We start from the raw sequence: 56183 nt of genomic DNA, 5'->3' as shown, positions 1-56183 counted from the left end.
AGGTCAACGGCCGGGATCGGGAGAATTGCGGATGAGCATGGCCGAAACGCGCGCATATGGCCGCTCGGGTCCGATCGCCGGGCCGGGCGTGGGTCGCCATCTGCTGATCGTCGACGACGACGACCGCATCCGCGAACTGCTGAAGGAGTATCTGTCGCGCGAGGGTTACCGCGTCACCGGCGCCGCCCACGCGGCGGCGGCCAAGCGGATGATGGAGCTGATCGAGTTCGACCTGGTCGTGCTGGACGTCATGATGCCGGGCGAAAGCGGCCTGGACCTGACCTCCTGGGTTCGCGCCAAGGCCGAGACATCGAAGACGCCGGTCCTGCTGCTGACCGCGCGCGGCGATCCCGAGGATCGGATCGAGGGGCTGTCGCGGGGCGCCGACGACTATATGTCCAAGCCGTTCGAACCGCGCGAACTCGTGCTGCGGATCGAGGCCATCCTGCGCCGCACGGGCGGCAAGCCCATCGGCCCGCGCGAGATCAAGCTGGGCACGGCCGTGTTCGACATGGAACGGCTGGAGCTGATCCGCGACGGCGCGCCCCAGCGCCTGACCGAGGCCGAGGCCCAGTTGCTGAAGACCCTGGCGCTTCACGCCCACGCCCCGGTCGAACGCATGAGCCTGTCGCCCGACACGGCCGACATCACCGGCCGCGCCGTCGATGTTCAGGTCACCCGCTTGCGGCGCAAGCTGGAAGCCGACCCCAAGAACCCGCGCTATCTCCAGACCGTGCGCGGCGTCGGCTATATGCTCGCGCCCGACTGAGCCGGCGACGAACACCATGCGGCTGCTGCCCGCCTATCTGTGGCCGCGCTTTCTGAAGCGGCGCCTGCCGACCTCGCTCTGGGGGCGGTCGCTGCTGATCATCGTCCTGCCGGTGCTGGTCATGCAGGTGGTGGTGACCTGGATCTTCTTCGACGCCCACTGGCAGACCGTGACGGCGCGCCTGTCCGAGGGCCTTGCCGGCGATATCGCCTGGGCCGTCGAGAGCTATGAGGACGACCCCAGCCAACGCAATCTGGAGCGACTGGCCGATCGGGCCGAGCGGTCCATGTCCCTGTCGATCGCGCTGCAGGAGGGGCGAACCCTGCCGACGGAACAGAGGCGCGGCCCCATCGGGGTGGTGGACCGCGTGCTGGACAAGGCGCTGGCGGCCCGACTGGACCGCCCCTACTGGTTCGACACCACCCGCTACCCCGCCTATGTCGACATCCAGGTGCAGGAGCCGCAGGGCGTGCTGCGCATCATCGCCCCGCGCGAGCGCGCCGTGGCCACCCAGGCCCATATCTTCGTGCTGTGGCTGACCATCGCCACCGTCCTGCTGATGGGGGTGGCGATCCTGTTCATCCGCAATCAGGTCCGCGCCATCGAACGCCTGGCCGACGCCGCCGAGGCCTTCGGTCGGGGCGAGACCGTGCCCCGGTTCAAGCCGCACGGCGCGCGCGAGGTGCGCGCCGCCGCCGTGGCCTTCCTGGCCATGCGCGACCGGATCCAGCGCCACATCGACCAGCGCACCGCCCTGCTCGCCTCGGTCAGCCACGACCTGCGCACCCCCCTGACCCGGCTCCGGCTGGAACTGGCCCTGGCCCCGCCGTTCAAGCGTCAGGCCGCCATGCGCGGCGACCTGGACGAAATGGAGCATATGATCGACGAATATCTGGACTTCGCCCGCGGCGAGGCCGGCGAACCGCCCCAACCGGTGTCGATCCTCGACCTGCTGAAGGCGGCGGGCGAAGACGCCAGGCGCGCCGGGGCCGAGGTCGAACTGTCGGTCGCCCAGGGCCTGACCGCCTCGCTTCGCCCGCTCGCCTTCAAGCGCGCCCTGGTCAATCTGGCCGGAAACGCCGCCTCTCACGGCGAGCATGTGCGTCTTTCGGCGCGGTCGCTGGCCTCGGGCGGGCTGGAGATCGCCGTCGAGGACGACGGCCCCGGCATTCCCGAAGATCTGTATGACGAGGCCTTCCGCCCCTTCTCCCGTCTGGACGAGTCCCGCAACCAGAACCGCAAGGGCGTCGGCCTGGGCCTGGCCATCGCCCGCGACGTGGCGCGCGGCCACGGCGGCGACGTCACCCTGGAGCGCAGCGACCTGGGCGGGCTGAAGGCGATCATCCGCGTGCCCGGCCAGGCGACCGTCGTTCCCGCCGCCTGACGGCGTATTTTTTGAACCAGGGCGCTCAAACGGGCGGACGGAGCGAGATTTGGATGTCCGGCGTCTAGCGGAACCGTGCAGGAAGGATCATCTTCATGCCGACAGGGCATGGAGACAAAACACGATGCGTAAACTCGCCTTCTTCGCCCCTTTGGCCGCGGCGCTCGCCGTCGCCGCCATGGCCCAGGCGCAAACCCCCACGGTCAACGTCACCGTCGGCCCCGAACTGCAACGCCAGATCGAGAAACTCGGCGAACGTGAAGTCAACGAACAGATCGACGAATTGAAGGCTGAAGTCGGTCAGGCGCTGGAGCACCGCTATCCGGGCGCCACCGCCAATCTGGTCCTGGTCGACCTGAAGCCGAACCGCCCCACCTTCGAACAGATCCGCCAGACGCCGGGCCTGGACCCGATCCGCAGCGTGTCCATCGGCGGCGCGGCGATCAAGGGCGAGATCGTCACCGCCGACGGCCAGTCCCGGCCGGTGGACTTCTCCTACTTCTCGCCGAACATTCGCGACGTCTGGGGCTTCGGCGTCTGGCATGACGCGGACCGCGCCTTCGGACGTCTGGGCGACCAGATCGAACAGGGCCGATTCTGATCCCGCAGGCCTCTCTCCCGTTTCGCGACGGGAGAGAGGCGTCGGGTTTCAGCCCATCTCGCGGTTTCGCCGCACGGCCGCCGCGACCGTCTCGTCCAGCATCCGCGTCAGGCGGCCCTCCTTCGCCAGGGCGTCCAGCCCGGCGCGGGTCGAGCCGCCCGGCGAGGCGATACGGCCGATCAGGGCCTCCAGATCATCGTCGCCCATCGAATCCGCCGCCGACCGCAGGGTCGCTCGCGCCAGGACGTCGGCGGTCGCCGCGTCCAGGCCGCTGGCCTGACCCGCTCGGGCCAGGGCTTCGGTAAAGGCGTAGAAATAGGCCGCGCCCGATCCGGCCACCGCCGTGGCCGCATCCATCAGGGCCTCGTCCGCCAGAACGACCGTCTCGGCCATCGGCTCGAACAAGGCCCGTCCCAGGGCCTGGGCGCGATCATCCGCCGACCAGATCGAGGCCACGCCGCGCCCGCGCGACACCCCGGTCGTCGGCATCACGCGCACGATGGGCCAGCCGCCGATCCCCTCGGCCAGGGTGGGCGCCGTCACCCCCGCCATGACCGACAGGATCACGGCCTGATCGCTCAGGAAGGGCGCCAGGGGCGTCACCACCTCGCGCCAGATCGCCGGCTTGACCGCCAGAACGATCACGCTTGCCCCGGTCAAGGCCTCCAGCGGCGGATTGATCCGCGCGCCCTGGGCCCGCGCCGCCTCGGCGGCGGGTTTTTCCGACGGACTGAGAATGATGAGATCGGCCGGCGCGACCGTCTCCGTCAGCAGCCAGCCTTCCAGAATGGCCGAGCCCAGCCGGCCGCAGCCCACCAGGACGACAGGTCCCCCGGACCGGACGGACCCCGCCATCAGGCGTTGCCGACGGTCTCGAACAGGCAGGCGTCGATGGCCTCCTGCGGCTTCTTGTTCCCACGCACCATGAAGTCGAACGCGGGGTAATAGCGATCCGCCGCCTCGATGGCCGCATCGATCATCGAGGCCGCCTGGGCCAGGGTCGGGCGTTCGCCCATCGGCAGGGCCAGCGAATGACGGAAGACGATCTCCCCGTCCTCGGCCCAGACCTCGAAATGGCCCATCCAGGTGCGTTGGTTGATCAGGCCGACCAGTTCATAGGCGGCCGTCTTGCGGCTCTTGGCCACACGCAGATCCAGGGCGCAGCACAGCTGAAGACAATCCCCCTCGGGCCGCCAGGCGAACCAAAGCTCGTAATCCTTCCAGTCCCCCGCCAGGGCGAAGGCCAGGTCGCCGTCGTCGGTGCGGTCGAACGGCAGGTTCTCGGCCGTGAGGACATGCTCGACGACCTCAAGCGGGTCGAAGGGCGTGTCCATTTCCTCGGGCCGGGCGATGTCCATCAAGTCTCTCGATTCGCGCTGCGTCCGCGAGAATCGCGGCCGTTAACAGAGTGGTAAGCCTGTTCGCGGATTCGGCTCAACCGGCTGCGTCCCCGGGTTGAGTTCCATCTGTGGACGTTCCCGTCGCGAGCTTGCCGGAAGCCTTGGCGGCGGGCTTGCTGGCAGGTTTCTGGGCCGCCTTCAGTTCGGCGATCTCGGCCCGCAGGGCGGCGATCTCGGCCTTCAGCACATCGAATTCGTCGCGGCGGACCAGGTCCATCTCGGCGGCGATCCGGTCGGTCTGGGCGCGCCAGGCGGTCTTGGCCTCTTCTCCCGCCGCCTGGGCCAGGCCCATGGCGCCGGTGGTCAGTTTGGCGAACTCGTCCAGGATGGGATTGCGGGTCTGCATGGCGGTCTCCGACTTCAACGTCGTTAACGAAGCTTCACCGACTATGGTGAATGAAACCTTTCTTTCTGCTGCTTCGCGGACGCCATCAAGGCGTCGTGATCTTTCTTCACAGGCGACGCAGCCGGCGACGCTTGCTAAACCGCCCTTCTGAGACAGGCTTGCACAGGAACGCCCCTTGCCCTTTCCCGAATTCGATCCGGTCCTGATCCATCTCGGACCGCTTCCGATCCGCTGGTACGCCCTGGCCTATGTCGCCGGCATCGTCCTGGGCTGGTGGTACGCCGCCCGTCTGGTCAAGACCGAACGCCTGTGGGCGCCGGGCAAGCCGCCGATCAACACCACCCAGCTGGACGACCTGGTCCTGTGGATCGTGCTGGGCATCATCCTGGGCGGCCGCCTGGGCTACGCCCTGTTCTACAAGCCGATCATGTACGCCCAGCTGTTCACCGGCCAGACCCTGGGCGAGCGGTTCGAGCTGTTCCAGCTCTGGACCGGCGGCATGAGCTTCCACGGCGGATTCCTGGGCGTCTGCCTGGCCATCGTCCTCTATTCCCGCAGCCAGAAGATCGACATGCTGCGCCTCGGCGACGTCATCGCCCCGGTCGTGCCCATCGGCCTGATGTTCGGCCGCCTGGCCAACTTCATCAACGGCGAGTTGTGGGGTCGCGAGACGACCGTTCCCTGGGCCGTGCGCTTCTGCAACGCCCGTATCCAGCAGATGTACGGCTTCTGCCCCGCCGGCGACGCGCCTCGCCACCCCAGCCAGCTCTATGAGGCGGGCCTTGAGGGGATCGTGCTTCTGTCCATACTGTCGCTGGGCATCTGGAAGTTCGATCTGCTGAAGAAGCCGGGCTATATCACCGGCCTGTTCCTGGTCGGCTACGGCGTCTGCCGCGCCGCGCTGGAGAATGTGCGCGAGCCCGACTTCGGCATGCCCGACTTCCCGCTGGGCCTGACCATGGGGATGATGCTGTCCATCCCGATGATCCTGGTCGGCGGCTGGCTGATCTGGCGCGCCTGGAACCGGCCGCCCGTCCAGGCATGAGCGACGCCGAAACCCTGAAAACCCGTCTGGCGCGCGAGATCGCCCTGACGGGGCCGATGACGGTCGCCGACTATGTCACCCGCTGCCTGCATGATCCCCGGGGCGGCTATTACGCCTCGCGCCCTGCTCTGGGGGAAGGCGGCGACTTCATCACCGCCCCCCTGGTCAGCCAGATGTTCGGCGAACTGATCGGCCTGTGGGCGGTCGAGACCTGGAACCGGCTGGGCGCGCCCGAACGGTTCCGTCTGGTCGAGGTCGGCCCCGGCGACGGAACCCTGATGAGCGACGCCCTGCGCGCCGCCCGCCTGGTCCCCGGCTTCCTCGAAGCCTGCGACCTGATCCTGATCGAGCCCAGCGCGCCGTTGCGGGACCTTCAGGAGAAGGCCCTGGCCGGCGCCGACCTGTCGCCGCGCTGGGTGCGCGACCTGACGCGGATCGAGACCGACACCCCCGTCATCCTGATCGCCAATGAGGTTCTGGACTGTCTGCCCGCACGCCAGTTCGTCCGCACCGATGGCGGCTGGGCCGAACGCCGCATCGGCGTCACCGACGACAATGACCTGATCTTCGGCCTGACCGCGATTTCCGGCGGGTTCGAAAAACCCGGCTTCGACATCGAGCCCGGCGAGGTGTTCGAGATTTCGGAACAACAGGCGATCTTCGGCCGCGACCTGGCCGGGCTGATGAAGGCCGCCTCGGGCGCCGCCCTGCTCATCGACTACGGCCGCGCCCGGCCCGAGGCCGGCGACACGCTTCAGGCCCTGCGCCGCCACCAGAAGGCCGATCCGCTGGACAGTCCCGGCGAGGCCGACCTGACCCAGTGGGCCGACTTCCCGCGCGTGCTTGAGGCCGCCGTCCGCGCCGGCGCCGATGTCACCGGCTGCCTGACCCAGGGCGAGTTCCTGAGACGGCTGGGGATCGAAGCGCGCGCTGAACGGTTGAAGGCGGGACGGCCCGACGCCGCCCCCGTGATCGACCGCCAACTGCATCGCCTGACCGCCGAGGACCAGATGGGAAGCCTGTTCAAGGCCGCCGCGATCTTCTCCCCCCGCACCCTGATCGTGCCGGGGTGGGACCTGTGAGCGACCTGGCCCCCATCACCCATCCGCTGCTGACCGCCGCCGGGTTCGACCACGGCTTCTTCACCCGCGCCGGCGGCGTCTCCACCGGCGTCTATGAAGGGCTGAACGCCGGCGTCGGTTCGAAGGATGATCCCGCATCCGTGGCCGAGAACCGCCGTCGCGTCGCCGCCCATTTCGGCGCCGACGTCAATCATCTGAACGGCTGCTACCAGATCCATTCCGCCGTCGCCCGCGTCGCCGACGGCCCCTGGCAGGGCGACCGGCCCGAGGGCGACGCCGTCGTCACCGCCGAACCCGACCTGTTGTGCTCGGTCCTGACCGCCGACTGCGCGCCTATTCTGCTGGCCGATCCCGAGACGCGGATCGTCGCCGCCGTCCACGCCGGCTGGAAGGGCGCCCTGGGCGGAGTGGTCCATTCCGCTGTCGCGGCCATGCAGGCCCTGGGCGCCGATCCCCGTCACATCCGCGCCGTCGTCGGCCCCTGCATCGCCCCCGCCAGCTATGAGGTCGGCCTCGACTTCCAGGACCGTTTCGCCCACCACGACCCGGGCAGCGAGCGCTTCTTCCTTCCGGGCGAGACCGACGACAAACGCCGGTTCGACCTGCCCGGCTTCGCCCTGTGGCGCCTGCAACAGGCCGGCGTCGGCCAGGCCGTCTGGACCGGCCACGACACCTGCGCCGACGCGGCGCGCTTCTACTCCAACCGCCGGGCGTTCCAGCAGGGCGAACCGGACTTTGGCCGATTGATCAGCGTGATCGGGGTTTAGGCGCGCGCACGATAATCCTCCCTCCCCGTCCGGGGGAGGGGCGTCGCGCAGCGACGGGGTGGGGGCGGCCCGGCAGGGACGCACTATTTCCGAAAAGATAAATCAGTGGACCGGCGCCCTGCCCGTCCCACCCGGCTTCGGCTGCGCCTTCGCCCCCCCTCCCCCGCTGGGGAGGGAAAGGCTGATGCGCTTGTCAGCCCGCCTGCGCCATCTCCGGCACGCGTGTGACCTCGCGCCACGCATGGGGCGCAGCCAGCAGCGCACGGACCAGCTTGTTGTTGACCGCGTGCCCGGCCTTGTAGCCTTCGTAACGACCCAGCAGGGGCGCGCCCAGGACATACAGGTCGCCGATGGCGTCCAGCGCCTTGTGGCGCACGAACTCGCGTTCCATCCGCAGGCCGCCGGGGTTCAGGATCTCGTCGCCGTCGATGACCACGGCGTTCTCCAGCGAGCCGCCGCGGGCCAGACCCGCCTGACGCAGGGCCTCGACTTCATGGGCGAAGCCGAAGGTGCGGCAGGCCATGATTTCCTTGCGGAAGGTCGGCTCGTCCACGACGAAATCGATGATCTGGTTGCCGATCACCGCCGAAGGGAAGTCGATCTCGAACCGCATTTCATAGCGGTCGCACGGCAACAGGGCCGCGTGCTTGTCGCCTTCGGTGACGTGAACCGTCTCCAGGATCTCGATATAGCGCTGCGGCTGCGCCTGGGGACGGAAGCCCGCCCGGTCCAGCAACTGCACGAACTCCAGCGCCGACCCGTCCAGGATCGGCAGTTCCGGCCCGTCCACCTCGACCACGGCGTTCGAAACGCCCAGAGCGCAGAAAGCCGCCATCAGGTGTTCGATGGTCGACAGCCGCACGCCGGCGGCGTTCTCGATCATGGTGTTCAGGCGGGCGTCGACAACGGCCTCGCCCGAGACGGGGATGCGGTTGTCGCGGTCGGTCACGTCGGTGCGCACGAAGACGATCCCCGCCCCCGCAGGCGCAGGACGAACCGCCAGCCGCACCCGGCGGCCGGTGTGCACCCCGACGCCGGCGATGATGGCCGGCGCGATGATGGTGCGCTCGTGATGGTCGTTTCTGACCGACAAACTCAAACTCGCTTCAATCTGATTGGGTCCCGCCTCTAAGTGCGGATTTCGCCCCTCGAGTGATCTAGCCCTGCCCCCGCAAGTGCGAAATGAAAGTCGGGTTTCGGATTGTTTCGTTATGGGACCGTCGCAATTGAAAACGCCCCGAAGCCAGTGGCTTCGGGGCGCGGCTTTCAGAATTTCAGTCGGTCAGTTTGCGAGACGGCGGAGAAAAGAAGGAATCTCCAGATCGTCGTCCGCATGGCCCGTCTCGGGCTCGGCCTGGGCCTGCGGCTGGGCCGCCGACCGCATCTGCGAGGTCGGACGGGGGCTGTAGGTCGGCTCGGGCTGCGGCTGGGCGCGTTTGCCGCGACCAAACAGACTCCAGCCGCTGCGGCGGTGGTCACGGTCGTCGTAGTCATCGACGGCCGGCTCGGGCGAACGGGCGGCGTACAGGTCGCCCTGGGGCTCGGGCGCGCGGCTGGACTGCGCGGCCGGCGCGCGGGTGGTTTCGTACTCCTCGACCCACGGATCAACGATCGGGTCCAGGGCGCGCGAGGTCGGTTCCGCGACGCGGATCACCGGCTCGGGCCGGGGCTCCGGCGCGGGAGGGGATTGAAAGCTGGGGACGACGGGGGCCGCCTCGATCCGGGGCTCAGGACGCGGTTCCGGCGCGCGTTCGGCGCGGACCGGCTCACGGTAGGGTTCGCGGGCGGGCTCGGGGGCACGCGAGGCCTGGGTTCCGTACAGGCCGCCGGCGGAACGGCGCGCGCCGTGATCCGCCAGGGGCGCGGTCTGGGAGGGCGCAGCCGGAGCCGAGGGTTCGGCGCGCTGCACGCCGCTCTCGTCCATGCCGGTGGCGACCACCGAGACGCGGATCTTGCCGTCCAGCGCCGGATCGAAGGCGGCGCCGAAGATGATGTTGGCGTCGCCGTCCACCTCGGCCGAAATGGCGTTGGCGGCCTCGTCGACTTCCAGCAGGGTCATGTCCAGACCGCCGGTGATGTTCACCAGCACGGCCTTGGCGCCCTTCAGCGAGGTCTCGTCCAGCAGCGGGTTGGCGATGGCGTTCTGGGCGGCCAGCAGGGCGCGGTCGTCGCCGGAGGCCTCGCCGGTGCCCATCATCGCCTTGCCCATTTCGGACATGACGGCGCGGACGTCGGCGAAGTCGAGGTTGATCAGGCCCGGCAGGATCATCAGGTCGGTGATCGACCGCACGCCCGAGTGCAGCACCTGGTCTGCCATGCCGAAGGCGTCGGCGAAGGTGGTGCGTTCGTTGGCGACGCGGAACAGGTTCTGGTTCGGAATGACGATCAGGGTGTCGACATAGCGTTGCAGCTCGGCGACGCCCGCGTCGGCCAGGCGCATCCGGTGACGGCCCTCGAAGGTGAAGGGCTTGGTCACGACGCCGACGGTCAGGATGCCGCGATCACGCGCGCATTTGGCGATGACGGGGGCCGCGCCGGTGCCGGTGCCGCCGCCCATGCCACAGGTGATGAACACCATGTGCGCGCCTTCGAGGTGCTGATGGATCTCGTCGGCCGACTCCTCGGCGGCGTTCATGCCGACTTCGGGGTGTGCGCCGGCGCCCAGGCCCTGGGTGATGGTCTCGCCCAACTGGATGCGGCGATCCGTCTTGGCGAAGCTGAGGTGCTGCGCATCGGTGTTGGCCACGACGAACTCGACCCCTTCAAGGCCGGCGTCGATCATGTTGTTCACGGCGTTGCCGCCGGCGCCGCCGACGCCGAACACGACGATACGGGGCTTCAGTTCAGTGTGTTGCGGCTTGACCAATGAGAGCGACATTTCTTTTCCGACCTTCCGACCCTGCCCCCTTCAAACCGATGCGACCGCCCCGCCGAATCACATTGGTTATGAGCGTGTTAATGATTGCGCCCACGAGGGTTAAGAGAAGGTTACGGCGATAATGTGAGTCGGCTTTAAGTGAAGTCCCCTAATCGAAGCCTTGCCGCACAAAACCGGGGAAAAAATCGCTCCAATCGGCCAATTTTCCGTCTCGCCTTGTGGCTGTTGCGCTGACGCTTGCCGTGGGCAGAGCAATTTGGTTCATTGCGGCCACAATTGGGCCGGCGTTCGACCGGTGTGGGGGTTTTTGTAATGTTGAGATTAACGGCCGCAGCGTTCAGCGCTGTTCTCCTACTTGGCTCGACCAGCGGCGTGGCTATGGCGCAGGCGACGACAGGTCCTGCTCCTGCGCCGACAGTCGAGCAGTTCGCCGCCTTCCCGCTCATGTCGAGCTTCACGGTGTCGCCCGACGGAAAACACATCGCAGCCCTACAGGCGCGGGGCGAAGAACGGGTCATTCTGGTCTGGGACGCCGAACACCTGGACCGCGCTCCCACGGTGATCGGCTCATCTCAGATGAAGCTCCAGGGCGTCACATTCGTAAAGAATGACGTGCTCGGCGTCTCGATGTGGCAGCCTTACGACGCCGCACAGGGCACAATCATCAAGACCTTCCTCAGCAAATTTCTGCTCACCGACCTCCAAGGTCGGAACTGGCGCGACCCTATATCGTCGTTCCGCCCTCGCTCGGACGACGAGGCGGAGTTCCTTAAGACACAGAGTCCGTCGGTTCTCGATTCTCTGCCCAACGATCCGGACAATATCCTGATCGAGATCAACGGCGACGTCCTTCGGCTGAACGTCCGTAACAACCGCTCGGAACGCATCCAGCGCTCCAGCGAACGCGTGATTGGCTACGACACCGATCTGAATGGAGATCTGCGGGTCCGCAATATCGCCGACCGCGATGCCGAAGGCTTATACATCGCCACCCAATTCAAGAATGCGGGCGGCGGCTGGGACGAGCACTTCCGTAGCCATGTCAAGAACCGCGAAGTCTTCGCGGTCGCCGGCTTCAGTCCCGATCCGAATATCGCCTATGTCGTCTCCAACCGCAGTCGCGACAAGGCGGCAGTCTTCGAGTACAATATTGCTACACGCCAGCTCGGCGAAGTGGTCTTCGAACACCCGTTGTTCGAGGCGGCCGGCATGAGCATCAACCGCGTCCAGGGCCCGAATTTCGGTGAAGTGCGCTCCTTCAGCTATAGTGGTCCGCGCGGCACCGAATTTCCGATCGCACCTGGTTATGAGAGCCTGATCACTGGCCTCGAGAAGGCTCTAAACATCGAATCCCATCCACTACGCGTCACCGATCCGGCGACAGGGTCGACCCGCACCATCGCCTATCAGACCGACCGCTATATGGAGGTCGCCGCCGCGTCCCAGGACTGGGGCACCGTGGTCGTGTGGTCAGGTGCGTCGAACGATCCCGGCGCCTATTTCATCTTCCGCAACGGTCAACTCACGCCCCTGGGCCAGCCCTTCCCTCAGATCAATCCGGCGACGATCGGCAAGACCGAACTGGTCTACTACAAAGCCCGCGACGGGCTCGACATCCCAGCCTTCCTCAGCAAGCCGCCGGCTGACGTCTTCGGCCCGGGGCCCTATCCGACCGTGATCATGCCCCACGGCGGCCCCTGGGCACGTGACGAGATGACCTGGGACTATTCGTCGTGGCGCGCCATGATGACGTCGCGCGGTTACGCCGTCCTGCAACCCCAGTACCGAGGTTCCGACGGCTGGGGCAAACGCCTCTGGATGGCCGGCGACAACGAGTGGGGCCAGAAGATGCAGGACGACAAGGACGACGGCGCCAAATGGCTGATCGACCAGGGCGTCGCGCAGCGGGGCCGCATCGCCATGTTCGGCTTCTCCTACGGCGGCTATGCCGCCATGGTGGCCGGAATCCGTCCCGAGGGCCTGTATAAATGCGCGATCGCCGGCGCCGGCGTATCGGATCTGACCAAGATCCGGTCCAGCATGTTCCAGAACCCCTATACGCGGGAAGCCCAACGCGACACGGTCAACGGACTTAACCCCATCAGCCGGGCCAACCAGGTCCAGATCCCTATGATGGTTTTCACCGGCGATCGCGATCGCACGGTGACTCAGGATCACTCCGATCTGTTCGTCGGCCGCGCACGCGGCAGCGGCCAGGACATCCAGTACCACCTGATCAAGGACTATGCGCACGGCCCAGCCTGGACCCGCGAGATCATGGCTGAACAACTCGGCTATATCGACGACTATCTGCGCACCGGCTGCGGAGGCTCGGGTCTCTAACCCGGACTATCGCCCGAACGCAAAAGGCCCGCCGTTTGGCGGGCCTTTTTTCTTGCGCGTTGGGCGGCCTTAGAGGTTGTCCCTCAGCCACCCAGCCACACGCCCCACCACATTCCCGCGATGGATTCTCGGCGCGTCCGCCGCCGTGATCTGCCGCGCCATAAGCTTCCTGGCCGACACGGCCTCGCGCGGGCCGTAGGCGGCGCGCAGCAGGACTCCGGCGGTGGCGCAGAAGGCCGGACCGGAGGCGGCGTCGGCCAAATGGGGCGCCCGTTGGGGCTTGCCCAGGCGGACCGGGCGGTCGAACACCCGCACAGCCAGTTCACGCACCCCGTTCAGTTGGCTGGCGCCGCCGGTCAGGACCAGGCCCGCGCCGGGCTCCAGACCCACGCCGGCGTTCTTCAGCCGGTCGCGCAGAAGCTCCAGCGTCTCTTCCACGCGCGGGGCGATGACGGTCTTCAGCATGGCGCGCGGGACGATGACCGGGCCGGCCGAGGCGTCCTCGCCGCGCGGCGGAGCCTCCAGCATTTCGCGGTCCTCGTTGGCGCTGGCCATGGCCGAGCCGTGCAGGGTCTTCAGCCGTTCGGCGCCCGCCTTGGACGTCGACAGGCCGCGCGCGATGTCCGAGGTGACATGGTCGCCGCCGACGTTCAGGCTTTCGATGTGCAGCAGGGACCGGCCGCCCCAGACGGCGGCGCTGGTCGAGCCGCCACCCATGTCGATGCAGACGGCGCCCAGATCCATCTCGTCCTCTTCCAGCGCAGCCAGCGACGACACGACAGGCGCGGCGGCCACGCCCTGCAGATCCAGATGCGCCAGCTCAAGGCAGAGGCTCAGGGTCGTGAAGACATTCTCGGCCATGGACACGACCAGCAGGTCGAGCCCCAGCGAACCGCCGCGCATCGAACGCGGATCATGCACGCCGCGCGCGCCGTCCACCGACCAGGCGATGGGCAGGACGTGGATCGGGCGGCGGTTGGGCAGGCGGATCTGGGCCAGGGCCATGCCGATGGCGCGCGCCAGATCGGCGTCCCCGACCGGATTGGCGCCCAGGGACACCCGGGCCTGGACCCGGTGGCTGGCCATCTGGCCGATGGCGGTGGTGACGACGACGCCGGAGACGGGGCTCTGGGCCGCACGCTCGGCGCGTTCGACGGCGTGGCCGATGGCCTGGGCGGCCTCGTCCATATTGATGATGGCGCCGCCCTTCACGCCCTTGGACTGGACATGGCTGGCGCCGGCGACGCGGATGGTGCGGTCGGCGTGACGCACGCCGTCCGGCTTCATGATGAAGCACGAGACCTTGGACTGGCCGATGTCCAGGGCGGCGATCACGGGGGCGCGGCCGGCGCGGGGGTCCATGCCCCGGCCCTGGTCATTCGCCGATCCGCGCTGCTTGCCCGACATGTCGTACTGGTCCTTTAAGCGTCGGCGACGGGTCGCACGGCGACCTCGTCCGGCGTTCTGAGATCGACCCGGGCGAAGCCCAGGTCGAGCAGGCGTTCGCGCTGATCCAGCGCGTCGAGACGGATCAGGGCCGCCTCCTGTTCGACGGCGGGCAGTTGGATCAGGCTGCCGTCTTTCAGGCGCAGGTCCCAACGGCGTTCGTCCACTCGCACCAGGGCGTCCACCCGGCTCATCAGGCGCGGGCGCTGGGCCAGCAGAGGCAGGACCTCGCCGGCGGCCAGGTCGGCGCCCTTGCCGACGACCAGGGGCAGGGTCGGATAGCGGCGCGCGTCGGCGCCCTGGATCACCTGGCCCTGGGCGTCGATGACCTTGATCTGGCCGGCGTCCTGCCAGACGGCCAGACGATCGTGTTCCTTGATCTCGACGATCAGGGTGTCGGGCAACAGGCGCACCACGCGCGCCTCGCGCACCCAGCCGACGCCCTGCACGCGTTCGCGGATGGCGTTCAGGTCCAGGCTGGTGATCGGCTGGCCGGAATACAGGCCCAGGGCCTGCTGGATCGCCGGCTCGGCCTCGGCCGAGGCGCCGGTGATATGAACCCGCTTCAGCGTCAGCCCCATGCCCGCCGTCACCCCGTCGATCCCGTGGGAAACCGACTGGCCGATCCGTTCGGCGCGGGCGCCGGTGGCCAGAACCCCGATCACCAGCAGGGCGCTGGCGCCCAGGGCGATCATGACGGTGCGGGGTGAAACATCGATACGGCCGATGGCGGCCATCTTGCCGGGGATGGCGGACGCGGGCTTGGGCGCGCCGCCGCGTGGCCGCCCGCCCTTCTTGGAGGCGACGCCACGCGAGGAACCCGAACTCTGTCGCCGACCGCCGCGAACTACCGCGGGCATGAGGCGTCCTCCACCATCCACCGAACCAGGTCTTCGTAGCTCATTCCGGTATGGGCGGCCTGCTCGGGAGCGAGCGAGGTCGGCGTCATGCCCGGCTGAGTGTTGACCTCCAACAGAACCAGATCGTCCTTAACATCATCATAACGGAAGTCGCTTCTGGACACGCCTCGGCAACCCATGGCGACGTGCGCCGCCTCCGCCTGACGCAGGGCCGCCTCGAACACGGCGGGCGGCAGGACGGCGGGCAGGACGTGGACGGAGCCTCCGGGCGCATACTTGGCCTCGTAGTCGTAGAAGCCCTTGGTCGGGGTGATGTCGGTCACGGTGAGGGCGCGCGGTCCGTCCGCATAGCCGATCACGGCGACGGCCAACTCCTTGCCGGCGATATAGGGTTCGACCATCACCTGTTCGCCATAGGCCCAGCCGGGTTCGCCCACCTCGGCGACCGGCCGATTGGCGCCCTCGCTAACCAGATAGACGCCGACGGACGAGCCTTCGGCGTTCGGCTTGACCACATAGGGGGGCTCGATCACGTGGCGCGCCGCCACCTCGTGCCGGTCGTACAGACCGCCGCCGGGCACCTTGACGCCCGCCGCCTTCAGCACGGCCTTGGACCTGTTCTTGTCCATGGCCAGGGCCGAGGCCAGAACCCCGGAATGGGTATAGGGAATCCGCAGGGTCTCCAGCACGCCCTGGACGCAGCCGTCCTCGCCCCAGGCGCCGTGCAGGCAGTTCAGCACCACGTCCGGCTTGATCAGACCCGACAGCACATTGGCCAGGTCGCGCCCCGCATCCACGCGGCTGACGCGCACGCCCTGCCGCTCCAGCGCCTGCGCGCACTGCTCGCCGGAGGTCAGCGACACCTCCCGCTCGGCGGAAAGACCGCCCATCAGGACGGCGACATGAAGGTCTTTGATTGCGCGGGTCATCGGCGGCTCCAGAGCTGTCTGGATGCCGCGCAGGTTCTTAACAGCGCGTCAACCAAACGGGCTCGGACATCATTGCGAAGCCTCGGCTGGGGATGTTTCCACCACGACGACCGGCGTCGCTTCGACCGTGACCGAAGGCGCAGGCGACGCTGGGGCGGGAGTCACGTCCAGGGCGTAGAGATAGGCGCCCTGGCACTGTTCCCGGTCGCCATAGGACCATTCGGCCGCCCTATGGCGCACTCCGGCCGTGGCGGCGGGCGCCGACGGCGCCAGCAGGTCGTCCGGCACGCGCATGTCCGGCGCCAGCCGCTCGCCCGACAGGTCAAAGGCGCCGGCGTAGACCGCCTCACCGTCCCTGACGTCGAAGCCGGTGGCGCCGAGGCAGAAGTGGGTGATGTACTGTCCGACATTCAGGGCGCTGAGCCGCCAGCGGCCGGGCGGCACGGAGAAGGTCTGGGTCACGGCGCGCGTGCGGTCGCCGCGCACCGCGCCACGGGTCGGCAAGGCGACGGCGAACAGCGCCGGCCGGCCGTCGGCCTCCCAGCCATAGACGTCGGGTCGCGGCCCCGCGCGGGTGAAGAACAGGGTGCGTCCGCCCTGCTCCGCCATTCCGGTCAACCGAACGGTCACAAGGGCGCTCCCCTCGGTCAGGGCGACATCCTCGGGCTTCAGGGCGCGCGGGGGGCGGGCGCTGCGCGGCGCCTCGGGGCCCTTCCGCGCGGCAGCGGGCTCGGTCGTGTCCGGCGCCAGGGACTGGAGGCTGAGGGACGGCTTGTCGAGGTCGCCCGAACGACCGATCACCACCGTCGTGCCGCGTGCGGCGTCATTGTCGTAGACCCGAACCACCTCGCCTGCGGGCTGATCGGCGCCGACACGGGTCGCCAGGGCGGCGCGCAGGGCCGGCTGCTCCAAGTCCGCCAGGGTCTTGCCGTCTGCCTCTTCCAGCCGCACGACGCGCCAGCCGTTGACGACCATGCAGTTTTCCAGATTGGCGGCGACGCCCCGCCGTTCCTGCATGCCGTTGACGGCGCCCTGGATGACGCCGACGATCAGGGCGCCCAACAGGCCCCCAGCCGCCGCAGCGCCCGCCGCTCCGTTGTCGTCAGGCTGGCGCATCCGCCGCGCCTCGACCACACAGGCGCGGACGGCGGCGTCGTGCTGGTCGATGTCCGCGCCCGCGCGGTTGAAATAGGCGTAACCGGCGCTGGATCGCGTGATGTCGACACGGGGCCCTTCGCTGCCGACGGCCGCGCCGACGGGCGCGCGCGTGACGAGTTGAGCCTGAGCCGGACCGGCCACGGCGGCCAAGACGCCCACGGCGGCGATTAAGCGTTTCATCTGCGGTTCTCCCCCGAGTCCCGTTCCGCTAACGCTAAGTCGCCCCGTCAATCAATCTCAGATTTACGACAGAGGCCGGCCGATCCGCTTGATCTCCCAGTCCAGCTGAACGCCGGTCTTCGCCAGGACGTCGGCGCGCACCGCCTCGCCCAGGCCTTCGATGTCGGCGGCGGTGGCCTCGCCGGGGTTGATCATGAAGTTGGAATGGAGGTCGCTGAACATGGCCCCTCCTCCGGTTTCGGCGTGCAGTCTGCCGCGCCAGCCGGCCTCGTCGACCAGTTTCCACGACGAATGGCCGGGCGGATTCTTGAAGGTCGAACCGCCGGTCTTTTCGCGGATCGGCTGGGTGGTTTCGCGGCGGCTGGTGATCTCGGTGATGCGGGCCTGGACGGCGGCGGGATCGTCCGGCGTTCCGCGATAGACGGCCTCGACCCAGATGATGTCGGCCGGCGCCTGCGAATGGCGATAGGTGTAGCCGAAGTCGGCCAGGGCGTAGTCGACCCGTTCGCCCGACCGCGTCAGGCCCCAGGCCGAGACCAGAACATCCTTGGTCTCCGATCCGTAGCAACCGGCGTTCATGGTCAGCGCCCCGCCGACCGTGCCCGGAATGCCGGCGTAGAATTCCAGCCCCGCCAGCCCCGCCTTGGCGCTCGCCTTGGCCACCATGGAGTCCAGCGCGCCGGCGCCGGCCGTGATCGTGTCGCCGTCCGTCGTCACCAGCGCCCAAGGCCGGCCCGCCAGACGGATCACCACCCCCTCGACCCCGCCGTCGCGGACGATGACGTTCGATCCGACGCCCAGCACGGTCACGGGGACGGACGGGTCCAGCGCCTTCAGGAAATCAGCCAGATCTTCGGCGTCCGCCGGAATGAACAGGGCCTCAGCCGCGCCGCCGACGCGGAACCAAGTGTAGGGGCCGAGCGGTTCGTCCCGCAGAAGCTTGCCGCGAACGGGGGGAAGGGTGATCTCGGTCATGCGGCTTCGATGTCGGTCCGGGAAAAGTCGTCGCCCTTGTACAGCAGGGGCGACCGCGCGTGGCGGGCGCAGGCATAGGCGAAACAGTCGCCGAAATTCAATGCCGCCGGGTGACGGCTCTTGCCGTATCGGACGTGGGCGCGGATCGCCTCGTGTCGCACCTCGGCGTGAATGGCGACCACCTCGATATTGAAGGTCTTCAAGAACGCCTCAACGGCGGCTTCGCTGTCGGTGATGTCCAGTTTCAGCCGACGCGCGACCGCGAGGACCGCCTCCCAGACGGCCATGGGCGACGTCGTCCGAAGAGGATAGGCTTCCAGGCGCGCATAGAGTAGCCGCGCGTCGTCCTCATCGGTCAGGATGGCCGTAAGCGCCGAAGCGTCCACGAACATCAGTCGTCCTCATAGAGGCTGTCGATCCAAGCCTTGTCCACCGGCTGGCCCTCGGCGAGGTCGCCCCGAGCTATTAGAGCGCGGGTGAAGGCAAGGCCGCGCTCGACAAAGTCGGACGGCGTCTCGACCTGCTCCAACTGACGGCGCAGCGCGCGGCGCACCGCCTCCGTCTTGCTGATCCCTGCGATGCGGCTGAGGCGTTCAGCCATCTGATCGACTTCCGGGTCCTTCACATAAAGCGCCACGACATCCTCCAGGGATATACCGTCACACCATAATATATACTTTCGAACCCCCCGGACAAGCCGAGCCTCACCCCAACGCCTCCAGCTGCGCCGGCAGGCCATAGGCCCAGCTGGTGATGTCGCCGGCGCCCAGCAGCACGACCACATCGCCCGGTTTGGCCTCTTCCTTGATCAGGCGCGGCAGGACGGCGGCGTTCTCCAGCGCCTGGACATGGCGGTGGCCATAGCGGCGGATGCCGTCGGTCAGGGCGTGCTTGTCCACCCCTTCGATCGGCTGTTCCCCGGCCGGATAGACGTCGGCGACGATCACGCTGTCTGCGTCGGAAAAGGCGGTCGAGAACTCGTTCATCAGGTCGCGCAGCCGGGTGTAGCGGTGCGGCTGGACCACGGCGATGACCCGGCCCTCAGTCACCTGGCGCGCGGCCTTCAGCACGGCGACGATCTCGACCGGATGGTGGCCATAGTCGTCGACGATGCGCACGCCGTTGACGACGCCGGTGGTGGTGAAGCGGCGCTTGACCCCGCCGAAGCCGGCCAGACCCTCGCGGATCGCCTCGTCGGACACGTCCAGCTCGCGCGCCACGGCGATGGCGGCCAGGGCGTTGGAGACATTGTGCCAGCCGGCCATCGGCAGGTGCAGGTTCTCGATCCGGTGGGTCTCGCCGTTCTGGATCACGACGTCGAAGCGGGCGCCGTCCGGCCCCATCTGGCAGTTGTCAGCCCGCACCATGGCTTGGGGATTGATCCCGTAAGTCACAAGCCGCCGGTTATCGATGGAGGCGACCAGCTTCTGCACCTCGGGGTGGTCCAGGCAGACGGCGGCGAAACCATAGAAGGGGATGTTCTCGACGAAATCGACGAAGGCCTTCCGCACGGCGTCGAAGTCGCCGTAATGGTCCAGATGTTCCGGGTCGATATTGGTCACAATGGCGACCGTCGATTTCAGTCGCAGGAAGCTGCCGTCGCTCTCGTCCGCCTCGACCACGATCCAGTCGCCGTCGCCGACCTTGGCGTTGGTGCCATAGGCGTTGATGATGCCGCCGTTGACCACCGTCGGGTCCAGACCGGCCGCATCCAGCAGGGCCGCGACCATCGAGGTCGTCGTGGTCTTGCCGTGGGTGCCGCCGACCGCGATGGAGAATTGCAGACGCATCAGTTCGGCCAGCATCTCGGCCCGGCGCACCAGGGGGATGCGACGCTCGCGCGCGGCCTTCATCTCGGGATTGTCGGCCTTGACCGCCGTCGAATAGACCACGGCCGACACGCCCTCGCTGACGTAAGCGGAATCGTGGCCGATGAAGATCCGCGCGCCCAGCTTCTCCAGCCGTTCGGTATTGGCGCTGGCCTTGGCGTCCGAGCCCTGAACCGAATAGCCGATCTTCAGCATGATCTCGGCGATGCCGCTCATGCCTATGCCGCCGATGCCGACGAAATGGACGGGACCGAGGTCGAACGGGACGGGGCGAAGGCGAGCGATCATCCGATGCGCTTAGCAAGGGATCGGGCGGAATGCACGGGGGTGTCTGCGTCCAATTCCGACGTCGGGACGTGATAGGCGTCGCGCGGGAGAACGGGCATGACGGCGAACGCGGTTCGGTCGATTTCAGACTATTCAGACTATTCAGACCCTGTTTTTCGGGCACAGGGTCGGAAACGGCCGCCGCTCGGCCGCCTACGACTTTAGTCGATTGGCCTTGCGGAAGCTTGTCGTGCAAACAGGCGTTGAGTGACCGTCAGGCGGTCAGGCAGGAGTATTTTCGTGGGCAAACTCAGCACCCCTATCATCTTCGGCGTCATCGCCATTCTGGGGGCCGTCTCCCTCGGCGTCATCGCCCTGCACCAGGGGGAGAGCATCAGCGCGGTCTGGATGGTGGTGGCGGCGGTCTGCACCTACGCCATCGCCTATCGCTTCTACAGCCGCTTCCTGGCCAACAAGGTCATGCAGTTGCAGCCCTCGCGCCCGACACCCGCCGTCCGTCGCGACGACGGCCTCGACTATGTGCCCACGCCGCGCAACGTCCTGTTCGGCCACCACTTCGCCGCCATCGCCGGCGCGGGGCCGCTGGTCGGGCCGGTGCTGGCCGCCCAGATGGGCTATCTGCCCGGCGTGCTGTGGATCCTGGTCGGCGCCGTGCTGGCCGGTGCGGTTCAGGACATGATGGTCCTGTTCATGTCCACCCGACGCGACGGCAAGTCGCTGGGCGACATGATCCGCACCGAAATGGGCAATATCCCAGGCATCATCGCCCAGGTCGGCGTCCTGATGATCATGGTCATCATCCTGGCCGTTCTGGCCCTGGTCGTGGTCAAGGCCCTGGCCGAGAGCCCGTGGGGCACCTTCACCGTCGCCGCCACCATCCCCATCGCCATCTTCATGGGCCTGTACACCCGCTATCTGCGGCCTGGTCGCGTGGGCGAGGTCTCGATCATCGGCGTGGTCCTGCTGATCCTGGCCATCATCGGCGGCGGCCATGTGGCGGCCGATCCGTTCTGGGGCCCGGCCTTCACCCTGACCGGCCCGACCCTGGCCATACTGATGATGGTCTATGGCTTCATCGCCTCGGTCATTCCGGTCTGGCTGCTGCTGGCGCCGCGCGACTATCTGTCGACCTTCCTGAAGATCGGGGCCATCGTCGCCCTGGCCATCGGCATACTGATCGTGCGGCCGCATCTGCAGATGCCGGCCGTCACCCCCTTCATCGACGGCACCGGCCCGGTCTTCGCCGGCGCCCTGTTCCCCTTCCTGTTCATCACCATCGCCTGTGGCGCCGTGTCGGGCTTCCACGCCCTGATTTCCTCGGGCACCACGCCCAAGCTGCTGGAGAACGAAAGCCAGATCCCACTGATCGGCTATGGCGCCATGCTGTGCGAAAGCTTCGTCGCCGTCATGGCCCTGATCGCCGCCACGGTCCTGGACCCGGCCGTCTATTTCGCCATGAACAGCCCGGTCGCCATCATCGGCAATGATGCGGTCTCGGCCGCCGCCGCCGTGGCCCAGTGGGGCTTCCACATCACCCCCGGCGAGCTGGAGCAACTGGCCCGCGACGTGGGCGAGCACTCGATCCTGTCGCGTGCGGGCGGCGCCCCGACCCTGGCCGTCGGCATGGCCCACATCCTGTCGGGCGTGATCGGCGGCAAGGCCATGATGGCCTTCTGGTACCACTTCGCCATCCTGTTCGAGGCCCTGTTCATCCTGACCACGGTCGACGCCGGCACCCGCGTCTGCCGCTTCATGATCCAGGACCTGCTGGGCGTGGCCGTGCCCAAGATGCGCGAAACCAAGTCCTGGGGCGCCAATGTCGTCGCCACCGCCCTTACGGTCGGCCTGTGGGGCTATTTCCTCTACACCGGCGTGGTCGATCCCCTGGGCGGCATCAACAGCCTGTGGCCCCTGTTCGGCATCGCCAACCAGATGCTGGCCGCCATCGCCCTGATCCTGGGCACGGTCGTCCTGTTCAAGATGAAGCGCGAGAAGTTCGCCTGGGTCATGGTCGTCCCGGCGACCTGGCTGCTGATCTGCACCCTGACGGCGGGCCTGCAGAAGCTGTTTCATCCCGAGGTCCGCATCGGCTTCCTGGCCCACGCCCGCAAGTACCAGGAGGCCCTGGGCGCCGGCGAACTGATCGCCCCGGCCAAGACCGTGGGCGACATGCACCGCATCATCGTCAACGACTACGTCAACTCGACCCTGACGGCGGCCTTCCTGTTCGTGGTCGTGACCATGGTGGTCTACGGCGTCCTGGCCTGCCTCAAGGCCTATCGCAGCAACCGGCCGACCGTGCGCGAATATCCCGAGGCGCACGAGCTGACGGCGTCCGACGACGCGGCGGATATCGCCCGTGCCTAAGTCCGGGCTCCAGTCCGGGCCGGCTCCCGCCGCCACGCCGGACGACCTGCTCTGCCTGTGCCGCGACACCGCCTTGCGGTGGGGTCGCGGCGTCAAGCGGACGGCGGGGGCCATGATCGGCCAGCCCGACTACGACGCCTATGTCCGCCACGCGGCCACGACCCATCCCGACCAGCCCCCGCTGGACAAGATCGCCTTCTTCCGCCTGCACGAACAGCGTCGCTTCGGCGGCTCGGGCGCCTTCAAGTGTTGCTGATCTAAAGGCCGGCGGGCTGGTCGGCCGACCGGACCCGGTCCGCTCCCTGCGCCTGGAGCGCGGCGATGGCCGCCTCCAGCGTCGGGTCCTCGCCCGCGCGGCGCTGGCTCACGGTGCGGGGCGCCGCGATGTCCGGGGTGACGCCGCGTTTCTCCAGCCGCACCCCGCCCGCCGTGACGAAGTTCGCCCGGCTCAGCGTCAGCTTGCCCCCGTCCGGCAGGTCCGTCTCCTGGGCGATCAGGACCGAGCCGATGGTCTTCTCGCCCACCACTATGCCCCGCCCGGCCTCCTGCAGGGCGGCGGGCGTCAGTTCGGCCGCGCTGCGGCTGCCCCGGTCCACCAGGACCGCGACCGGATTGGCCACCGGCGCGCTGCGGTCGCCGCAATCGCCTGAAGCCCGCAGGGTCACGGGCCGCCCGTTCCGTCCGGTTCGGGTCGCCCAGACCTGGTCGCGCGGCAGGAAACAGGTCAGCACCGACTCGGCCTCCCACAGCCGGCCGCCCGGATTGGCTCTCAGGTCCAGGATCACGTCCACATCCGACGGCAGACCGTCCAGCTCGCCGCCCAGCCAGCGCCCCAGCCCCGCATCGAACTGCTCCACCGTCAGCACCAGAACCCCCGGCCGGGACTTGTCGGCCGTGAACGGCTGCGGCCCGTCCATCAGCTGCGGGGTCAGGATGGTGTCGCGGCGCATCCCGGTCTCGTCCGTCAGAACCAGATGGACCGGCGTCCCCTCCTGCACCTCCACGTCCGGTCCCCACGGCCGACCATCGACGCTGTCCAGGGTCCAGCCCAGCTGCACCCCCGCCGCCTGGGCCGGAGAACCGTCGCGCACCCGTTCCACCGTCCACAGGTCGGGATCCTCGCCCCGCATCAGGGTCATGCCCATGACGGCCCGGCGCGCATACTGGGCGTCCTGGCGGCGCACGGCGGCCGGCGGGCTGGCGCCCGCATGGCCGTCGTCCAGCAGGTCCAGCATCGTATTGACGACCCGGTACAGCGCCCGGTCGTCGGCGGCCGCCAGGGCCTGGGGCCGGAACCGATCGCGCGCCGCGCCCCAGTCCACCCCATGCAGATCAGGATCGTAATAGCCGCGCCGCACCTCGCTCCAGACCGTGTCGAACACCCGCTGGTTCATCCGCGCCCGCTCGCGGCTGGGCGCGGCCACGACCGCCGCCGCCGGGGTCTCGGCGTAGGCCAGGGCCGCCGGCCCGCCGCAAAGCGGCAAGCTGAGCAACAAGAGGCTGAAAAGCCGGGCGGAACCTTTGACGGACATGCCGGCCATGTGACGCAAGACCGGTCCCGTCCTCAAGTCACGAATATGCGTTATTCGGGAATACGCGCCCCGTCCCAGGCGAACACCCCGCCGCTGTCGGCCGGCGTCAGCGCCGCCATGACCGCCAGCAGCCGTTCGGCGGAATAGTCGGGCGTGAACAGCCGCCCCTCCGCCACCCCCTTCTGGAACGGCGCGCTCAGGCCCGTATCCACCGTGCCGGGGTGCAGGCCCGCGATCACGGCCAGCGGATGACTGCGCGCCATCTCGATCACCAGATTGCGCAGGATCATGTTCAGCGCCGCCTTGGACGCCCGATAGCTGTGCCATCCGCCCAACCGGTTGTCGCCGATCGACCCCACCCGCGCCGACAGGGCCGCGAACACCGCCCGTCGGTCGCGCGGCGTCAGCGGCAGCAGGTGTTTCGCCGCCAGCGCCGGCCCCACGGCGTTGACGCGATAGTCCCTGAGCATGTGATCCACCTCGAGCTGCCGCAGGCTCCGTTCGGGCTGGAACCCGTCATGCAGCACGCCCGTCGCCAGCACGATCAGCGTCGGCGCCGCGCCCTGGCCGATTCGCCGCGCCGCCTCCGCCAGACTGGCCTCGTCCTCCAGATCGGCCGCCAGGGCCTGTGCGCCCGCGACCTCTTCCCCGGTTCGCGATATCGCCCAGACGGTCTGGTGCTTGCCCTCCACGATCAGGCGATCGACCAGGGCCCGGCCGAGGCCGCCCGTCGCCCCGATCACCACCGCCGATCCGTTCATCCCGTCTCCCCTCGCGTTTCGTCCCATGATAGGGGCGCGGCATGAGCATCACCACGGTCGGCCTCGATGCCGATGACACCCTCTGGCACAACGAGACGATCTTCCGCCTGACCCATGCGCGGTTCGTCGACCTGCTGGACGATCACGGCGACGCCGCGACCATCGAGGCGCGCCTGGCCGAAACCGAGCAACGCAACCTGCGCCTCTATGGCTATGGCGTGAAGGGCTTTACCCTGTCGATGATCGAAACAGCCATGGAGCTGTGCGAAGGCGGCGCCCCGCCCGAGGTCGTGCGCGAAATCCTGGCCGCGGGCCGTGAAATGCTGGCCCATCCGGTCGAGACCCTGCCCGGCGTGGACGAGGTGGTCTCCGAACTGGCCGAACACTACCGCCTGGTCCTGATCACCAAGGGCGACCTGCTGGACCAGGAACGCAAGCTGGCCGCCTCGGGCCTCGGCGACCGGTTCGCGGCGGTCGAGATCGTCTCGGAAAAGGACCGCTCCACCTACGACCGCATCTTCGCCCGCCACGGCACCGGCGCGGCCGAGGCCGTCATGGCCGGCAATTCGATGAAGTCCGACGTCCTGCCCGCCATCGCCGCCGGCGCCTTCGGCGTCCACATCCCCTATCACGTCACCTGGGCCCACGAACTGGCCGACGCCCCGGTGAACGAGCCGCGCTATGTCTCGCTCGCCCGGATCGACGAACTGCCGGACTGGATCGCGGCGATCGGCAATGGATAAGCTCTTGCCCCCCCGCCCCTCCCTCTCTAAACGGGCCGCTTAACCGACAACCCGACGCGAGCTCCGCATGGCGACGCCCTGCGGCGGCTACGCGCGCGCAAACTACGAAGGAAGACGTCGCCCCTTGGACGCCTCGGACATCAGTCATGACGAACGCGACGCCATGGTGCGCGCGGCGCTGGCCGAACAGGGCGACAGCGGCGTGACTCCGCGCCACACGCTGTTCTTCTTCCTCGGCGACGAAGACGCCCATGGCGATCTGTGCGAGGTGGCGCGGCGCGCCGGCTTCATCGCGCGCGGCGACGGCGACATGACGATTCTCGAGACCACCATGGCCGTCGACGCGGAGAGTTTCGCTCCCGTCTCGTCCATGATGCAGACCTGGGCCGCGGCCTTCCAGCTGGAGTACGACGGCTGGGAATGCGCGGTCGTGACCCATTAGCGTTCAATAAGAAGAAGAGCTGGCGATGCCCAAGCGCACAGACATAAAATCCATCCTCATCATCGGCGCCGGCCCGATCGTCATCGGTCAGGCGTGCGAGTTCGACTATTCCGGCGTCCAGGCGTGCAAGGCGCTGAAGGCCGAGGGGTACCGGGTCATCCTGGTCAACTCGAACCCCGCCACCATCATGACGGACCCCGAGGTGGCCGACGCTACCTATATCGAGCCGATCACGCCCGAGATGGTCGAGAAGATCATCGCCAAGGAACGTCCCGACGCGCTTCTGCCGACCATGGGCGGTCAGACGGCGCTGAACACCGCCCTGGCCCTGGACGCCTCGGGCGCGCTGAAGAAGTACGGCGTCGAGATGATCGGCGCGAAGGCCGAGGTCATCGACAAGGCCGAGGATCGCCAGAAATTCCGCGACGCCATGGACAAGTTGGGCCTGGAAAGCCCCCGCTCCAAGGCCGCCCACTCGATGGAAGAGGCGCTGGAGGGTCTGGAGTACGTCGGCCTGCCCGCCGTGATCCGTCCGTCCTTCACCCTGGCCGGCACCGGCGGCGGCATCGCCTTCAACCGCGAAGAGTTCGAGGAGATCGTCCTCCGCGGCCTCGACCTGTCGCCGACGACCGAGGTGCTGATCGAGGAATCGGTGCTGGGCTGGAAAGAATACGAGATGGAGGTCGTCCGCGACACGGCGGACAACTGCATCATCATCTGCTCGATCGAGAACATCGACCCGATGGGCGTCCACACGGGCGACTCCATCACCGTCGCCCCTGCGCTTACGCTGACCGACAAGGAATATCAGCGGATGCGGACCGGCTCGATCAACGTCCTGCGCGAGATCGGCGTCGAGACCGGCGGATCGAACGTCCAGTGGGCCATCAATCCGGCTGACGGCCGGATGGTGGTGATCGAGATGAATCCGCGCGTGTCGCGTTCGTCCGCCCTGGCGTCCAAGGCCACCGGCTTCCCCATCGCCAAGGTCGCCGCGCGTCTGGCCGTCGGCTACACTCTGGACGAACTGCAGAACGACATCACCCAGGTCACGCCGGCCTCGTTCGAGCCGAGCATCGACTATGTCGTCACCAAGATCCCGCGCTTCGCCTTCGAGAAATACCCCGGTTCGGAGCCCCTGCTGGGCACCTCGATGAAGTCGGTGGGCGAGGTCATGGCCATCGGCCGCACCTTCCAGGAATCGATGCAGAAAGCCCTTCGCGGGCTTGAGACCGGCCTGTCCGGCTTCGACGAGATCGAGATCGAAGGCGTCGCTGACGTCGAGGACGCCGGCGCCGCCCGCGCCGCCGTGGTCCGCGCCCTGGGCATTCCGACGCCCGACCGCATCCGCGTCATCGCCCAGGCCTTCCGTCACGGCCTGACGGTGGAAGAGGTCAACGCCGCCTGTTCCTACGAGCCCTGGTTCCTGCGCCAGATCGCCGACATCGTGCGCGAGGAAGGCCATGTCCGGGTCAAGGGCCTGCCGACCGACCCGACCGAGTTCCGCCGCCTGAAGGCCAAGGGCTTCTCCGACGCCCGTCTGGCCCATCTTGTCGGGTCCACGGAAAAGGCCGTGCGCCTGGCCCGTCGCGGCCTGAACGTCCGCCCCGTCTTCAAACGGATCGACACCTGCGCCGCCGAGTTCGCCAGCGCCACCGCCTATATGTATTCGACCTATGAGACCGGCGCCCTGGGCCAGATCCCCGAGTGCGAGTCCCAGCCGTCGGACAAGAAGAAGGCCATCATCCTGGGCGGCGGTCCGAACCGGATCGGCCAGGGGATCGAGTTCGACTACTGCTGCTGCCATGCGGCCTTCGCCTTCGACGACATCGGCGTCGAGTCGATCATGGTCAACTGCAACCCCGAGACCGTCTCGACCGACTACGACACCTCCGACCGCCTGTATTTCGAGCCCCTGACGGCCGAGGACGTGCTGGAGCTGATCGAGGTCGAGCGTTCGAACGGCGACCTCATCGGCTGCGTCGTCCAGTTCGGCGGCCAGACCCCGCTGAAGCTGGCCCACGCCCTGCAAGAGGACAATATCCCCGTCCTGGGCACCAGCGTCGACTCCATCGACCTGGCCGAGGACCGCGAGCGCTTCCAGCAGATGCTGGAGGCCATCGGCCTGAAGCAGCCGCCCAACGGCCTGGCCCGCAGCGCCGAAGAGGCCGCGCAGAAGGCCGAAGAGGTCGGCTATCCCGTCGTGCTGCGTCCCTCCTACGTCCTGGGCGGCCGCGGCATGATGATCGTCCACGACCGCGAGCAGCTGGACCGCTACGTCCACGAGGCCATGCGCGTCTCGGGCTCCGACCCCGTCCTGATCGACCACTATCTGAACCGCGCCACCGAGGTGGACGTCGACGCCCTGTGCGACGACGAGACGGTCTTCGTCGCCGGCGTACTGGAACATATCGAGGAAGCCGGCGTCCACTCGGGCGACAGCGCCTGCTCCATGCCGCCCTGGTCCCTGTCGGCCGAGACGGTGGCCGAGCTGAAGCGCCAGACCACCGAAATGGCCAAGGCCCTGAAGGTGCGCGGCCTGATGAACGTCCAGTTCGCGATTGAAGAGCCGCACAGCGAGAACCCGCGCATCTTCGTGCTGGAGGTGAACCCGCGCGCGTCCCGCACGGCGCCCTTCGTGGCCAAGACCATCGGCCAGCCGATCGCCGCCATCGCCGCCAAGGTCATGGCCGGGGTGCCGCTGAAATCCTTCGGCCTGACCGACAAGCCCTACGACCATATCGCGGTCAAGGAAGCCGTCTTCCCCTTCGCCCGCTTCGCCGGGGTCGACACCATCCTGGGCCCGGAAATGCGCTCGACCGGCGAGGTCATGGGCCTGGACTGGAAGCGTGAGGGCGAGGCCGACATGGCCCCCGCCTTCGCCCGCGCCTTCGCCAAGTCCCAGATCGGCGGCGGCACCACCCTGCCCACCGCCGGCTGCGCCTTCGTCTCGGTCAAGGAAGACGACAAGCCCTTCATCATCGATGCGGTGAAGACCCTGCTGTCCGAAGGCTTCTCCATCATCGCCACCGGCGGCACCCGCGACTATCTGGCGACCCAGGGCATCGAGGTCGGCCTGGTCAAGAAGGTGCTGGAAGGTCGCCCCCACATCGTCGACGCCATGAAGAACGGCGAGGTCCACCTGGTCTTCAACACCACCTCGGGCAAACAGTCGCTGCAGGACAGCTTCAGCCTGCGCCGCACCGCCCTGATGATGAAGATCCCCTACTACACCACCACCGCAGGGGCCTTGGCGGCGGCCCAGGCCATCGGCGCCATCAAGGCCGGCGACCTGGATGTGCGGCCGATCCAGGACTACGCCTGATCACGAACGGGAGGGGCGTGCAGACGCCCCTCCGGCTGCGGTTTAGAAGGCGGCGAAGGCCGTCTCGTCCACGGTGACCTGTTCGACCATTTCCACGGTCACGCCCAGGCGCCTGTCCTTCAGCAAATCACAGAGCGCGTCTCCGTCCACCAGGTCGATGGCGGGGGCGCCGTCGCGCGTGGCCTCGCGCCGCGCATCGGCGGTGAAGGTGCCGGTGGTGATGATCAGCCCCTTGTTGGTGCGCCCGACCATGGCGCCGCGAAAGTCGCGCACGGCCCCGGCGCCGACCGAGCCGGAGTAGCGCTTGCACTGAAACAGGACGTGGAAGGACAGCAGATTGACCCGCAGCACGCCCGTCCCGTCGATCCCGCCGTCGCCGGACTTGCCCGTCACCTCCACCTTGATGAAGCCGAACTCGCGCAACAGACGCTGCATGTGTGACGGCCCGCACCTCATCCGACAGCCCCATGTGGGTCGCGACGTCGTCGACCATCTCCTCGATGGTCATAGACCGGCCCTTGGCCCGCAGCCGCTCGACGATGGGCCACATGAACAGGTGATAGGCGGGAACATCGGCGATCGTGGCCATCAGGCGTCGGTCTTCTTGCGGCGTTTGGGCTTGTCGGGCTTGGCCAAGAGGCCGGCGGTCATCTTCTCGTACAGCATGAACAGGTGCTCGACCCGCTCACGGTCGCTCTCGAACGGCGCCTTGCGGTAGAGGCGGTCCACCGCAAGGTCGAGCGCGCGGTGCGCCTTCCTAAGATCGGAAGGCATGACGTCGGGATCGTAGAGATCGGCCAGTGTCGCGCCCGGGTAGGCGGCACGAGCGTCAAGCACCCCCTGAGCGAGGGTGTCGAGGCGCGTCTTGTCGGCCTCGGTCAGCGAGGGCCAAGGAAATGTATTATAAACGAGTCCGGGCGAATAGCTAAAGTCACTCTTCATCCTCCCACCAATATAAGACAGCCATGCTATATGCATCGCGCTAGTCATTTGACCGAACAAAGACAGTGTAGCATCTTGTATTATAAGCAACTTGTTACTTGGGATCGTCGGCGGCTCAAGCCATCCGATTGGCACATAGGCACGACGCTCTGAACTTACCTCGGCCATCGCTAGAAATGGCCGATCTGGGACGACCGTCACATGATAACTGGTTGGCGAAGCAGCCAACTGCCGCCCCAGCGGCCCGCCTTCCGTTTCCCGGTGACGGCGCACATCGGCGATGCGTTGCCGAACCCTTGGCAAGTTTCTTACTGTCTCAGCGCTGGCCCCCTCTGGATAGATGATCCAACGTTCGCCGCCATTGATATGTTCGCGCCCACCCACGAAGGGGCGGATAATCGCTGCCGCCTCAGGTTCTGCGGTCAAGAATGCGCGGTGCTCTTCGGCAGTCAGGATATAGTGGCCTCCGTCAACCGGTTTTGATCCGACGCAGATTGGTGGCTTGCCCTTCAGGGAGCGCCGCGCACGCTCGACGACCAAGTGCCGGTTACTCAGCGCCGATGCGTCGAAGAGGTACGGTGAAAGCGCGATATGACGAGTTTCGTGAGGGTCGCCGTTGACGTGGTCATAGTCGAAAAGTCTTTTTTCTCCAGGTTCGTCGTCGCGACGCGTCATACCAACAACGACGACGTGGACGTGTGCTTTTCCGCGCGCGTCTGATCCCCATGCGAAGGTTCGATGAGCGAAAGCAATCTCCAGATTCCAGCGCTGGAACAGCGTGGGCCAAAGCTGGGCTACTTGCTCACCTTGCGTAATCGAGTTTGTCGCGACGAAAGCGATGCGCGCTTTGGAGTGCTGTACGTATTCGCCCGCCTTTAGAAACCACGCTGCGACGTAGTCGAGCCTGCTACCTGATGCACCCAACCGCGCCATCAGCACCCCAGCTTGATCCTGTTGTGCTTGGCCACGCATCACAAACCCGATGAACGGCGGGTTGCCCAGCACATAGCTGCACTTCTCCGGCGGCAGAACGGTCGTCCAGTCCACCTCCAGCGCGTCGCCGTGGACGATGTGCGGCGCCGCCTTCAGCGGAATCCGGGCGAAGACCTGCCCAAACTCCTGGCTCAGGCGGTTGTTCATGATGTGGTCCATCATCCACATCGCCGTTTCAGCAATGCGGGCGGGGAATTCGTCGATCTCGATACCGTAGAATTGGTTCACGTCCACCTTGGACAGGGCGGCGGCCTCAAGGTCCAACTGACCCGAGGGGTAGAGGGCCTTCAGCACCTCGATCTCGAGCAGGCGCAGTTCGCGATAGGCGATGATCAGGAAGTTGCCGCAACCGCAGGCCGGGTCGAACAGGTTCAGACCGGCCAGCTTGTCCTGAAAGGCGCGCAGGGCGGCCTCGCGGCCGCGTTTCAGGTCCAGGATACGCGCCAGTTCGGCGCGAAGCTCGTCCAGGAACAGGGGCTCGATGACCTTCAGGATGTTCTTTTCGGTCGTGTAGTGCGCGCCCTTGGCGCGGCGCTCCTTGGCGTTCATCACCGACTGGAACAGGGCGCCGAAGATGGCCGGGCTGATCTTCTCCCAGAAGAAGGCGCAGGCCTCCAGCAGACGGTCGCGCATGGCGCGATTGAAGGCCGGAATGGGCAGGGGCTCGGCGAAGAGATCGCCGTTGATATAGGGGAAGCGGGCCAGATCCTCGTCGAGGCTCTTCTGGCGCCGTTCGACCGGAGTGTTCAGAACCTGAAACAGCTCCGACAGCTTTGAACCCAAATCCGATCCGTCCTCAGCCGTGCGGTCGGTGATATAGGTTTCCAGCAACCCCAGCTCATTGAAGATGCCCGTGTCATCGGCGAAGAGGCAGAAGAGCAACCGCACCAGAAGACGTTCGAGAGGATGGCCGTCATAGCCTGACGCCTTCAGGGCGTCGTGGAGCTTTCCCATCAGCTCTGCGGCGACGATGTTGACGGGGTCCTGGTCTTTGAAGACCCGTTTTTCGACCCCGACGATGAAACCAAACGCCTCAACATGCCTCGGCAGGTCACTTAGGGCGAAGCGGGTCTCTTCGCGCGTGTCGAGATCGGTCAGGTGGAAGGTCTGGAAGTCGCAGACGAGAATGTAGCGCGGGAGTTCGTAGTCCTTCAGGCCAGGGAAATAATCCAGCGCCTGCTGTCGCGCGCGGCTCAGGTCTCTTCCGCCGGACTTCTGTTCGACCAGCAGCTTTCCTTTCCAGAACAGGTCGATGAACCCCTGTTTGTCGCCCAGCTTTTTGACCGGTTCCTCGAAGGTCGCGACCTTGCGACGCTTGACCCCGAAGATTTCGAAAAACTCGTTGTAGAAGGTCTGCGTATCGCCCCGTTCATATCGGGCGTCGGCCCACTCGCGCGCGAAGACCGCTGCGTTTGCGCGAATAGTGTTCCAGCTCAATCGCATTCAGACCCCCGTCATCAGACCCCGCGACCTAAGCCCGCTTCGCCGTCTGATTGCAACGCGTGAACGGCTCAATCCACCGCCTTGCCGATCAGACGCCATCCTCTAAGGTGGCCCTGGGGAACAAGGGGATCACGGATGAAACGCGCGATATTGACGACGGCCGCTCTGGCTCTGGCCCTGGCGGCCGGGACGCCCGTCCTGGCGCAGGACGCCGGCCTGAAGGCGGCGGTGAAGGCGGATTATGACGCCAATCTCGCGACCCTGTTCGACTGGTTCCACCGCAATCCCGAACTGTCGGGGCAGGAGGTCCAGACCTCGGCGCGGCTGGCGCGCGAGCTGACGGCCCTGGGATATGAGGTCACGACCGGCGTCGGCGGCACGGGCGTGGTCGCGGTGCTGAAGAACGGCGACGGGCCCACCGTCATGATCCGCGCCGACATGGATGGTCTGCCGTTGCAGGAACGCTCGGGCCTGGCCAACGCCTCGACGGCGCGCCAGCTGGACGCCGACGGGGTCGAAAAGCCGGTCATGCACGCCTGCGGCCATGATGTGCACATCACCGCCCTGGTCGGCACCGCCCGCCAGATGGCGGCGCGCAAGGCCAACTGGTCCGGCACCCTGGTCCTGATCGGCCAGCCGGCGGAGGAGCGGATCTTCGGCGCCCGGGCCATGATGCAGGACGGCCTCTATAGCCGCTTCCCCAAGCCGGACTACGCCCTGGCCTTCCACGTCTCGGCCGACACCCCGACCGGCAAGATCGAGGCCCCGCTGGACATCACCTCGTCCAGTTCGGACAGCGTCGATATCGCGGTGCGCGGCGTGGGCACGCACGGCGCCTATCCGCACCTGGGGGTCGATCCGGTGCTGGTCGCGTCCCAGATCGTGGTCTCGCTCCAGACCCTGCGCAGCCGCGAGGTCAGTCCGCTGGAGGGGGCGGTGGTCACCGTCGGATCGATCCACGGGGGGATCAAGCACAACATCATTCCCGAACAGGTCGATCTGCAACTGACCGTCCGCGCCGACAGCCCCGAGGTTCGCACGACCCTGCTGGACGGCATCGACCGGGTGGCCCGCAACACGGCCCTGGCCCTGAACGTGCCCGAGGACCGCCTGCCCGTCGTCACCCGCTCGGCGACCGAGACCACGCCGGCGACCATCAACGATCGCGAGACCGCCCAGCGGGTGCGCGACATCTTCGCCTCGACCTTCGGCCCCGACGTGCTGCGCGACACGCCGCGCGGCGGCATGGGGGCCGAGGACTTCGCCTATTTCGTCCAGCCCGAGACCGGGGTGAAGGGCGTCTATTTCAGCGTCGGCGGCACGCCCGAGGCCGAGCTTGAGCAGGCCGCCGGCCACCATTCGCCCCTGTTCAAGATCACGCCGGAACCGGCCGTCACCCTGGGCGTCGAGGCCTCGGTCGCGGCGGCCGAGGGCCTGATGCCCCGCACGAACTAGAGGTCAATTAGGCGGCTTCGGCCGCCTCTTCCTCCCCGTCCTCTCCCGCCACGATCCGCGTCGCCGCCAGATCGCCGGTGACATTGCCGACAGTGCGGAAGATGTCGGGGATGACCTCAACCGCCAGCAACAGCGGCAGCACCCCCAGCGGCAGGCCCATGGCCAGACAGATGGGGCCGACGCTGGCGAAGAAGCTGACCTGGCCCGGCAAGCCGACCGAGGCGATGGACACCGCTATGGCCGTCAGCCCGCCTGCGATTAGCGCGGCCAGGCTCAGCTCCACCCCGTTCAGCTGGGCGACATACAGACAGACCGCCAGATTGGCGACCGGGCTGGTGATGCGGAACACCGCCACCGCCAGCGGCAGGACCAGGCCCGCCGAGGTCTGAGGCACGCCCAGCCAGTCGCGCGCCCGTTCGATCATCACCGGCAGGCTGGCCAGGGACGACTGGGTCGAGACCGCCACCACCTGGGCCGGGGCCACGGCGCGCGCGAACCGGCCCAGCGAAATCCGCCCCCAGACCGTCGCCACCACATAGATGATCAGGATCAGGCCGATCTGGCTCAGGCAGACGATGGCGACATAATGGGCCAGGGTGCCCGCCACGCCCAGCCCGGCTCTCAGGCCCACGCCCAGCGCCAGGGCGAACACCCCGAACGGCGCGGCCAGCAGCACCCAGTGGACGATCACCACCAGGGTCTCGGCCACCGCCTCGAAGAAGCCCGCCAGGGGCCGGCGCAGGTCGGCCTTGATCCGGGTCGCGGCGAAACCGAAGGCCAGGGCGAAGACCACCACGGCCAGGACCCCGTCGTCCGCCGCCGCCTTGATCAGATTGGCCGGCGCCAGACTGGCCAGGAAGGCGCGCAACCCGTCGGTCCGCGCCGCCTCGCCCACCGTCGCCAGCGAATCCGCCGGAACCCCGGCCAGCAGCGCCCGCCCCGCCTCCGGATCGATGGGCCACAGCGCCAGCAGCCCCAGGCCCGCCAGGATCGCATAGACCGTCGCCCCGACCAGCAGCAGGCCGAACACCGTCAACGACCGCACCGCGATCCGCCCCGTCGCCGCCGCGTCGGCGATCGAGACGATGCCCGTCACCAGCAGGCTGAACACCAGGGGGATGACCGTCATCCGCAACGCGTTCAACCACACCTGCCCCAGGCTCTCGACCACGCCCAGCGCGCCGGTCAGCCAGGGGGCGTCAGCCTCCTGCGCCAGGGCGCCGACGACGACCCCGGCGGCCAGGGCCGCGATGACGAAAAAGCTCAGCGAGGTGAAGAAGGCGGCGACGCGAGATCTGTTCATGACGCACGGCTAGCATCGCTTTCGCCGTCGCGCGCGCCAAACCTTCTGTGATCGGCCTTCAGTTCATGTCGTCGCAGGTCGAAACGCGCCGCCGGCCGAGGCGTTGAGCCGACGAAGGAGATTCCATGTCCCGTCTGCACAAACTCGTTCCCCTGCTCGGCGGCCTGCTGCTGTCCCGGAGCGGCCGCCGCGTCGCCGGGCGTCACGCCGGCAAGCTGGCCCTGGCCACCCTGGCCTATGAGGTCTGGCGCAGCCGACGCGAGGGCGCCCGCCCCAAGGTCCGCCCCGGCCCCCGTCCGCGCTGGAGCGGCCGCTCCCCGCGATAGGCCTCGACTTCCGGCCTCACGATGGGGATAGTCGAACCCGTTCGAACGGAGCCTCCATGATCAAAGTCCATCATCTGAACGACAGCCGTTCTCAGCGCGTGCTGTGGCTGCTGGAAGAACTGGGCCTGGACTATGAGGTGGTCCGTTACGAACGGGACGCGACCAGCCGGCTTGCGCCCCCGGAACTGCTGGCCATCCATCCGCTCGGCAAGTCGCCCGTGATCCAGGACGACGGCGTCACGGTCGCCGAGACCGGCGCCGTGGTCGAGTATCTGCTGGACACCTATGGCGAGGGCCGCCTGCGCCCGGCCGCCGGTTCCGAGGACGCCCGACGCTTCACCTATTGGCTCCACTACGCCGAGGGTTCCGCCATGCCGCCCCTGCTGCTGAAGCTGGTGTTCTCCATGCTGCCGCGGCGCGCGCCCGGCCTCGTCCGACCCTTGGTCAAGAGCATAGCCGCCAAGGCCCTGACCGGTTTCGTCGATCCGCAGCTGCGGGCCCACGTCGGCTTCTGGGAGGACGAACTGGGACGGTCGGAGTGGTTCGCAGGCGACCGGTTCACCGCCGCCGACATCATGATGAGCTTCCCGGTGGAGGCCGGCGCCGACCGGGCCTTCGACCCGGCGACCAAACCCCGACTGAGGGCCTTCCTCGACAAGATCCACGCCCGCCCGGCCTATCGCCGCGCACTGGAACGGGGCGGGGCCTACAGCTACGCCTGAGGCGAAGACACGGCTCGGACGCAACCCGGCGACGTCACGGGCGTTAAGAGCCCATGCAGTTTCGAACCATTCAGATCGTAGCGGGCCTGACGGCGGCGGTAGCCTTCGTTCTGGCCTTCATGGCCGCCGGCGCCGCCCTCGTGTCCGGCCTCTTCATGCTGGCCGGTCTCGCGGCGGTCGCCTGGCTGGCCTACAGCCTGATCAAGGGCGTCGTGCACCGCGACGACAAGTCCGAACCGCCGGCCCGCGCCTGACGCCTCCATCGATAACGGGGCTCGCTCTTGAAATCCTGAACGAGAAACCCTAATATTGATGCCCGGCCGCGCCCGCCCCGCGGCCTTTTGTGTGCCTACTCCGCGTCTTTCCAGTCTCCGGGCGAACCAGAAAAATCACGACACCAATGGAAAAAGTGCCGATGACGGCCGAGGGCTACCGTGTCCTCGACGATCAACTGAAGCAATTGAAGTCGGTCGAAAGGCCGAGCGTCATTGCGGCCATCTCTGAGGCCCGCGAGCATGGCGACCTGTCCGAAAACGCCGAATACCATGCCGCCAAGGAGCGTCAGGGCTGGATCGAAGGCCAGATCGCCGAGATCGAGGACAAGATCAGCCGCGCCCAGGTCATTGACGTGTCGAAACTGTCGGGCAGCCAGGTCAAATTCGGCGCCACGGTCACCGTGGTCGACGAGGACACCGAGGACGAGGCCCGGTACCAGATCGTCGGCGAACACGAAGCCGACGTGAAAAAGGGCAAGGTCTCGATCGCCTCGCCCATCGCGCGCGCCATGATCTCCAAGGAGGTCGGCGACGTGGTCGAGGTCAACACCCCCGGCGGCGTCAAGGCCTATGAGATCCTCAAGGTCGAGTGGAAGTAAGATCGTGACCGGCGCCGCAGAAACACGCCCGCCTCTGGTGTCGCATGTTTCTGTGGGCGTCTCCGATCTTGAGAAGGCGGGCGCCTTCTATGACGCCGCGCTCGGCGCGTTGGGGATCGGCAGGGTCATGGACCATGTCATGGGCATGGCCTATGGCCGCGCCTTTCCCGAATTCTGGGCCTCCATCCCCCATGATCGCCAGCCATGCTCCGCAGGCAATGGCGTGCATGTCTGTTTCGCCGCATCCGATCGGGACGCCGTTGATCGTTTCCACGCCCAGGGCCTGGCGGCGGGCGGCCGCGATGACGGCGCCCCCGGGTTCCGGCCCGACTACGCGCCGGGCTATTATGCCGCCTTCCTGCGCGACCCTGACGGAAACAAGCTCGAGGCCATGACATGGGTCAGGCCGGCGTCGATCGACGCGTGACCGCCCCCTCGTCTTCCCGCGCCCTGACCATCTGGGTCGTCTCGGACGGCCGCGCCGGGATCGAGAACCAGGCCCTGGGCCTCGCCGAGGCGGTGGAACGCCTGACCCCGGCCGAGATCGCCGTCAAACACATCCGCTGGCGCCCCCTGTTCGACCGCTTGCCGTCGGCCTTCAAGACCCCGGCCATGCTGGCGCCGACGTCCGACCCGCTGACGGCGCCCTGGCCCGATCTGTGGATCGCCACCGGCCGCGCCACCCTGCCGCTCTCGACCCGCGTCAAGACCTGGAGCCAGGGCCGCACCTTCGTGGTCCAGACCCAGGACCCGCGCTGGTCGAACGCCAGCTACGACATGATCGTCGCCCCCGCACACGACGGCCTGTCGGGCGACAATGTCTTCGAGATCACCGGCTCGCCCCACCGCATCACGCCCGCGCGGATCGCCCAGGCCGCGCCCGCCTTCGCGGACCGGATCGCCCCCCTGCCCCATCCCCGTGTCGCGGTGCTGATCGGCGGCAGATCCAAGGCCTTCGACCTCACCGAGGCCCATGCGGCGGACCTGGCCGACCAGATCGCGGACGCCGTCCGCGCATCCGGGGGATCGCTGATGCTGACCTTCTCGCGCCGCACGCCCGAGGCCGCCAGGGCCGTCATGACCGCGCGCCTGTCCGACCTGCCGGGCTGGATCTGGGACGGGGCCGGCGACAATCCCCTGTTCGGCTTCCTGCATTTCGCCGACCATATCCTGGTCACCGAGGACAGCGCCAATATGGCCGCCGAGGCCGCCTCGACCGGAAAGCCCGTCCACGTCCTGCCCATGATCCCGCTGAAGTCCGGCGACAAGTTCGCCCGGCTGCACGATGACCTGGCCGAACGCGGCGCCACCCGTCCGTTCAACGGGACACTGGACGGCTGGACCTACGACCCCCTGGCCGAAACCGAGCGCGCGGCGCGGGCTGTGCTGGAAGCGATGGGGACACGCTAAGCCCAACTACGTTCCGCTCATCCCGGCGAAAGCCGGGACCCAGAGCTTTGGGCGTTCAGATTAGGGCCGGGACTCACCGCTTTCGATCCAGCGAATCGCCGAGCGAAAGAACTGGGTCCCGGCTTTCGCCGGGATGAGCGGGATATGGGCTGGTCAGTCGCCCCCGCCTCCGCCGTCTCCGCCGCCGTCGGAACCCCCGTCATGGCCGTAATGATGCGTGTCCCCTCCGTCGAAAATCACTGGCCCGCCGCCGTCCGAACCCTCGCCCCTCTTCGACTTGGGTTTCGCGCTGAAGACCACGCCCAGTCCAGCGCCGATGGCGACCCCGACCCCGATCCCGAGAGCCAGATTGTCCAAGGCCAGGCCCAGCGCGACCCCGATCGCAATCCCCACGCCTATGCCGATCGGAAAGACAGCCGCCTTGTTGTCGCTCATCCCCGTCTCCCTTTGCACCCAAGGCGAGACTAGCATCGCGCAAACGGGAATCAGCGCCTAAATAGGCGTCATGACCCAAGCTCGTACCGTCCGCGTCGCCATCATCGGTTCCGGCCCCGCCGGCTGGACCGCCGCCATCTACGCCGCCCGCGCCTCGCTGAACCCCGTCGTCATCGCCGGAATCCAGCCCGGCGGCCAGTTGACCATCACCACCGACGTCGAGAACTATCCCGGCTTCGCCGAGACGATCCAGGGCCCCTGGCTGATGGAGCAGATGCAGGCTCAGGCCCTGCACGTCGGCACGGAAGTCATCCACGACATCGTCGTCTCCGCCGACCTGTCGCAACGTCCGTTCAAGCTGAAGCTGGACGGCGGCGAGGAGATCCTGGCCGAGACCGTCATCATCTCCACCGGCGCCCAGGCCAAATGGCTGGGTCTGGAGTCAGAGGCCGCCTACCAGGGCTTCGGCGTCTCCGCCTGCGCCACCTGCGACGGCTTCTTCTATCGCGGCAAGACCGTCGTGGTCGTCGGCGGCGGAAACACTGCTGTCGAAGAGGCGCTGTTCCTGACCAATTTCGCCTCCAAGGTCACGGTCGTCCACCGCCGCGACGAGTTCCGCGCCGAGAAGATCCTTCAGGACCGCCTGTTCGCCAATCCCAAGGTCGAGGTGATCTGGAACTCGGCGATCGAAGAAATCGTCGGCGTCGTGGACGGCATGGCCAAGAACGTCACCGGGGTCCGGCTTAAGAACGTCGAGGACGGCTCGACCCGGGACATCGCGGCGGACGGCGTCTTCATCGCCATCGGCCACGCCCCGTCGTCGGAACTGTTCAAAGGCCAGCTCGAGACCAACTCGGGCGGCTATCTGCGGGTCAAGCCGGGCACGGCGCAAACCGCCATCGAGGGCGTATGGGCAGCCGGCGACGTGACCGACGACGTCTATCGCCAGGCCGTCACGGCGGCGGGCATGGGCTGTATGGCCGCGCTGGAGGCCAGCCGCTTCCTGGCCGAAGAAGACCACGCCAAGGCTCACCATCCGATCAGCCACAAGGAAGCGGAAAAGATCGGGGTCTGGTGAACGCCTGCCTCCCGGCCGCCTGAAACCTCAGGGGCCGGGAGGACGTCAGGCGAACAGTTGCAGGCCCGGCGGCGCGTATTCCACCGGCTCGCCGTGTCTGCAGCGAAGGGCGTAGTCGATCGCCTTCTGGACGCATCGCTCGTCGGTCGGTTTCGACAGGACGCCCATGGCGCCGGCCACGCCGTCGCGCACCATGCCGGGATTGGCCGTCATGAACAGGACGGTCACGCCCATGTCCTGACCCAGTTCCCGACCCAGACTGATGCCGGTAGGTCCGTCGGACAGGTGGATATCGACGAGGGCCAGGTCCACATCGATCTCTCGCGCCATGTCGCGCGCGCCCTTCGCCGTCGCGGCCACGCCGACGACCTCATGACCCAGATCCTCCAGGACGAAGCGCAGTTCCATGGCGACCAGGGCTTCGTCTTCGATGATGAGGATACGCGCGGTCATGGATATTGAACTTGTGTGCGGGAACGAACACAACGCAGATGGAAGGGATCGGTTTCAGGCCAAGGCGATCTAATGCGCCTTTTCGGCCGCCCTGCGACGGGAAAGCGCCGTGGCCGGCAAATCCACCAGGATTCGAAGGCCTTCGGGACGCCAATCCCGAACCAGCCGCCCGCCCAGCTGGCCTTCGACGGACAGCGAGGCCAGGGACGATCCGAAGCCCGTTCGTGTCGGCGCCTCTGACACAGGGGGGCCGCCGGTTTCGATCCAGGTCAGGATGAACCGGTCCTCTTCCAGCCGCGTCGTCAGATCCACCCGCCCCCCGGTCCGGGACAGGGCCCCGTACTTGGCGGCGTTGGTCGCCAGTTCATGGAACAGCAGGGCCACCGACGTCGCCGCCTGATCGTCGAAGACCGCGTCGTCGCCCGCGAGATGGACCCGGGCTGCGCCTGCGTCATCGGCATAGGCCTGGAACAGGTCCGACAGGAAGGCGTGCAGCGTATTGGCGCCGACCGTCGGCTGCGACGTCTCGGTGTGCGGCCGCACGAACTCGTGGGCGCGCGCCAGGGCCGTGATTCGCGTCCGCAAGGAGGCGGCGAACGCCCGCGCCTCCGGGTACTGCCGCGCCGAAAGGGCCACCAGGGCCGTGATGACGGCGAAGATGTTCTTGATGCGGTGGCTCAACTCCTGGCTGATCAGTTCGCGGCCCTGCTCCAGCCGCTTCAGCTCATCGATGTCGGTGCAGGTGCCGAACCAGCGGCTGATTTCGCCGTCCGGGTTCCGCACGGCCGCCGCCCGCCCCAGGGTCCAGCGATAGACGCCGGAATGGTGTTTCAGCCGGTATTCGATCTCATAGGGCTCGCCGGTCGCCAGGCATCGCCTCCAGCGCTCCATCGCTCTGGGCTGGTCCTCGGGATGGAACATGTCGGTCCAGCCCTCGCCGTCGGTCGATCCGGCGGGCACGCCGGTGAACTCGTACCAGCGCGCATTGTAGTAATCGTGGAAGCCGTCCGGTCGCGTCGACCACACCATCTGCGGCATGGCGTCCGCCAGGACCCGAAACTGGGCCTCGCTGGCGCTGAGCCGCGCGGCGATGGCCTCCAGCTCGGCGTCCGCCTGTTTCCGGTCGGTGATATCCACGACGACGCCCGAAAACCGTACGGGCGCGCCGGTCGGATCGAAATAGACCTGGCCGCGGGCCACGATCCAGCGCACCTGGCCCTGGGCGTCGCGCACCCGGTACTCGCTATGGAAACGACCTTCCCCCGACATTGCGGCCTGAATCTCCGCCTGGACCCGCGCTTCGTCCTGGGGATCCACGGATCGGGTGAAGTCGGCGATCGGCGCGCCCGCGCGGGCCACGACGGGATCGACGCCGTACATGGCCGCAAACCGTTCGTCGGCGACGACCCGGTCCGCCACGATGTCCCAGTCCCATGCGCCGACATAGTTCGACGCCTGCAACGCCCGGCGGGTGGTGTCCTCGCTTTCCTCGCGCTGGCGCAGGACGCGGCGCAGCTCCAGCTGGGACATGACCTGGTCGGCCAGGGTCTGCAGCGCCATCTGCTGCAGATCGGTCAGTCCCTCGGGACGCGCCTTGGTGTCGAGCACGCACAGGGCGCCCAGCGGCACGCCGTCCTGCGTCTTCAACAGCCGCCCGGCGTAGAAACGCAAATGGGGTTCGCCCGTCACCAGGGGATTGGCGGCGAAGCGCGGGTCCAGGGACGCGTCGCGCACCACCATTCCGTCCGCCTGCAACAGCGTATGGGCGCAGAAGGAGGTGGCCAGAGGCGTCTCTCGCACGCCCAGCCCTGCCTCGGCCTTGAACCACTGGCGGTCTGCATCGATCAGATTGACCACGGCGATGGGCGCCTCGCAGATCCGCGCGATCAGGGCGACGATGTCGTCGAAGGCGGCCTCCCGGTCGGTGTCCAGGACCCCGTAGTCCCGAAGGATCGCCAGGCGCTTGGACTCGTCCCACCGCGAACTGTCTTTATCGGCGTGGGTCAAGCAGGCGTCCTCGCTGGGCCGGTCGTTCCGGTCGATCATGTGAATGCTCTGCCCACGCGAAGCGTTGCAATGCGCGGGTCGGCTCGTATCAGGACGCCGGTCGGCCGATTTCCTCGACCGGCATGTCCGCCACGCCTTCGGGCGCGACCGCGACGGCTGCAGCGGGCTGTTCCAGCGTGCGCAGCCGGGCGTTTATGGCGACGACTTCCTCCTGGGTCGGCAGGCGACGGCCGCCCAGACTGACCACGCCGACGACGCGTTGCTGGCCGTTGATCTCGACGGTCTTGATCGGCGCATCCCCGCCTGGCGCCGCCACAGTGTCGGGATCGGCGCCGCCGGTCGCCTGACCGGGCTGGACGCCCGGCCGCGGCCGCGAGAACCGCGCCTCGTCGATCACCGGCTCATGGCCCTTGTAGACGGTGCGGAAGGCGGCGGTTTCGCCGTACAGGCCCTTCCAGCGATAGAAGACATGCACGCCGATCTTGTTGACCCGGGCCACCGACGGCGACCACCAGGGGTTCACATAGTCGGCGTGGTAATGGGTGGCGGTCCCGACCTGCTGGGCGACCGCGCCGTTCAGCGCCTTCTCCGCCACCTTGCGCGCCCGCTCCCAGGCCCAGGCGACCGGCGCCTGGGACAGGGATCCATCGCAGGTGAAGCTGAACTGACAGCCCGTGGTCCGCTCGGCGCCCTCGAACACAACGCCGCAAATGGTGTTGGCGTAGTTGGGATCGCGCACCCGGTTCAGCACCACCTGGGCCACGCCGGCCTGACCGGCGTCCGGCTCCAGCGCCGCTTCGAAATAGACGGCCTGGGTCAGGCATCGCAGGGCGCGGCGCCGATCCTCGGCGCTGCCCTTGAAGACGAAGGACCGGGCGGGCCGCAGGGCGCCGGTCGCCAGCATCGCCCCGTCGGTGGAATAGGCCGCCGGCTGCAGCAGGCTCGGGTCATGACGCTGGGCCAGGGCCAGTTGCGAAGGCGTCAGACGCCCCTTCACGGCGTCCAGGCCGTGAGCGCTCATGTCCCCGCCGGTGATCCGGGCCACGGCCTCGGCCGTGCGGTCGGCGTCGGGACGCACGCTGGACCCGGCGGCCATGGCGACGCCCAGCACCGCGCCGGCCGCAGGCAAGGCCGCCGCCGAGCGCTTCAGCGCCGTCCAGATCATCTTCCAGTGGGCCAGTGTCATTCAAATCCAGAAAGGAGACGACGCTCCGGGAGCCGGAGCGTCGTCGTCGTCAGCCCTATGCGCGGACTTCGGGGCCGTTTTCGGGCGCCCGCAGACCGATGTTATCGGCCGCCGAGCGTGGAGCGCAGCATCCAGGCGAACTTTTCGTGCGAGCCCAGGCGCTGGGTCAGCAGATCGACGGTCACGTCGTCTCCATCGCCGTCCGCCACGTCCAGAGCCGCCCTCATGGTGGCGATCAGGGTCTCGTGGTCGCGCATCAGCTCGCGCAGCATCTCGGGCGCGTCCTTTTCCGGGTCGCCGTCGCGGATGCTGGTCAGGTTGGCGAAGGTGCCATAGCCCTGAGGCGCGAACTCGCCCAGCGCCCGGATACGTTCGGCGATGTCGTCCAGCGCCTCCCACTGATCGCGATACTGCTGCTCCAGCAGATTGTGCAGGGCGAAGAACTCCGGCCCCCGCACGTTCCAGTGATAGCCGTGGGTCTTCAGATAGACGGCGTAGGCGTCGGCGAGAACGCGTGTCAGCTGTTGGGCGACGTCGCCACGCTCGGTCTGGGACAGGCCGGTGTCGATCGTGTCAGTCATGTTGCGCTCCGTGGGTTGATTGACTTTACGCCGGAACGGGTCCGGTCGAATATGGCTGTCAGGAACGCGAAGCGCGAGCGAGCGTTGCATGAACAAGCGTCACTTTAGAACGACGCGTCGGGAGCGGGCGAAGCATGGACCCAGCTGTGGTCTTCAGGCGACTTCGGGACGCCGACGGAGGTCTGCTGGCGCTCGCGCGGCTCAAGCCGGGTTCGGTCTGGACCCGGATTTTCATCGGACTGATCGGGGCCGGCGCCGCCCTGTTGCTGCGCGCAGCCGGAGCAGCCTTCTACGGCGAAATCACCGGCTTCATGATCCTTCTGCCCGGCGTCATCCTGGCGGCCCTGGCGGGGGGCCGGCTTTCGGGCGCCACGGCGCTGGCGGCATGCCTGATCGGGGGCTGGTCCTTGGTGATCGTCAGCAGCGGCTCGAAGCCGGGGATGCCCCCCGGTCTCAGCGTCGTGGCGACCTTCAACTTCATCGTGGTCGGCCTGTTCTGCGCCTGGATGGGCGCCTGCCTGCGCGGCGCGCTGGCGCAGCTGGACGCGGTCGTCTCGGCGCTGTCCCTGTCCAACGCGCGCATCGACGAGACCGAAGGACGGTTGCAGATCGTCAGCGAACTGGCCCCCGTCATGCTCTGGATGACCGACGAGACCGGCCGCGTCATCCATCTGAACAACGACCAGCGCCTGTTCTGGGGCGGACTGGACGATCCCAGCGATTTCGACGCAGACGCCTTCCTTCACCCGGACGACCGGGACCATGTGCTGTCCGTCTGCCGTCAGGCTGATCGGGACCATGTCGCCTATGTCGTCGAGGGGCGTCACCGTCGCCACGACGGCGAATGGCGCGTCCTGCGCAGCGAAGCCCGGCCCCGCCTGAACGCCGACGGCCGCTTCATGGGCATGATCGGGGTCAACATCGACGTCACCGAGGCCCGCGCCGCCGAGGCCGCCCTGCGCGACAGCGAAACCCGGTTCCGTCTCCTGGCGGACACGGCCCCTTCGCCCATCTGGCTGACGGATGTCGATGGGGCGGTCGAGTTCGCCAATATCGCCCTGACCGACTTCTACGGCGGCACGGCCGCCTCCCTGAGCGGCCACGGCTGGAAACAGACCATCCATCCCGATGATCAGCCGCAGGTCGAGGCCGCCCAGGCCGGCGCCCGACCTGATCTTCGCCCCTATGGGTTCGAGGCTCGGTTCCGGCGTCACGACGGGGCGTGGCGCTGGATGCGCGTCGCCGTGGAGCCGCGCTTTGACAAGGCCGGGGTCTTTCTCGGCTACGCCGGCATCTCCTTCGACACCACCGAGAACCGGGAGGCGCTCGAAACCGCCGCCCGCGCGGAACGGCAGCAGGCTTTCCTGCTGGCCCTCAGCGACCGGCTGCGCGACCTGTCCGACCCGGGTCTCATCATGAGCGAGGTCGAGGCGTCGATCGGACGTCTGATCGCAGCCGACCGCGTCGGCTATGGCGAGATCGATCCGGACACCGGCCTCATCTCAGTGACCGGCCAGTGGGCCGCCGACGACGGGGCCGTTCGGGACAGGATCAGCCTTGACGCCTTTGGCGAGGGCCTGATCGCCGACCTGGCCCAGGGCCGCACCGTCCGGATCGACGACGTGTACGAGGATCCGCGCACCGCCGTCGTCGCGAGCGCGTTCGACGCCATCGAGACTCGCGCCCTGATCCGCGCGCCCCTGATCCGCGCAGGCCGTCTGCGCGCCTTCCTGTTCGCCCACGCCTCTGGTCCCCGTCGATGGACCGAGGCCGAGGCGCGCCTTCTGGAGGAAGTCGCCGCCCGCACCTGGACCGAGGTCGAGCGCGCCCGCGCCGAGACCCAGACCCGCGAGAGCGAGGAACGGTTCCGGGCCATCGCCGATACGGCGCCGGTGCTGATCTGGGTCACGGATCAGGATCGCCAGCGCTCCTTCGTCAACCAGGCCTATGTCGACTTCTTCGGCGCCGACTATGAATCGGCGCGGGCCGCAGACTGGCGTTCGTCCCTCCATCCCGACGACGTCGCCCGCATCGTCCAGGAATCGGCCGACGGCGAGGCGACCGGCCAGCCCTTTTCCATGGAGGCCCGCTATCGTCGCCATGACGGCGAATGGCGCTGGCTCAAGTCCTTTTCGCGTCCCCGCCTGACGGGACAGGCGGTGGTCGGTTTCGTCGGCGTCGCCTTCGACGTCACCGACATGCGCGAGGCCCAGGCGCGGCTGACTGAATCGGAAGTCCGCTTCCGCACCGTCGCCGACAGCGCCCCGGCCCTGATCTGGATGACGGACGCCACGCCATCGATCATCTTCGGCAACAAACGCTATCGCATCTTCTGCGGCATCCGCTCCAATCGGCAGTTGGCCGACGCCTGGCGGCGCCTGATCCATCCCGACGACGAGACGGTGTTCGACGCCGCCTTCGCCCGCGCCTTCCAGGCCCGCGACCGGTTCGAGGCGCTCAGCCGGGTCAATCATCCCACCCTGGGCCTGCGATGGATCCGCACCGAGGGCGTGCCGCGCTTCGACGCCTCGGGCGTCTTCCAGGGCTATGTCGGCGCCAGCCTGGACGTCACCGACGCCAAACGGGCAGAGGACGACCTGAAACGCATCAATGAGCTGCTCGAGGACCGGGTGGCCGAGGCCCTGACGGAAAAGGCCGCCGCCGAGGCCCACCTGATGCATGCCCAGCGGATGGAGGCCGTGGGCCGGCTGACCGGAGGCGTGGCCCACGACTTCAACAATCTGCTGACGGTCGTCATCGGGGCCCTGGACATCATCCTGCGCTCGGACGACCCGGCCAAGAAGAAGAAGCTGGGCGAGGCCGCCCTGGCCGCCGCTCGGCGCGGCGAGAGCCTGACCCACCAGTTGCTGGCCTTCTCGCGCCGCCAGGCCCTGCGCCCAGAAGCCATCGACCTGAACGGCCTGATCCGCGAGGGCGAGCCCCTGCTGCGTCGCGCCGTCGGCGAGGCGGTCGACTTCAAGGTCAAGCTGAAGCGCGGGGGCGTCCGCGCGAACGTGGACCCGGCCCAGTTCGAGGCCGCCCTGCTGAATCTGATCGTCAACGCCCGCGACGCCCTGGGCGACGTCACCGGCGGCCCTATGCGCGACGGCGCCCCAATGGGCGCGCCCCCGGCCGCGCAGGTCCGCGAGGGAGCGAGGATCACCGTCCAGACGATGACCTGTTCGGTCGAACCCGGTCAGGTCGCCGAACTGGCGCCCGGCGACTATGTCTGCGTGTCGGTGTCGGACAACGGATCCGGCATGCCGGCCGAGGTCATCGACCGCGTCTTCGAACCCTTCTTCACGACCAAGCCCGTCGGCAAGGGCACGGGACTGGGGCTCAGCCAGGTCTATGGCTTCGCACGCCAGTCGGGCGGCGGGGTCCATATCGCCTCCACGGTCGGGCGCGGGTCCGAAATCCGTCTCTATCTGCCGCCCCTCCAGCCCCAGGAGACCGCGGCTCCCGCCCCCGTTCCCATCAGCGCGGACGTCGCCTTCGCCAAGGGCGGCCGCATGCTTCTGGTCGAGGACGACGCCAGCGTGGCGGCCGTGGCTCTGGATCTTCTGGAGAGTTTCGGTCTCGAAGTGGTGCTGGCCGAAAGCGGTCCCGACGCGCTCAAGGCGCTACAGGCGGCGCGCTTCGACATCATGCTGACCGACATCGTCATGCCGGGCGGCATGAGCGGCGTCGATCTGGCCCGGCAGGCGGCCCGAGACTGGCCGGACATGCGCATCGCCCTGACCTCGGGCTATGTCGGCGACGATGTGGACCAGGTGCTGGCCGACACCCCCTGGCCCTTCCTGCGCAAACCCTATTCGACGGAACAGTTGCGCAGCATCATCGACGGCCGCGCCAGCCTTCCTGCCGAATAGTTCCGTCCGCCCAATAGGGTGGCCAAAGAAAAACGCGCCGCAGAAACCCGCGACGCGTCGATCCTTCAGTGCAGGGCCTTGAGCGACTTAGCGACGCGCCTTGCGGGCGGCGTAGCGGGCGTCGCGCTTGGCCTTCTGCTCTTCCTTGGTCAGTTGCTTGCGCGCCTTGCGGTCGGCGCGCTTCTCGGCCTCGAGAGCTTCCTGGGCTTCGAGATCGGCGGCCATGCGGGCGGCGTCCTTCTCGGCCTTTTCACGGCGCTGCTCGGCCTTGGCCAGCTCGTGCTGCTGGCGCAGGGCCTCCTTTTCGGCGGCGCGCTTTTCAGCCAGGCGTTCGAATTCAGGGTCGGGGGCGGCGGCCTTCGGCTTGAATTTGGCGAGCAGGGCCTTTTTGGCCTCCTGCTGGGCGGTAATGCGGTCGGAAAATCCGGTCTTCAGATCTTTCATGCGAAAGCGTCAGGGTTCCTTGTGAACAGCCAGGGGCGGCTATCGGGGATCAGGCGGCGACGAAAAAAACGCACGGCCAGAAGCGGGCCGCACAAAGCCGATACGCGCGCCAAAAGCAAGGTTCACCGCAGCGAAATCGGACGGACGCACGATTTGACACGCATATGCCGCGCATCGCCCGTCCAGTGATGCAGATAGGTCGCGCCCCTGCCGAAACAAGGGCGTGACGCGTTCTAGTTGGGTTTCTGGGCCTGGCCGACGACGGCCCCGGCGGCGCCGCCGACAGCCGCGCCGACCGGTCCGCCGACGACAGCGCCGGCCACCGCGCCGCTCGCCGCCTTCTGTTCGATCGTGGTTCCGCAGGCGGCCAGGGCCAGGGTCGCGGCGGCGACAGCCGCCATCACAAGGGGTCTCGACATGGGGCTTCTCTCCAAAGGTCACGCTTCAACGCGACCGCAACGCACAGGTTCCCTCCCTGGCGTCAAGTCGCGAATACGGCCCATGATCGCAAAATGAACAGAACCCGGCAGGCGTTTTAGCTGATATCGCAGGCTGTCACATTTGCGAATGAAGACCTACTGCAATACAATACAGTATTCGTCGTCACGACTGTCACATTCCGGCCCGGATTGTCATTCCCCCCGTGCGATACAGTGAAAATACCTAATCGTTTCTACGCCTTAACCGCAGGCTTGCGAATCAGCCACATTCAGGTCACAAACTTCGCTATATAGGCCCGTCCTCGACGCCGGGCAGCATGAGCCGTGCGTTGACCGCAGTTGGAACGCGACCGTCAGAGTCGCCCAGCAGGCGAGACTACCCCGGGGGCAGCGTTTCTCGCCCTGCTGAACAGGACTAACTCGTTGTCGCATTCCTCTCAGACGCGCGCCGCGTCGCGCGCCGATCGTGTGGCGAAGATCAAGCCCATGACGGCTGCAGCGGCCTTTGGCGGTCTGGTGGGACTGGCGATCGGCGGCGCCTATCTGGGCGGAACCCTGGCGCAGGCGAATACGCTGCGCGCCCAGGCCGAACGGATTCACGGCGCCACCGCCGCCGGCTTCACCGAAGAAGCGCTCTCGGCCGCCGCCGGGGGCCTGGACGCCAGCGCGCTCTCGATCGCACGCCGACACGATCCCTATACCAGCGCGGGCGCCGCCCAGCGCGACCGCCAGGCGGAACTCCTGGCCGCCCGCCTCGACCAGTTGAACGACAACCGCGATCCGAACCTGCGTCGCGCCAATCTGACCACGCCGGTCGGCGCCCGGCCGTTCCGCATGGCCAACGCCCTGGACGCCAGCCGCGATCTCGATTGCCTGACCCAAGTCGTCTATTACGAAGCCCGCGGCGAAGGCCGCGACGGCATGAAGGCCGTGGCCCAGGTGGTCCTGAACCGCGTCCGCCACCCCGCCTTCCCCAAGACCATCTGCGGCGTCGTCTATCAGGGCGCCGCGCGCCGCACCGGCTGCCAGTTCTCGTTCACCTGCAACGGCGCGATGCGCGGTCGGGTCAACTCGGGGGCCTGGAACCGCGCCAAGAGCATCGCCTCGGGCGCCCTGTCGGGATCGGTCTATTCGGCCGTCGGCAACGCCACCCATTTCCACACCACCGGCGTCTCGCCGGTCTGGCGCAACTCGCTGATCCGGGTGAACCAGGTCGGCAGCCACCTCTTCTATCGCTTCGGCGGACGTTCGGGCGCCAGCGGGGCCTTCACCTACGCGGCGCGTCCCTCGACCGCGGGCGACCAGCCCCGTCTGATCCAGGCCGGGCTCGATCCGGTCGAGGCCGCCCGCCAGGCCGGACAGGCCGTGGCCTATTCCCTGGTCCTGGCCCAGGAAGGCCTGTCCGCGCCGGAACCGGCAGCCCCCGCCGCTCAGCCGCGCCCGCAAGCCCAGCCGCAACCGGAAGCCGCCTCGCGCGCCCAGCCGTCGCCCCAGCCGGCCGCCCAGACCGCCGCCGCCCGCACGAGCCGCCCTGCGGTCACGTCGGCCAAGGCCGCCGCAAAGGTCGAGGCCACGGACGTCTCCAACCCGGTCTGATCCATGGACGGGAGCGGCTTCGAGGGGCCGCTCCCGCTCTAAAGGCTCAAAGCGCGTCCAGACCGATGTCCAGCACGGGCGCGGAATGGGTCAGGGCCCCGACCGAGATCACGTCCACCCCGGTCTCGGCTATGCCCCGCACGGTCGTCAGATCGACCCCGCCCGAGGCTTCCAGCGTCAGCCGTCCCGCGACCCGCGCCACGGCGGTCCTCAGATCGTCCAGGCTGAAGTTGTCCAGCATGACCACGTCCGGCGCCGCCCCCTCGGCGATCAGGCCCAGCACCGCCTCCAGCTGATCCAGCCCGTCGACCTCGACCTCGACCTTCATCAGATGGGGCGCAAAGGCCCTGGCCCGGCGGACCGCCTCGGCCACCCCGCCGCACACGGCCACATGGTTGTCCTTGATCAGAATGGCGTCATCCAGGCCGAAGCGATGGTTGATCCCCCCGCCGCACGCTACCGCATGTTTCTCCAGCGCCCGCAGGCCGGGCGTGGTCTTGCGCGTATCCGCGATCCGCGCCTGGGTCCCGGCGACCGCCTGAACATAGGCCCGCGTCAGGGTCGCCACGCCCGACAACCGCCCGACCAGGTTCAGCGCCGTCCGCTCGGCCGACAAAAACGCCCGAGCATTCGCTTCGACCACCGCCAGCACCGCCCCCACCTCGAAGGCCGCGCCATCGCTGCGCTGCAGATCGACCGACGCCTTCGGATCCATGGCCAGCACCGCCAGCCGTACACAGTCGATCCCCGCCAATACGCCCGCCTTGCGCGCCACGAAGCCCGCCTTCATCCGGGCGTCTGCGGGAATACAGGCCAGGGCCGTCACATCGCCCGCCCGGCCCAGATCCTCGGCCAGGGCCATCCGCACGACCGGCTCGATCAGCACATCCGGCAGGGACCGGCTCACGCGGCGGGCTCCAGCACGGCCGGACGCATCGCCGGGCGCACATTCCGCACCCGCGTATGGTCCGCCACAGCCGCCGTCTGCGGATAATCCGAGCGATAGTGGCCGCCCCGGCTCTCACGCCGATCCAGCGCCGCCTGCACGACCAGACGCGCCGCCTCCAGCGCCGCCGCCGAGCCATACTGCGCCTCCAGCCGGTCGATCAGGGCGATCAGGCCCGACAGGCCCGCTTCATTCCGCACCACCCCCGCATGAGCCGTCATCGCGGTTCTCAGCTCGGCCATGGCCGCCTCGGGCAGGTCCGGCGTGACCTCGACCGGCGATGGCCGTCCGCCGCCGGTCTCCAGCGCCGCCGCCTGTCCTGCACGCCGCCCGAAGGTCGCCGCCTCCAGCAGGGAGTTGGACGCCAGCCGGTTCGCCCCATGAACCCCGGTCGCGGCGCATTCCCCGACCGCATACAGGCCCGCGACCGTGGTGCGTCCGTCGGCGTCGGCGGCGATCCCGCCCATATGATAGTGGCAGGCCGCCATCACCGGGATCGGACTGATGCGCGGGTCCAGGCCGCTGCGCATACAGGCGGCGAACACGGCCGGAAACTCGTGCGGGAAGGCCTCGCCGATGGCAGTGCGCGCATCCAGATAGGCGCCCCGCCCCTCCATCCGCGCGGCATGGACCGCCCGCGCCACCACGTCGCGCGCCTTCAGGTCCGCGTCCGGCGCCTCGCCCAGCAGGAACCGGCCCTCGCCGTCGATCAGCCGCGCGCCCTCGCCGCGCAAGGCTTCAGTCGCAAGCGGCGCGGGATCCAGCCCCACGTCGATGGCCGTGGGGTGAAACTGCACGAACTCGGGATCCAGGATCTCCGCCCCCGCCCGCGCCGCCAGCGCCAGGCCTTCGCCCTTCAGGGTCGCCGGCGTCGTGGTGGCCGCGAACAGACCGCCCGCCCCGCCGGTGGCCAGAACCACCGCCGTCGCCGTGATCTCGACCAGACGCCCGCCCGGCCCGCGCGCCGCCACCGCCCCGACCACCCGGCCGTCGGCGTCCAGCAACAGGGCCTTCAGCCGCGCGTCTTCCCAGACCGTGATCCGCTTCTCGGCCCGCACCGCCGCGACCACGGCCGACAGGATGGCCCGCCCGGCCCCGTCGCCGCCGACCCGCGCCACCCGCGCCACCGAATGGGCGGCCTCCAGACTGACCACGAAGCCGCCGTCCGCGTCCCGGTCGAACGGCGCGCCCAGGGCCGCCAGCCATTCCACCGTCTCGCGCCCGGCATCGGTCAGGGCCCGCGTCGCCGTCGGCTCGACCAGACCCGCGCCCGCCGCCTCGGTGTCCTTCGCATGCAGTTCCGGCGAATCCACAGCCGTCAGGGCCGCCGCCATACCGCCCTGCGCCCAGGCGGACGAACAGGCGTTCAACAAGGGCTCCGGCGTCAACACCAGAACCTCAGCCCCCGCCCGCGCCGCTTCCAGCGCGGCCGACAGGCCCGCCAGACCGGCGCCGACGACCAAGGGCCCGTCATGTCGCGTTCGGTTCATCAGCGCACTCCAAGAGAGTTCAGGCCAAGGCTCACCGCCCCGGCCGGATCGCCCCCGACCATGGGCAGCAATGCGCCCAGGGCCGCCGCCGCGCAGACGGCCAGGGTCAGCAGGTACAGGACCAGGCTCTTGCCCGCCTCGGGCCAGCTCAGCGTGCCCCAGGCCGCGCGCCAGACGCCGCGCTTCAGATGGGCGAACACCGACAGGGCCAGGAAGGCGGCCAGGATGAACCGGCCCGTGGACAGTCCCCACCAGACCACGGCCACGCCGATGACCAGCAGCACGATCTGCTCCAGCCGCGGATGCACCCGCGTCAGCACCGGCCCCAGGGCTCTGGATCCGTCCAGCGGCGGCGCCGGGACCAGGTTCACCAGGTTCAGCATGGCGATGAAGAAGGCGCCCATCAGCCATTCGCCCTGCCCGGTCGCCAGCCACACCCCGACAAACGGGATCATGGCCAACAGACCGAACGCCGGGCCCGCCAGCGAAACCAGCACCCCGTCCCATTCGCTTTTCGGCTCCCGCCGCGCCTTGGCCAGCCCGCCCAGGAAGGGAATGATGTAAATCCGCGCCGGCCCCATCCCCATCCGGTTCATCGCCAGGGCGTGCCCCGCCTCATGGACGAACAGGCCGATCAGCACGGCGCCCGCCACAATGGCGCTGCCGGTGATCCACCACAGGAAGCCGCCCATCAGGGCCGTGGACAGCAGGGCCCAGACCAGGCTCTGATCCTTCTCGACCGGAATCTCGGCCGGGGCTGCGGGGGCGGCGCGCACGGCCGGGTCCTCGGGCTTGGGATCCCAGGGGCCGGGGATGCGATCAGGCGTACGGTTCGGGGTGTCGATATTGCTCATGACGTCCAGATGGGCGCAGCAACCGGTCCCGACCACGAGACCGATCGCCGCGTCTCGCTCAGATCAGCTCCACATCGACGTGATGGCGCGCCTTGACCAGGTCATAGCGCGCCGGAACGGCGGGCGGCGGCAGGTCGATCATCCGCTGCACCGCCAGCCGCCCGCGTTCGATCATGTCGGCCGGAACCGTCACCTCGAACTGCATGTGCAGCAGGCAGTCGTGGATGTTCTGCAGCGTGATCCGCTTCATGTGCGGGCACAGGTTGCACGGGCCGATGAACTGAACCCCCGGCACGTCGCCGGCGACGTTCGAGGCCATCGAACATTCGGTGATCATCACCACCTGTTTGGGCCGACGCGCCTCGACATAGTCGGTCATGGCCGCCGTCGAACCGGCGAAGTCCGCCGCCGCCAGCACGTCTTCCGGGCATTCGGGGTGGGCCAGAATCTCGGCCCCCGGATAGGCGGCGCGCATCTCGGCGATGTCGTCCACCGTGAACCGTTCATGCACCTCGCAGCGGCCCTTCCAGGCGATGATCCCGACCGTCGTCTGGGCCGCCACATTGCGCGCCAGATATTCGTCGGGGATCAGGATGACCCGGTCCACGCCCCATTCCCTGGCCGCCCACTCGACCACCTGGACGGCGTTGGCGCTGGTGCAGCAGATGTCGGTCTCGGCCTTCACATCGGCCGTGGTGTTCACATAGGTCACGACCGGCAGGCCCGGATAGCGCGACTTGATCAGCCGCACGTCCGCCCCCGTGATCGACGACGCCAGCGAGCATCCCGCCCGCAGATCGGGGATCAGCACCGTCTTTTCCGGGCTCAGGATCTTCGAAGTCTCGGCCATGAAGTGCACGCCCGCCTGGACGATCACCTTCGCATCCGACCGCGCGGCCTCCTTGGCCAGGCCCAGGCTGTCGCCGACATAGTCGCCGACCCCGTGGAAGATCTCGGGCGTCATGTAGTTGTGGGCCAGGATCACGGCGTCGCGCTCGCGCTTCAGCCGGTTGATCTCGCTGATCAGCCGCGCCTGTTCGGGCCACTCCAGCGGCGTGACATGGTCCTTGACCTTCGCCCACACCCCGGCGGTCTCCCGCTCCAGTTCCTTCGTCAGACCAAAGGCGCCGTCCGCCATGAGCCTCTCCTCTCGACCCTTATGCTCAAAGTTAGCATAAGCGCATCCAATGTAGGCCGATGGGGCCCGCGCGCAAGAGAAATCATCGCGTCCCCGCCAAGCACGGGAGACTCGCCGCCTTGAGCGCACGAACCTTTCACAAATGGGGCAAAATCGCCTAGACGAACGGCGGCTTCATTTCCTCACCCACGCCTCGACCGACATTTTGATGCAAGACACCATCCGCCGCATCCTCACCGCCCGCGTCTATGACGTGGCGGAGGAGACCCCGCTTGATCCGCTGCGCCGCCTGTCGGCGCGGCTGGACCGGCCCGTGCTGCTGAAGCGCGAGGATCTGCAGCCGGTGTTTTCGTTCAAGATTCGCGGCGCCTACAACAAGATCGCCGGCCTGTCGCAGGCCGAACTATCCAAGGGCGTGATCTGCGCCTCCGCCGGCAATCACGCCCAGGGCGTGGCCCTGGCCGCCGCCCGTCGCAACATCCCGGCGACCATCGTCATGCCGACCACCACCCCCGGCATCAAGGTCGCCGCCGTCCGCGCCCTGGGCGGCGAAGTGGTCCTGCACGGCGACAGTTTCGACGAGGCCTACGCCCACGCCCGTTATCTGGAGAGCCAGACCGGCGCCGCCTTCATCCACCCCTTCGACGACCCCGAGGTCATCGCCGGCCAGGGGACGGTGGGGCTTGAGATCGCCCGCCAGCACGCCGACCCCATCGAGGCCGTCTTCGTGCCCATCGGCGGCGGC

52 protein-coding genes (1 of these 52 running past the window's edge) are annotated in these 56183 nt (G+C 67.9%); 23 read left to right on the top strand and 29 right to left on the bottom strand.

All coding sequences use genetic code 11. From position 1 onward, the window contains the following. Positions 1 to 37 precede the first annotated feature (37 nt). The 3 genes from AC07NC_RS03745 (at position 38) to AC07NC_RS03735 (ending at position 2754) form a co-directional block, all read left to right on the top strand. A complete protein-coding gene (locus AC07NC_RS03745) occupies positions 38 to 769 on the top strand; it encodes a response regulator (RefSeq protein ID WP_369733943.1) in 732 nt (243 codons plus the stop codon). A gap of 16 nt (positions 770 to 785) precedes the next feature. Beyond that, positions 786 to 2153 carry an ATP-binding protein gene (locus tag AC07NC_RS03740; RefSeq protein WP_008264280.1) on the top strand — a complete coding sequence of 456 codons (1368 nt, stop codon included), beginning with the start codon at positions 786 to 788 and terminating at the stop codon, positions 2151 to 2153. Positions 2154 to 2277: 124 nt separating this feature from the next. Further along, entirely contained in the window at positions 2278 to 2754 is a 477-nt protein-coding gene (locus AC07NC_RS03735) for a hypothetical protein (RefSeq protein WP_372705066.1), read from the top strand. A gap of 48 nt (positions 2755 to 2802) precedes the next feature. On the opposite strand, the gene AC07NC_RS03730 is transcribed toward AC07NC_RS03735, so the two are convergent. The 3 genes from AC07NC_RS03730 to AC07NC_RS03720 form a co-directional block, all read right to left on the bottom strand. After that, entirely contained in the window at positions 2803 to 3609 is an 807-nt protein-coding gene (locus tag AC07NC_RS03730) for a pyrroline-5-carboxylate reductase family protein (protein WP_494568629.1), read from the bottom strand. Then, positions 3609 to 4112 carry a type III secretion system chaperone family protein gene (locus AC07NC_RS03725; RefSeq protein ID WP_008260608.1) on the bottom strand — a complete coding sequence of 168 codons (504 nt, stop codon included), beginning with the start codon at positions 4110 to 4112 and terminating at the stop codon, positions 3609 to 3611. Before AC07NC_RS03725 ends, AC07NC_RS03730 begins: the two co-directional genes overlap by 1 nt. 76 nt (positions 4113 to 4188) lie before the next feature. Further along, positions 4189 to 4500: an accessory factor UbiK family protein gene (locus tag AC07NC_RS03720; RefSeq protein ID WP_494568628.1), complete on the bottom strand. Its 312-nt coding sequence runs from the start codon at positions 4498 to 4500 to the stop codon at positions 4189 to 4191. A 175-nt stretch (positions 4501 to 4675) separates the two neighbouring features. On the opposite strand from AC07NC_RS03720, the gene lgt reads away from it, so the two are divergent. From lgt to pgeF, 3 genes are read left to right on the top strand one after another with little or no spacing between them, the layout of a single operon-like run. Further along, positions 4676 to 5545 carry a prolipoprotein diacylglyceryl transferase gene (gene lgt, locus AC07NC_RS03715; protein WP_292147785.1) on the top strand — a complete coding sequence of 290 codons (870 nt, stop codon included), beginning with the start codon at positions 4676 to 4678 and terminating at the stop codon, positions 5543 to 5545. Next, positions 5542 to 6627: a class I SAM-dependent methyltransferase gene (locus tag AC07NC_RS03710; RefSeq protein WP_494568627.1), complete on the top strand. Its 1086-nt coding sequence runs from the start codon at positions 5542 to 5544 to the stop codon at positions 6625 to 6627. The genes lgt and AC07NC_RS03710 overlap by 4 nt, the downstream gene beginning before the upstream one ends. Then, on the top strand, positions 6624 to 7394 hold the full coding sequence (pgeF, locus tag AC07NC_RS03705; RefSeq protein ID WP_494568626.1) for a peptidoglycan editing factor PgeF: 771 nt from the start codon (positions 6624 to 6626) through the stop codon (positions 7392 to 7394). Before AC07NC_RS03710 ends, pgeF begins: the two co-directional genes overlap by 4 nt. A 193-nt stretch (positions 7395 to 7587) precedes the next feature. On the opposite strand, the gene lpxC is transcribed toward pgeF, so the two are convergent. Continuing rightward, positions 7588 to 8487, bottom strand: a complete 900-nt coding sequence (gene lpxC / locus AC07NC_RS03700) for a UDP-3-O-acyl-N-acetylglucosamine deacetylase (RefSeq protein WP_426024875.1) — start codon at positions 8485 to 8487, stop codon at positions 7588 to 7590. A 189-nt stretch (positions 8488 to 8676) separates the two neighbouring features. Beyond that, on the bottom strand, positions 8677 to 10272 hold the full coding sequence (gene ftsZ / locus AC07NC_RS03695; protein WP_492071294.1) for a cell division protein FtsZ: 1596 nt from the start codon (positions 10270 to 10272) through the stop codon (positions 8677 to 8679). A gap of 237 nt (positions 10273 to 10509) precedes the next feature. On the opposite strand from ftsZ, the gene AC07NC_RS03690 reads away from it, so the two are divergent. Beyond that, a complete protein-coding gene (locus AC07NC_RS03690; protein ID WP_494568625.1) occupies positions 10510 to 12615 on the top strand; it encodes an alpha/beta hydrolase family protein in 2106 nt (701 codons plus the stop codon). Between the two features lie 69 nt (positions 12616 to 12684). On the opposite strand, the gene ftsA is transcribed toward AC07NC_RS03690, so the two are convergent. From ftsA to murC, 8 genes are all read right to left on the bottom strand, one after another. After that, positions 12685 to 13977, bottom strand: coding sequence for a cell division protein FtsA (ftsA, locus tag AC07NC_RS03685; RefSeq protein WP_494568660.1), 1293 nt, complete (start codon positions 13975 to 13977; stop codon positions 12685 to 12687). A 59-nt stretch (positions 13978 to 14036) separates the two neighbouring features. Beyond that, positions 14037 to 14921, bottom strand: coding sequence for a cell division protein FtsQ/DivIB (locus AC07NC_RS03680; RefSeq protein WP_494568624.1), 885 nt, complete (start codon positions 14919 to 14921; stop codon positions 14037 to 14039). Beyond that, a complete protein-coding gene (locus AC07NC_RS03675) occupies positions 14909 to 15850 on the bottom strand; it encodes a D-alanine--D-alanine ligase (protein WP_494568623.1) in 942 nt (313 codons plus the stop codon). Before AC07NC_RS03675 ends, AC07NC_RS03680 begins: the two co-directional genes overlap by 13 nt. Before the next feature lie 69 nt (positions 15851 to 15919). After that, entirely contained in the window at positions 15920 to 17188 is a 1269-nt protein-coding gene (locus AC07NC_RS03670) for a hypothetical protein (RefSeq protein WP_494568622.1), read from the bottom strand. Positions 17189 to 17251: 63 nt separating this feature from the next. Then, positions 17252 to 18163 carry a UDP-N-acetylmuramate dehydrogenase gene (gene murB, locus AC07NC_RS03665; RefSeq protein WP_494568621.1) on the bottom strand — a complete coding sequence of 304 codons (912 nt, stop codon included), beginning with the start codon at positions 18161 to 18163 and terminating at the stop codon, positions 17252 to 17254. Further along, the gene (locus tag AC07NC_RS03660; protein WP_494568620.1) at positions 18160 to 18555 is read right to left on the bottom strand and encodes a type II toxin-antitoxin system VapC family toxin; all 396 of its coding nucleotides are present in this window, start codon (positions 18553 to 18555) and stop codon (positions 18160 to 18162) included. The genes murB and AC07NC_RS03660 overlap by 4 nt, the downstream gene beginning before the upstream one ends. Continuing rightward, positions 18555 to 18800, bottom strand: a complete 246-nt coding sequence (locus tag AC07NC_RS03655; protein ID WP_494568619.1) for a type II toxin-antitoxin system VapB family antitoxin — start codon at positions 18798 to 18800, stop codon at positions 18555 to 18557. The genes AC07NC_RS03660 and AC07NC_RS03655 overlap by 1 nt, the downstream gene beginning before the upstream one ends. A gap of 67 nt (positions 18801 to 18867) precedes the next feature. Then, the gene (gene murC, locus AC07NC_RS03650; RefSeq protein WP_494568618.1) at positions 18868 to 20280 is read right to left on the bottom strand and encodes a UDP-N-acetylmuramate--L-alanine ligase; all 1413 of its coding nucleotides are present in this window, start codon (positions 20278 to 20280) and stop codon (positions 18868 to 18870) included. A 279-nt stretch (positions 20281 to 20559) separates the two neighbouring features. Between murC and AC07NC_RS03645 the strand changes: the two genes are divergently transcribed. Together AC07NC_RS03645 and AC07NC_RS03640 are read left to right on the top strand one after the other, a co-directional pair. Then, positions 20560 to 22647 (top strand): carbon starvation CstA family protein, encoded by a 2088-nt coding sequence (locus tag AC07NC_RS03645; protein ID WP_008259890.1) that lies wholly within the window; start codon positions 20560 to 20562, stop codon positions 22645 to 22647. After that, positions 22640 to 22903 carry a YbdD/YjiX family protein gene (locus AC07NC_RS03640; RefSeq protein WP_369733635.1) on the top strand — a complete coding sequence of 88 codons (264 nt, stop codon included), beginning with the start codon at positions 22640 to 22642 and terminating at the stop codon, positions 22901 to 22903. The genes AC07NC_RS03645 and AC07NC_RS03640 overlap by 8 nt, the downstream gene beginning before the upstream one ends. Before the next feature lies 1 nt (position 22904). On the opposite strand, the gene AC07NC_RS03635 is transcribed toward AC07NC_RS03640, so the two are convergent. Together AC07NC_RS03635 and AC07NC_RS03630 are read right to left on the bottom strand one after the other, a co-directional pair. Beyond that, positions 22905 to 24188 (bottom strand): S41 family peptidase, encoded by a 1284-nt coding sequence (locus AC07NC_RS03635; RefSeq protein ID WP_494568659.1) that lies wholly within the window; start codon positions 24186 to 24188, stop codon positions 22905 to 22907. Between the two features lie 41 nt (positions 24189 to 24229). Then, positions 24230 to 24940: an SDR family NAD(P)-dependent oxidoreductase gene (locus tag AC07NC_RS03630; RefSeq protein WP_494568617.1), complete on the bottom strand. Its 711-nt coding sequence runs from the start codon at positions 24938 to 24940 to the stop codon at positions 24230 to 24232. Positions 24941 to 24981: 41 nt separating this feature from the next. Here AC07NC_RS03630 and AC07NC_RS03625 point away from each other — a divergent pair, with 41 nt between their 5' ends. The 3 genes from AC07NC_RS03625 to carB all read left to right on the top strand — a co-directional run bounded on the left by AC07NC_RS03625 (position 24982) and on the right by carB (position 29450). Then, positions 24982 to 25683, top strand: a complete 702-nt coding sequence (locus tag AC07NC_RS03625) for an HAD family hydrolase (RefSeq protein WP_494568616.1) — start codon at positions 24982 to 24984, stop codon at positions 25681 to 25683. A gap of 67 nt (positions 25684 to 25750) precedes the next feature. Continuing rightward, the gene (locus tag AC07NC_RS03620; RefSeq protein WP_230307711.1) at positions 25751 to 26125 is read left to right on the top strand and encodes a ribonuclease E inhibitor RraB; all 375 of its coding nucleotides are present in this window, start codon (positions 25751 to 25753) and stop codon (positions 26123 to 26125) included. A gap of 25 nt (positions 26126 to 26150) precedes the next feature. Then, on the top strand, positions 26151 to 29450 hold the full coding sequence (gene carB / locus AC07NC_RS03615) for a carbamoyl-phosphate synthase large subunit (protein WP_494568615.1): 3300 nt from the start codon (positions 26151 to 26153) through the stop codon (positions 29448 to 29450). Between the two features lie 42 nt (positions 29451 to 29492). Here carB and AC07NC_RS03610 read toward each other — a convergent pair whose 3' ends face one another. Together AC07NC_RS03610 and AC07NC_RS03605 are read right to left on the bottom strand one after the other, a co-directional pair. Next, complete coding sequence (locus tag AC07NC_RS03610; protein WP_494568614.1) at positions 29493 to 29885, bottom strand: restriction endonuclease; 393 nt, start codon at positions 29883 to 29885, stop codon at positions 29493 to 29495. 153 nt (positions 29886 to 30038) lie between these two features. Further along, positions 30039 to 32828, bottom strand: coding sequence for a DNA methyltransferase (locus AC07NC_RS03605; protein WP_494568613.1), 2790 nt, complete (start codon positions 32826 to 32828; stop codon positions 30039 to 30041). Positions 32829 to 32963: 135 nt separating this feature from the next. On the opposite strand from AC07NC_RS03605, the gene AC07NC_RS03600 reads away from it, so the two are divergent. Further along, positions 32964 to 34283, top strand: coding sequence for an amidohydrolase (locus AC07NC_RS03600; RefSeq protein WP_494568612.1), 1320 nt, complete (start codon positions 32964 to 32966; stop codon positions 34281 to 34283). Between the two features lie 7 nt (positions 34284 to 34290). Here the strand turns inward: AC07NC_RS03600 and AC07NC_RS03595 are convergent, their stop codons facing one another. Further along, positions 34291 to 35586, bottom strand: a complete 1296-nt coding sequence (locus AC07NC_RS03595) for a dicarboxylate/amino acid:cation symporter (RefSeq protein ID WP_494568611.1) — start codon at positions 35584 to 35586, stop codon at positions 34291 to 34293. A 125-nt stretch (positions 35587 to 35711) separates the two neighbouring features. On the opposite strand from AC07NC_RS03595, the gene AC07NC_RS03590 reads away from it, so the two are divergent. The 6 genes from AC07NC_RS03590 to AC07NC_RS03565 all read left to right on the top strand — a co-directional run bounded on the left by AC07NC_RS03590 (position 35712) and on the right by AC07NC_RS03565 (position 38918). Further along, the gene (locus tag AC07NC_RS03590) at positions 35712 to 35912 is read left to right on the top strand and encodes a cysteine protease (RefSeq protein ID WP_292149993.1); all 201 of its coding nucleotides are present in this window, start codon (positions 35712 to 35714) and stop codon (positions 35910 to 35912) included. 56 nt (positions 35913 to 35968) lie between these two features. After that, positions 35969 to 36634, top strand: a complete 666-nt coding sequence (locus AC07NC_RS03585; RefSeq protein WP_494568610.1) for a glutathione S-transferase family protein — start codon at positions 35969 to 35971, stop codon at positions 36632 to 36634. A gap of 53 nt (positions 36635 to 36687) precedes the next feature. Next, positions 36688 to 36888, top strand: coding sequence for a hypothetical protein (locus AC07NC_RS03580; protein WP_008259424.1), 201 nt, complete (start codon positions 36688 to 36690; stop codon positions 36886 to 36888). Between the two features lie 146 nt (positions 36889 to 37034). Continuing rightward, positions 37035 to 37508, top strand: a complete 474-nt coding sequence (greA, locus tag AC07NC_RS03575; protein ID WP_008260399.1) for a transcription elongation factor GreA — start codon at positions 37035 to 37037, stop codon at positions 37506 to 37508. A 4-nt stretch (positions 37509 to 37512) separates the two neighbouring features. Continuing rightward, positions 37513 to 37935, top strand: a complete 423-nt coding sequence (locus AC07NC_RS03570) for a VOC family protein (RefSeq protein ID WP_494568609.1) — start codon at positions 37513 to 37515, stop codon at positions 37933 to 37935. Further along, entirely contained in the window at positions 37932 to 38918 is a 987-nt protein-coding gene (locus AC07NC_RS03565; RefSeq protein WP_494568608.1) for a mitochondrial fission ELM1 family protein, read from the top strand. The genes AC07NC_RS03570 and AC07NC_RS03565 overlap by 4 nt, the downstream gene beginning before the upstream one ends. A 153-nt stretch (positions 38919 to 39071) precedes the next feature. On the opposite strand, the gene AC07NC_RS03560 is transcribed toward AC07NC_RS03565, so the two are convergent. Beyond that, positions 39072 to 39353 carry a glycine zipper domain-containing protein gene (locus tag AC07NC_RS03560; RefSeq protein ID WP_494568607.1) on the bottom strand — a complete coding sequence of 94 codons (282 nt, stop codon included), beginning with the start codon at positions 39351 to 39353 and terminating at the stop codon, positions 39072 to 39074. Between the two features lie 70 nt (positions 39354 to 39423). Between AC07NC_RS03560 and trxB the strand changes: the two genes are divergently transcribed. After that, entirely contained in the window at positions 39424 to 40431 is a 1008-nt protein-coding gene (gene trxB, locus AC07NC_RS03555; RefSeq protein WP_494568606.1) for a thioredoxin-disulfide reductase, read from the top strand. Between the two features lie 45 nt (positions 40432 to 40476). Here the strand turns inward: trxB and AC07NC_RS03550 are convergent, their stop codons facing one another. The 4 genes from AC07NC_RS03550 to AC07NC_RS03535 all read right to left on the bottom strand — a co-directional run bounded on the left by AC07NC_RS03550 (position 40477) and on the right by AC07NC_RS03535 (position 44658). Continuing rightward, on the bottom strand, positions 40477 to 40884 hold the full coding sequence (locus tag AC07NC_RS03550) for a response regulator (RefSeq protein ID WP_494568605.1): 408 nt from the start codon (positions 40882 to 40884) through the stop codon (positions 40477 to 40479). 69 nt (positions 40885 to 40953) lie between these two features. Next, entirely contained in the window at positions 40954 to 42930 is a 1977-nt protein-coding gene (locus AC07NC_RS03545) for a PAS domain-containing protein (protein WP_494568604.1), read from the bottom strand. A gap of 49 nt (positions 42931 to 42979) precedes the next feature. Beyond that, positions 42980 to 44077: a cell wall hydrolase gene (locus AC07NC_RS03540; RefSeq protein ID WP_494568603.1), complete on the bottom strand. Its 1098-nt coding sequence runs from the start codon at positions 44075 to 44077 to the stop codon at positions 42980 to 42982. A gap of 101 nt (positions 44078 to 44178) precedes the next feature. After that, positions 44179 to 44658: a Dps family protein gene (locus AC07NC_RS03535; protein ID WP_035310050.1), complete on the bottom strand. Its 480-nt coding sequence runs from the start codon at positions 44656 to 44658 to the stop codon at positions 44179 to 44181. 134 nt (positions 44659 to 44792) lie between these two features. Here AC07NC_RS03535 and AC07NC_RS03530 point away from each other — a divergent pair, with 134 nt between their 5' ends. Next, positions 44793 to 48530: a PAS domain S-box protein gene (locus AC07NC_RS03530; protein WP_494568602.1), complete on the top strand. Its 3738-nt coding sequence runs from the start codon at positions 44793 to 44795 to the stop codon at positions 48528 to 48530. A gap of 87 nt (positions 48531 to 48617) precedes the next feature. Here AC07NC_RS03530 and AC07NC_RS03525 read toward each other — a convergent pair whose 3' ends face one another. After that, a complete protein-coding gene (locus AC07NC_RS03525; RefSeq protein ID WP_008263506.1) occupies positions 48618 to 48974 on the bottom strand; it encodes a DUF6481 family protein in 357 nt (118 codons plus the stop codon). A 233-nt stretch (positions 48975 to 49207) separates the two neighbouring features. Next, entirely contained in the window at positions 49208 to 49393 is a 186-nt protein-coding gene (locus tag AC07NC_RS03520; RefSeq protein ID WP_035310966.1) for a hypothetical protein, read from the bottom strand. Between the two features lie 444 nt (positions 49394 to 49837). Between AC07NC_RS03520 and AC07NC_RS03515 the strand changes: the two genes are divergently transcribed. After that, entirely contained in the window at positions 49838 to 51010 is a 1173-nt protein-coding gene (locus AC07NC_RS03515; protein ID WP_494568601.1) for a cell wall hydrolase, read from the top strand. Positions 51011 to 51056: 46 nt separating this feature from the next. On the opposite strand, the gene nadC is transcribed toward AC07NC_RS03515, so the two are convergent. From nadC to nadA, 4 genes are read right to left on the bottom strand one after another with little or no spacing between them, the layout of a single operon-like run. Next, positions 51057 to 51872, bottom strand: a complete 816-nt coding sequence (nadC, locus tag AC07NC_RS03510; protein ID WP_494568658.1) for a carboxylating nicotinate-nucleotide diphosphorylase — start codon at positions 51870 to 51872, stop codon at positions 51057 to 51059. A gap of 41 nt (positions 51873 to 51913) precedes the next feature. Then, positions 51914 to 53446: an L-aspartate oxidase gene (locus AC07NC_RS03505; RefSeq protein ID WP_494568600.1), complete on the bottom strand. Its 1533-nt coding sequence runs from the start codon at positions 53444 to 53446 to the stop codon at positions 51914 to 51916. Further along, a complete protein-coding gene (locus AC07NC_RS03500; RefSeq protein ID WP_494568599.1) occupies positions 53446 to 54336 on the bottom strand; it encodes a metalloprotease in 891 nt (296 codons plus the stop codon). Before AC07NC_RS03500 ends, AC07NC_RS03505 begins: the two co-directional genes overlap by 1 nt. A 22-nt stretch (positions 54337 to 54358) precedes the next feature. Next, positions 54359 to 55438, bottom strand: coding sequence for a quinolinate synthase NadA (nadA, locus tag AC07NC_RS03495; protein ID WP_035310761.1), 1080 nt, complete (start codon positions 55436 to 55438; stop codon positions 54359 to 54361). Between the two features lie 208 nt (positions 55439 to 55646). Between nadA and ilvA the strand changes: the two genes are divergently transcribed. After that, positions 55647 to 56183: the start of a threonine ammonia-lyase, biosynthetic gene (gene ilvA, locus AC07NC_RS03490; protein ID WP_494568598.1), read on the top strand. The gene runs 978 nt beyond the window's last position; 537 of the gene's 1515 nt are visible here — the first part of the coding sequence; the start codon lies at positions 55647 to 55649; its stop codon lies beyond the right edge, outside the window.

This window comes from Brevundimonas sp. GW821-FHT10A07 (genome assembly GCF_059415785.1).
This window is presented reverse-complemented; position numbering and strand designations above follow the sequence as displayed.

What these genes read in the sequence shown, in the direction of transcription:
- AC07NC_RS03745 (WP_369733943.1), top strand. Translation starts at nt 38, where the DNA reads ATGGCCGAAACGCGCGCATATGGCCGCTCGGGTCCGATCGCCGGGCCG.
- AC07NC_RS03740 (WP_008264280.1), top strand. Translation starts at nt 786, where the DNA reads ATGCGGCTGCTGCCCGCCTATCTGTGGCCGCGCTTTCTGAAGCGGCGC.
- AC07NC_RS03735 (WP_372705066.1), top strand. Translation starts at nt 2,278, where the DNA reads ATGCGTAAACTCGCCTTCTTCGCCCCTTTGGCCGCGGCGCTCGCCGTC.
- AC07NC_RS03730 (WP_494568629.1), bottom strand. Translation starts at nt 3,609, where the DNA reads ATGGCGGGGTCCGTCCGGTCCGGGGGACCTGTCGTCCTGGTGGGCTGC.
- AC07NC_RS03725 (WP_008260608.1), bottom strand. Translation starts at nt 4,112, where the DNA reads ATGGACATCGCCCGGCCCGAGGAAATGGACACGCCCTTCGACCCGCTT.
- AC07NC_RS03720 (WP_494568628.1), bottom strand. Translation starts at nt 4,500, where the DNA reads ATGCAGACCCGCAATCCCATCCTGGACGAGTTCGCCAAACTGACCACC.
- AC07NC_RS03710 (WP_494568627.1), top strand. Translation starts at nt 5,542, where the DNA reads ATGAGCGACGCCGAAACCCTGAAAACCCGTCTGGCGCGCGAGATCGCC.
- ftsZ (WP_492071294.1), bottom strand. Translation starts at nt 10,272, where the DNA reads ATGTCGCTCTCATTGGTCAAGCCGCAACACACTGAACTGAAGCCCCGT.
- ftsA (WP_494568660.1), bottom strand. Translation starts at nt 13,977, where the DNA reads ATGGACCCCCGCGCCGGCCGCGCCCCCGTGATCGCCGCCCTGGACATC.
- AC07NC_RS03680 (WP_494568624.1), bottom strand. Translation starts at nt 14,921, where the DNA reads ATGCCCGCGGTAGTTCGCGGCGGTCGGCGACAGAGTTCGGGTTCCTCG.
- AC07NC_RS03675 (WP_494568623.1), bottom strand. Translation starts at nt 15,850, where the DNA reads ATGACCCGCGCAATCAAAGACCTTCATGTCGCCGTCCTGATGGGCGGT.
- AC07NC_RS03670 (WP_494568622.1), bottom strand. Translation starts at nt 17,188, where the DNA reads ATGAAACGCTTAATCGCCGCCGTGGGCGTCTTGGCCGCCGTGGCCGGT.
- murB (WP_494568621.1), bottom strand. Translation starts at nt 18,163, where the DNA reads ATGACCGAGATCACCCTTCCCCCCGTTCGCGGCAAGCTTCTGCGGGAC.
- AC07NC_RS03660 (WP_494568620.1), bottom strand. Translation starts at nt 18,555, where the DNA reads ATGTTCGTGGACGCTTCGGCGCTTACGGCCATCCTGACCGATGAGGAC.
- murC (WP_494568618.1), bottom strand. Translation starts at nt 20,280, where the DNA reads ATGATCGCTCGCCTTCGCCCCGTCCCGTTCGACCTCGGTCCCGTCCAT.
- AC07NC_RS03635 (WP_494568659.1), bottom strand. Translation starts at nt 24,188, where the DNA reads ATGGCCGGCATGTCCGTCAAAGGTTCCGCCCGGCTTTTCAGCCTCTTG.
- AC07NC_RS03630 (WP_494568617.1), bottom strand. Translation starts at nt 24,940, where the DNA reads ATGAACGGATCGGCGGTGGTGATCGGGGCGACGGGCGGCCTCGGCCGG.
- AC07NC_RS03625 (WP_494568616.1), top strand. Translation starts at nt 24,982, where the DNA reads ATGAGCATCACCACGGTCGGCCTCGATGCCGATGACACCCTCTGGCAC.
- AC07NC_RS03620 (WP_230307711.1), top strand. Translation starts at nt 25,751, where the DNA reads ATGGCGACGCCCTGCGGCGGCTACGCGCGCGCAAACTACGAAGGAAGA.
- carB (WP_494568615.1), top strand. Translation starts at nt 26,151, where the DNA reads ATGCCCAAGCGCACAGACATAAAATCCATCCTCATCATCGGCGCCGGC.
- AC07NC_RS03610 (WP_494568614.1), bottom strand. Translation starts at nt 29,885, where the DNA reads ATGCAGCGTCTGTTGCGCGAGTTCGGCTTCATCAAGGTGGAGGTGACG.
- AC07NC_RS03605 (WP_494568613.1), bottom strand. Translation starts at nt 32,828, where the DNA reads ATGCGATTGAGCTGGAACACTATTCGCGCAAACGCAGCGGTCTTCGCG.
- AC07NC_RS03600 (WP_494568612.1), top strand. Translation starts at nt 32,964, where the DNA reads ATGAAACGCGCGATATTGACGACGGCCGCTCTGGCTCTGGCCCTGGCG.
- AC07NC_RS03595 (WP_494568611.1), bottom strand. Translation starts at nt 35,586, where the DNA reads ATGAACAGATCTCGCGTCGCCGCCTTCTTCACCTCGCTGAGCTTTTTC.
- AC07NC_RS03590 (WP_292149993.1), top strand. Translation starts at nt 35,712, where the DNA reads ATGTCCCGTCTGCACAAACTCGTTCCCCTGCTCGGCGGCCTGCTGCTG.
- AC07NC_RS03585 (WP_494568610.1), top strand. Translation starts at nt 35,969, where the DNA reads ATGATCAAAGTCCATCATCTGAACGACAGCCGTTCTCAGCGCGTGCTG.
- AC07NC_RS03580 (WP_008259424.1), top strand. Translation starts at nt 36,688, where the DNA reads ATGCAGTTTCGAACCATTCAGATCGTAGCGGGCCTGACGGCGGCGGTA.
- greA (WP_008260399.1), top strand. Translation starts at nt 37,035, where the DNA reads ATGGAAAAAGTGCCGATGACGGCCGAGGGCTACCGTGTCCTCGACGAT.
- AC07NC_RS03560 (WP_494568607.1), bottom strand. Translation starts at nt 39,353, where the DNA reads ATGAGCGACAACAAGGCGGCTGTCTTTCCGATCGGCATAGGCGTGGGG.
- trxB (WP_494568606.1), top strand. Translation starts at nt 39,424, where the DNA reads ATGACCCAAGCTCGTACCGTCCGCGTCGCCATCATCGGTTCCGGCCCC.
- AC07NC_RS03550 (WP_494568605.1), bottom strand. Translation starts at nt 40,884, where the DNA reads ATGACCGCGCGTATCCTCATCATCGAAGACGAAGCCCTGGTCGCCATG.
- AC07NC_RS03545 (WP_494568604.1), bottom strand. Translation starts at nt 42,930, where the DNA reads ATGATCGACCGGAACGACCGGCCCAGCGAGGACGCCTGCTTGACCCAC.
- AC07NC_RS03540 (WP_494568603.1), bottom strand. Translation starts at nt 44,077, where the DNA reads ATGACACTGGCCCACTGGAAGATGATCTGGACGGCGCTGAAGCGCTCG.
- AC07NC_RS03535 (WP_035310050.1), bottom strand. Translation starts at nt 44,658, where the DNA reads ATGACTGACACGATCGACACCGGCCTGTCCCAGACCGAGCGTGGCGAC.
- AC07NC_RS03530 (WP_494568602.1), top strand. Translation starts at nt 44,793, where the DNA reads ATGGACCCAGCTGTGGTCTTCAGGCGACTTCGGGACGCCGACGGAGGT.
- AC07NC_RS03525 (WP_008263506.1), bottom strand. Translation starts at nt 48,974, where the DNA reads ATGAAAGATCTGAAGACCGGATTTTCCGACCGCATTACCGCCCAGCAG.
- AC07NC_RS03520 (WP_035310966.1), bottom strand. Translation starts at nt 49,393, where the DNA reads ATGTCGAGACCCCTTGTGATGGCGGCTGTCGCCGCCGCGACCCTGGCC.
- nadC (WP_494568658.1), bottom strand. Translation starts at nt 51,872, where the DNA reads ATGGCCCTGGCCGAGGATCTGGGCCGGGCGGGCGATGTGACGGCCCTG.
- AC07NC_RS03505 (WP_494568600.1), bottom strand. Translation starts at nt 53,446, where the DNA reads ATGAACCGAACGCGACATGACGGGCCCTTGGTCGTCGGCGCCGGTCTG.
- nadA (WP_035310761.1), bottom strand. Translation starts at nt 55,438, where the DNA reads ATGGCGGACGGCGCCTTTGGTCTGACGAAGGAACTGGAGCGGGAGACC.